The organism is Variovorax sp. 10N412 (assembly GCF_056394985.1).
The window spans coordinates 56284-113954 of sequence record NZ_JBFTIO010000018.1; the positions used below are offsets into that span (position 1 = coordinate 56284).

The window sequence follows — 57671 nt, forward strand, 5'->3', positions numbered from 1 at the left end:
CCGTCTTCGTCGGGCTTGCCCAGCTCGGGCAGGTGCGCTTCACGGAAGTGCTCGAACAGCAGCGCCAGCACCTCGTGCTTGGCCGCGGCCACGGCCGGCAGGTCGACCAGCGGCTCGGCCCGCAAGGCCGCGAGCCGGGCCTGGAAGGCGGCGGAGCGCACCAGATGGCGCGCCGGCTCGCACTCCGCAAAGCCGTCGACCGCCTCCACGTCGATGTAGAGCACGTTCAACTGCTGGCGCGACGACGGGCTGTACGGGCTCGCATGCGCCGGGTTGGCCGCGAACAGCGCATGCAGCGGGTTGAGGCCGACGATGTCGGCGCCCAGCGCCGCCATGCGCGTGACAAGTTCGTCGAGGTCGCCGAAATCGCCGATGCCCCAGTTGCGCGGCGAGCGCAGGCTGTACAGCTGCACCGCCGGGCCCCACACGCGACCGCCGTCGCGCACCGCCGGCGGGCGGTAGCAGTGGCCCGGCGTGGCCAGCACCAGGGTTTCGCCGGGCAGGCCGTCGATGTGAAGGCGGTGATAGCCGGCCTCGAGCGCCAGCGTCATGGGCAGCACGCGTTCGCACAGCCACTCGCCGTCGCGCTCGGCACGCGCGGTTTCGTGCAGCGACGCGGCATCGGCCTCGCCTTGCTGCGTGCGGCCGGCTTCGTCGGTCAGTTGCCAGCGCAGCGTGCGCATGGCGTGCGGCACGCGCAGCGGCACCTGCCAGCCGGTGCTGCCCGCGGCCACCGCCGCCACCGGCGGCAATGCCTGCGCCCAGTGCGCGCGGTGCACGGTGTCGAGCGCGTGGTGCGCGTCGGCCGCGTTCTCGATGCGCACGCCAAACTCCGCCAGCAGCGCGAGCAGGCTCTGCGCCGTGGCCTCGCGACGGGTACCGAACGCATCGTTGTACGCGGTGGCAATGCCGAAATGCGCGCACAGCGACGCAAGCACGCCCGCCGCGTCGCGGCGGAAAGCCTCGTTCATGTCATTCACCGTGCGCGTCCTCCAGCGTGACAAGCACCGCGCCGTGGGCCAGCCGCAACGCGCCGCCCTCTTCCTGCACGCCGTGGCTGTAGACCACCGCGCCGGGTGAACCGGCAACCGCCGCCGCCGGCTGCGCGCCGAAATGCGCCAGCATGTGCAGCCGGCCCGAGCCCAGGTCCCAGTGCACGCGCAGGGTGTCGTTCTCGCAGAAGAACACGCCCGCGCCGGTCGAGCCGGCCAGGCGCGGCACGATCAGCCGGTGGCGCAGGGCCAGCAGCTGCTGCACTTCGTTGAACTGCTCGAAATGCATGCGCGCGCCCCGCTCGCGCCAGTTGAGCTTGGACGCGAGAAAGGTGGCCTCGGCGTTAGGGTCGGGAATGCGCGCACGCGCCGCCTCGTCCTTGAACGCGGCGAAGCCGCCGAACTCCGAGCGCCGCCCGTTGGACACCGCCTCGGCCAGCTCGGGCCCGAAGTCGCAGAAATACAGGAACGGCGTGGAAGCGGCGAACTCGTCGCCCATGAACAGCATCGGCACATGCGGCGACAGAAGCAGGCAGGCCATGGCCGCACGCACGCGCACCGGGTCGCCCAGCGCGTGGATGCGCTCGCCGAAGGCGCGGTTGCCGACCTGGTCGTGCGTCTGCAGGAACGACACGAAGGCCTGCGACGGCAGCCGCGTGCTGGGCTCGCCGCGCCGCTCGCCGTTGCGAAACGCCGAGGGCTGGCCCTGGTAGATGAAGCCTTCGGCCAGCGACAGCGCCAGCCGGCACACCGGGTCGTCGGCATAGTCGGCGTAGTAGCCGTCGCGCTCGCCGGTGGCCAGCACGTGCACCGCGTGGTGCAGGTCGTCGTTCCATTGCGCCGTGCCGGCCACGGGCAGGCCGTGGCCGTCGCGCGCGAGCATCGAGGCCTGGTTGGTGTCGTTCTCCAGCACCAGGTGCACGTGGCGCTCGCGGCCCGGGCCGGCCAGCACCGCCTCGCGGATCTCCTGCACGATGTGCGGATGCGAGCCGTCGCGGATGGCGTGAATCGCGTCCATGCGCAGCCCGTCGAAGCGGTATTCCTCGATCCAGTAGAGCGCGTTGTGCACGAAGAAGTCGCGCACCGTGCGCGCGCTCGGCCCGTCGAAGTTGATGGCCGCGCCCCAGGGCGTGCGGTGTTCGGGGTTGAAGAACTCGGGGCAGTAGCCGTGCAGGTAGTTGCCTTCGGGGCCGAAGTGGTTGTAGACCACGTCCACGAGCACCATCAGGCCCAGCCCGTGCGCCGCGTCGACCAACGCCTTGAGCTCGTCGGGCGTGCCGTAAGAGGCGTCGGGCGCGAACTGCAGCACGCCGTCGTAGCCCCAGTTGCGCTTGCCCGGAAAGTCCGCCAGCGGCATCAGCTCGACGGCGGTCACGCCCAGCTCGGCCAGTTCGCCGAGCCGCTCGCGCGCGGCGTTGAAGGTGCCTTCCGCGGTGAACGCGCCGATGTGCAGTTCGTACACCACCGCCTCTTCCCATGGACGTCCGCGCCAGGCGGTGTCGCGCCAGGTGTAGCGGCACGGGTCGATCACCACGCTCGGGCCGTGCACGTCCTCGGGGTTGAAGCGCGAGGCCGGGTCGGGCACGGCCGAGCCGTCGGGCATTTCGAAGCGGTAGCTGTCGCCATGCACCGCGCCGGGCAGGTCCAGCCGGTGCCAGCCGTCGGCGTCGCGCGCCATGGCATGCGCGGCGAAGTCGCCCTGGCCCACGGGCCGGTGCGACAGCCGCACGGCGTCCTGCGAAGGCGCCCACAGGGCGAAGGCCACGCCGCCGTCGTGCGCGGTGGCGCCGAAAGGCATGGCATGGGTGTGAAGGTGGTTGGAGGGGGTCGACATGGTCATGGCCGTACGTCCGGCCGACTCAGCACGACGAGCGAGCGGCATTGCAGGGGATAGGAAGCCTCGGCCCACGCAGGGGCGAGCGAGGCGGCGTCTTGGGTGGTGGGCGGCGGCGTGGTGCTGGCGGTGTCGACCAGCAGCCGCCACGCGCCGTGGGGCATCGGGGGCAGCGTGAAGGCGATCTCGTCGTGGTGCGCGTTCAGCAGCAGCAGGAAGTCGTCGTCATGCTGCGTCTCGCCGCGCGGCCCGCGGTCGGCAATGCCGCCGCCGGGGATGTACATGGCGATGCAGCGGGCGTTGGTGTCGCTCCAGTCTTCGGTGCGCATCTCTTCGCCGTCGGGCTTGAGCCAGTGCACGTCGGTCACGGTCTCTCCGGCGGCCGGCTTGCCCGCGAAGAAGGTGCGCCGCCGGAACGACGGGTGCGCGCGGCGCAGCGCCACCATGCGTTCGACGAAGGTGGTCAGCGCCAGCCGCTCGGGCGTGGCCGACCAGTCGAGCCAGCCGAGCTCGTTGTCCTGGCAGTAGACGTTGTTGTTGCCCTGCTGCGTGTGGCCGCGCTCGTCGCCCGCCAGCAGCATGGGCACGCCTTGGGACAGCAGCAGCGTGGCCAGCAGGTTGCGCTTCTGCCGCTCGCGCAGGGTCACCACCTCGGGGTCGTCGGTGGGGCCTTCGACGCCGCAGTTCCACGACACGTTGTGGCTGTTGCCGTCGCGGTTGTCCTCGCCGTTGGCCTCGTTGTGCTTGTCGTTGTAGGACACCAGGTCGTGCAAGGTGAAGCCGTCGTGCGCGGTGACGAAGTTGATGCTCGCGCTGGGCTGCTTGCCCGACCAGCCGTACAGGTCTTGCGAGCCGGTGACGCGCTTGGCCATTTCGCCGATGAGCCCGCCGTCGCCCTTCCAGAAGCCGCGCATGCCGTCGCGGTACTGGTCGTTCCACTCGGCCCAGCCCAGCGGAAAGTTGCCCACCTGGTAGCCGCCGTGCCCCAGGTCCCAGGGCTCGGCGATGAGCTTCACGCGGTTGAGCGTCGGGTCTTGCCGGATGGCGTCGAAGAAGCCGCCGAGGTTTTCCACCTTGCCGGCCTCGCGCGCCAGGGCCGAGGCCAGGTCGAAGCGAAAGCCGTCGACGTGCATTTCCTCGGCCCAGTAGCGCAGCGAGTCCATCACCAGCTGCAGCGCATGCGGGTGCTCCAGGTTCACGGTGTTGCCGCAGCCGGTGAAGTCGTCGTAGTAGCGGCGGTTCTCTGCGTTGGCGATGTAGTAGGAGGCGTTGTCCACCCCGCGCATCGACAGCGTGGGCCCGAGCTGGTTGCCCTCGCAGGTGTGGTTGTAGACCACGTCGAGAATGACCTCGATGCCCGCGGAGTGCAGCGTCTTCACCATGGTCTTGAACTCCTTCACCTTGCCGGAGGCGCTGTAGCGCATCTCGGGGGCGAAGTAGCCGAAGGTGTTGTAGCCCCAGTAGTTCTGCAGGCCCTTCTCGGCCAGGTGCCGGTCGTTCAGGAAGCTGTGCACCGGCAGCAGCTCCACGGTGGTCACGCCCAGGCGCTTGAGGTAGTCGACCACCGGCGCGCAGCCCAGGGCGGCGTAGGTGCCGCGCAGCTCGGGCGGCACGTCGGGGTGGTTCATGGTGAAGCCGCGCACATGCATCTCGTAGATGACCATGTCCTGCCGCGGCACCGAGGGGCGGCGGTCGTCGCCCCAGGTGAAGGCGGTTTCGAGCACGCGGCCCTTGGGCATCAGCGGGGCGCTGTCGCGCCGGTCGAAAGACAGGTCTTCGCGCTTGCTGCCCACGGTGTAGCCGTACAGCGCGTCGCCCCATCGCAACTGGCCCACCAGGTCTTTCGCGTACGGATCGAGCAGCAGCTTGTGCGCGTTGAAACGGTGGCCCTCCTCGGGGCGGTAGGGCCCGTGCACGCGGTAGCCGTAGGCCTGGCCGGGCCGTGCTTCGGGCAGGTAGCAGTGCCACACGCCGTCGGTGCGCTCGCGCAGCTCGATGCGCTGCAGCTCATGGCGCCCGCGCTCGTCGAACAGGCACAGCTCGACCTTCTGCGCATGCTGGGAAAAGAGCGCGAAGTTGACACCCTCCCCGTCCCAGGTGGCGCCGCGCGGATAAGGCTTGCCGGGCCAGATGGCCGTGATCGTCGGATTGGTTTTTCGTGTCATTCAGGGGCCGGGGGCAATCGAAGGCGGGGCAGGCATCAGGTCAATCAATCAATCAATCAGCGCGGCGGGCGGTCGTCGAAACGGGGCGGCGGGTTGGTAGTTCCCACCGGGCCTACCGGGCCTACGGGCGTCACCGGGGGCGTGCCTTTCAGCGTCTTGCCGTCCCTGATGACCTCGCGCGGCCACCAACGCTCAATCTGCGCCTTCGCCCAGTCCTTGCCGGCCAGGCCGAAGGCCAGAGCCAACGCAAAAACCACGCCCGCCAGGATCACCAGGAAGCTTTCGCGCACGATGTCGCCGCCCACCTTGATCTGGTCGAGCGCAATCAGGATCACGAAAGCCATCACCGCGTACTGCGCCATCTTGGCGAACAGCATCGCGTCCTGCATCTTCACGCCGCGGAAGTAGCTGCCCACCGCGTCGCCCACGAACTTGGCGAAATACGAGCCGAAGGCCAGCACCAGCAAGGCCACGGCCACGTTCGGCACGAACCACAAGATGCGCCCCAGCAGGTCGGCGATGTAGCTCAGTCCCATGCCGTTGAAGGCGATCAGCAGCGACGCCAGAATGACCAGCCAGTACGCCAGCACCCCGAACACGCTGCTGGTGTCGCCCCGCCAGCCCCCCTGGCGCAGGAAGTTGTCCAGCCCCGCGCGCTCGGTGAGCACGTTGAAGTTGATGGCGCGCAGCGCCTTGGTCACCGCGAACCGCACCGCCTTGGCGATGACCCAGCCCACGAACACCACCACCAGCGCGACCAGCAGGCGCGGGATGAATGCCCCCACCTGGTAGAGGATGGCGCGCAGCGGCTCCAGGTGAATGCCGAAGTTTTCCATGATGAGTCTTTCCCGAATTTGATGGGGGGTGGTGTCAGGTGCGCGACGGGCGAATGAGAGAAAGCACGCCGTGCAGCGGCACCTGCACCCAGTCGGTGCGGTTGTTCAGCTCGTAGCGCAATTCGTAGAGGGCCTTCTCAAGCTCGAACAGGGAGAGCAGCTCGGCGTCGAGCGGCGCACCGTCGGGCGCGGCCATGGCCTCGGCATAGCCCTTCAGGAAGGCTTCGCGCGTGGCCTGCTCCCAGGCGATGGCGGGCGCGGCGAGCTTCTCGGCCTCTTCGGGGCTTTGCGCCACGCGCCGCAGGGCGGACCAGCGCGCGTAGTTGAACGAGCGCAGCATGCCCGCCACGTCGCGCAACGGCGAGCCCTTGGCGCGCCGCTCCTCGAAGCTGCGCGCGGGCTCGCCCTCGAAGTCGATGATGACGAAGTCGTTGTCCTTCACCAGCACCTGGCCCAGGTGATAGTCGCCGTGGTAGCGGCTCTTCAGTGCGGCACCGCCACCCCCTTCGCCGACGAAGCGGCGCTCGGCGATGTTGGCCTGCAGCGCATCGGCCGCCGCCAGCAAGGCGTTGGCGTCGGCCTGCGTGCCGGCTGGCAACCCGCCGATGCGCTCGCGCAGCAACGCAATCGTGGCGGTGGCGTCGGTGCCCGCATGCGTGCGGTAGCCCGCCACGTCCGTGGCCGCCAGCGGCTCGGGGTCGAAGGCAGGCGCGCCGGTGCGGGTGGCCAGCGCGCGGTGCAGCTCGCCGGTACGCCGGCCCAGGGTGGCCATCAGCGCCAGGAAGCCGCCGTGCACCGCCCCCACGTCGGACCCGTCGGGCGCGGCGCCGTCGGTGGTTGCCACGTCGCGCAGAAAGCGCTCCAGGTAGCCCAGCGTGTAGTCCCAGCCGTCGCCCTGGTTGGCCACGTAGCTCTGCACCATGGCCAGCGTCATGGTGCGCCCGTCCGTGGTGATGTATTCGAGCGCGCCCAGCACCGGCACGCAGTTGGGGTACGCCACCTCGGTCAGGAAGCGGCCCATCTCCAGCTCGGGGTTGATGCCCAGGCGCACGTGGCGGTAGCCCTTGAGGAACAGCGTTTCGTTCAGCGTCACGGCGGTGTTGCTGCTCACGCCGCTGGGCCGGCCGACAGCCAGCGCGTCGATGTCGATGTTCAGCTCGCCGAACGCGGCGGTGGGCTTGAACACGAACCTGCCGTTGCCCGTGGCCAGTTCGGCGCCCTGGCCGATGGCGCGCACCAGCTCGCGGCAGAAGGCCTCGTCGTAGAAGGCGTCGCCCATCAGCCCGACCTGCGCCTGTTGGCGCACCTTGGCGAGCGCGGCCTGCGCCACGCCGGCCATGCGCTCCTCGTCACGCTCTTCCCAAGCGAGCGCCAGCGGCATGAAGTAGGTCGCGCCGCCGGGCGGACCGTCGAGTGCCAGCAGCGGCAGCATCCAGCTCTGGCCGTTGGCCTCCCACACCGCATGGTCGGTCATGCGCGCGCGCTGGATGGGCACGCCCTTGGAGGCGTACCAGCGCTGGATCTCGATGTGGCGCGGCAGCGTGTCCAGCTCGAACTGGTTGCGCATGCGCTCGGCCATGCCGATGCGCCACGGCATCACGCGGTCGCGGAAGAAGCTGGTCCAGCCGTCGAACAGCACCAGCGTGGGCCAGTCCTGCAAGGCCACGCCCTGCTCGTGCCAGCTGGGCGCATCGGCCTCGGCCGTGAGCTTGAACCAGTAGAAGCCGTACGACGACAGCGTGAGCAGGTAAGGCAGCTCGCCGATGGGCGGAAACGCCGAGCGGCCCAGCATCTCGATGGGCACGTGCCCCTTGAATTCCGACAGGTCGAGTTCCACCGGCTGCGCCGCGCGCGACAGGTTGAACACAGCCAGGATCACGTCGCCGTCGTACTCGCTCAGGTACGCCAGGATCTTGCGGTTGCCCGGTTTCAGAAAGCGCCGCTTGCCGCGCCCGAAGGCGTGGCTGGTCTTGCGCACGGCCAGCATGCGCTTGGTCCAGTTCAGCAGCGAGCTGGCGTCGCGCGCCTGCGTTTCCACATTGAGCGCCTCGTAGCCGTACATCGGGTCCATGATGGGCTGCAGGTACAGGCGCTGCGGGTCGGCGCGCGAGAAGCCGGCGTTGCGGTCGGGGCTCCACTGCATGGGCGTGCGCACGCCGTTGCGGTCGCCCACGAACACGTTGTCGCCCATGCCGATCTCGTCGCCGTAATAGATGATGGGCGAGCCCGGCATCGACAGCAGCATGCCGTTCATGAGCTTCACCCGGTCGAGGTCGTTCTCCATCAGCGGCGCCAGGCGCCTGCGGATGCCCAGGTTGATGCGCGCGCGCGTGTCGGCCGCGTACATGGTGTACATGTAGTCGCGCTCCTTGCTGGTCACCATCTCGAGCGTGAGCTCGTCGTGGTTGCGCAGGAAAATCGCCCACTGGCAGCCCTCGGGAATGTCGGGCGTCTGCGCCATGATTTCCACGATAGGGTGGCGGTCTTCCTGCGCGATGGCCATGTACATGCGCGGCATCAGCGGAAAGTGATACGCCATGTGGCATTCGTCGCCGTCGCCGAAGTACTCGCGCACGTCCTCGGGCCACATGTTGGCCTCGGCCAGCAGGAAGCGGTTCTTGTACTCGGCGTCGATGGTCGCGCGCAGCTGCTTGATCACCGCGTGCGTCTCGGGCAGGTTCTCGTTGCTCGTGCCGTCGCGCTCCACCAGGTAGGGAATGGCGTCGAGCCGGAAGCCGTCCACGCCCATGTCGAGCCAGAAGCGCATCGTCTTCAGGATGGCTTCCATCACCGCCGGGTTGTCGAAGTTCAGGTCGGGCTGGTGGCTGAAGAAGCGGTGCCAGTAGTACTGCTTGGCCACCGGGTCCCAGGTCCAGTTCGAGGTCTCGGTGTCGGTGAAGATGATCCGCGTGCCCTGGTAGATCTGGTCGGTGTCGCTCCACACGTAGAAGTTGCGCTCGGGCGAGCCGGGCGGCGCCAGGCGCGCGGCCTTGAACCACGGGTGGTCGCTCGAGGTGTGGTTGATGACCAGCTCGGTAATGACGCGCAGGCCGCGCTTGTGCGCCTCGGCCATCATTTCGCGGAAGTCGGCCAGCGAGCCGTACTGCGGATGCACGTCTTCGTACTCGGCAATGTCGTAGCCGTCGTCGCGCAGCGGCGACGGATAGAACGGCATGAGCCAGATGGTGTTGACGCCCAGGTCCTTCACGTAGTCGAGCTTGGCGGTGACCCCCTGGAAGTCGCCCATGCCGTCGTTGTTGGAGTCGAAGAAGGCCTTGACGTTGAGCTGGTAGATCACCGCGTCGCGGTACCACAGCGGATCGTCGCTGGTGTCGATCTCCACGGTTTCAAGTGCGATGTGCGAGACAGGTGCATTCATGGGCAGTCGACCTCAAAGAAAGTAATCGAAGTCGCGCTCGTCGCCATGGCGACGACGGACCACGAAGATGTGCGCGGGTGCGCTGTGCGGATCGAGCCGCACGTAGTGCCAGTCGCCCTGCCAGATGAAGCGCTGCCCGCTGAGCAGGTCGTGCATCTGGAAGCCGCGCGACGGCGGGGTCACGCCCACGCTGCCGGGCTCCAGCCCCACCCAGCCCGACTGCGGCGTGTGCGGGTCGAGGTTGACCACGGTCACCACCACGTTGCTGCCGTCGGCCGAGGTCTTGGCGTAGGCCAGCAGCTGCGGGTTGTCCACATGCAGGAAGCGCAGCGTGCGGTCCCATTGCAGGGCGGGGTTCTCGCGGCGGATGCGGTTCACCCGCGCGATGAACGGCGCCAGGCTTTCGGGGTCGTCGTGGTTCCAGTGGCGCAGCTGGTACTTCTCGGAGTCGAGGTATTCCTCGCCGCCGTGGTCGCGCGGCAGGTGCTCGCGCAGCTCGTAGGCCGGCCCGTAGATGCCGTAGCTGGCCGACAGCGTGGCGGCCAGCACCAGCCGCGACATGTAGACCGAAGCCTCGCCGCCCTGCAGCTGCTCGTGCAGGATGTCGGGCGTGTTGGGCCACACGTTGGGGCGGAAGTAGTCGATGCCCGGCGCGGTCGACAGCTCGGTGAAGTACTCGACCAGCTCTTCCTTGGTGTTGCGCCAGGTGAAGTAGGTGTAGCTCTGCGAGAAGCCGCCCTTGGCCAGGCGGTGCATCACCTTCGGGCGCGTGAAGGCCTCGGCCAGAAAGATCACGTCGGGGTGCGTTAGCTTGATCTCGGCAATCACCCATTCCCAGAACGGAAAGGCCTTGGTGTGCGGGTTGTCCACGCGGAAGATGCGCACGCCCTCGCCCACCCAGTGCTCGAACACGCTCTTCAGCTCGGTCCACAGGCCGCGCCAATCCTCGCACTCGAAGTTGAAGGGATAGATGTCCTGGTACTTCTTGGGCGGGTTCTCCGCGTACTGCACGGTGCCGTCGGGGCGCCATCGGAACCAGTCGGGGTGTTCCTTCACGTACGGGTGGTCGGGGGCGCACTGGAAGGCGATGTCCAGCGCGATCTCCAGCCCGTGGTCGGCCGCGCGCGCGAGCAACTGGCGAAAGTCCTGCGGGGTGCCCAGCGCGGGCAGGATGTCCTTGTGCCCGCCTTCGGCCGCGCCGATGGCCCAGGGGCTGCCCACGTCCTGCGGCCCGCTCACCAGCTTGTTGTTGGGGCCCTTGCGCTGCACGCGGCCCACGGGGTGGATCGGCGGGAAATACAGCACGTCGAAACCCATTGCGGCGATGGCCGGCAGGCGCGCCTCCACGTCCTTGAAGGTGCCGTGCACGCCGGGCTCGGTACCGGCCGAACGCGGGAACAGTTCGTACCAGGTGCTGAAGCGCGCGCGCTCGCGGTCGGCCACCAGCGGCAGCTCGACGGGGTAACGCGCCTCGTGGCGACGGTCGGGATGGCGGCGCGCGGTGTCTGCCAGTTCGTCGTCGAGCGCCAGCGCCTTCAGAGACACGGCGTCGGCACCGGGCGTGGCGGCCACGGCGTCGAGTTCGGTGGCCCAGCGCTGCAGCGCCGTCTTGTCGGCACCATCGGCTCGCCCGGCGGCCGCTGCGATCTCGAGCGCGCCCACCTGCGAGGCGATGCGCACGTCGTCGGGGTCGACGCGGCGCGCCATTTCGCTGCGCCACGACTCGAACGGGTCGACCCAGGCGACGGCGGTGTACACGTAGCGGCCGAGCGCGGGCGGCGAGAAGGCGGCCTCCCACACGTCGTTGCCCAGCGGCTTCATGGGCACTTCGCGGAACGCGGCCTGGTCGACCGCGCGCCAGCACAGCTGCACGCGCAGCACGTCGTGCCCGTCGGTGAAGCAGTGCGCGCGCACGCGCACGCGCTCGCCGGCCACGCATTTCACGGGGAAGCGGCCGTTGTCCACGGCGGGCAGCACGGCGTCGATCACCGCGCGCACGTTGCCGTGCGCGTCCGCGATGTCGCTCGCCACGGGGGTCTGGCGGGTGGCAAAGATGTTCTTCATGGTGTGGTGCGTTGCTCCAGGATCAGCGTCGAAAGGGGCGGCAGGGTCAGGCTCACCGACTGCATGCGGCCATGCGAGCGCACAGGGGCGGCTTCCACGCCGCCGAGGTTTCCCCAGCCCGTGCCGCCGAACTCGGCCGCGTCGGTGTTGACGACTTCGCGCCAGAAACTGCCGCCCAGAACGCCGTCGATGCCGCCCGGCACGCCCAGCACGTAGTTGGTTCGCGGTACCGGCGTCATGTTGCAGACCACCAGCAGCGGCGGGCTGCCGTCGGCGGACTTGCGCAAGAAGGCAAACACGCTCTTCTCTTCATCGTCCGCGGTGATCCACTCGAAGCCGGCCGCGGAAAAGTCAAGCTGGTGCAGCGCGGGCGCCTCGCGGTACACGCGGTTGAGCTGCGCCACCAACCGTTGCAGGCCGCCGTGGCCGGACTGCTCGGTCACCCACCATTCGAGCTCGCCGTCGTGCGTCCATTCGCGGCGCTGGCCGAACTCGCCGCCCATGAACAGCAGCTTCTTGCCCGGGTGCGCCCACATGAAGCCGAACAGCGCGCGCAGATTGGCGAACTGCTGCCAGTTGTCGCCCGGCATCTTGTTGATGAGCGAACCCTTGCCGTGCACCACCTCGTCGTGCGAGAGCGGCAGCACGAAGTTCTCGTTGAAGGCATATACCAGCGAGAAGGTCAGCTTGTGGTGGTGGTACTTGCGATTGACCGGGTCTTCCTTCATGTAGTCGAGCGTGTCGTGCATCCACCCCATGTTCCATTTCTCGCCGAAGCCCAGGCCGTCCATGTCGGTGGGACGGGACACGCGCGGCCAGGCGGTCGACTCCTCGGCCACGGTGAGCGTGTCGGGGAACTCGCGGTACACGGCGCGGTTGAGCGTGCGCAGGAAGTCGATGGCTTCCAGGTTCTCGCGCCCGCCGTGGCGGTTGGGAATCCACTCGCCGTGCTTGCGCGCGTAGTCGAGGTAGAGCATCGAGGCCACCGCATCCACGCGCAGTCCGTCGAGGTGGTACAGGTCGAGCCAGAACGAGCCGGAAGACACCAGGAAGCTGCGCACCTCGGGACGGCCGTAGTTGAAGATGCTGGAGCTCCACTCCGGATGGAAGCCCTGGCGCGGGTCCGCATGCTCGTAGAGGTGCGTGCCGTCGAAGTAGCCCAGGCCGTGCTCGTCCGTCGGAAAGTGCGAGGGCACCCAGTCCAGCAGCACCCCGATGCCCTGCTGGTGCAGGTGATCGACCATGTACATGAAGTCCTGTGGCGAGCCGTAGCGCGCGGTGGGCGCGAAGTAGCCGGTAGTCTGGTAGCCCCACGAACCGTAGAACGGGTGCTCGGTCACGGGCATGAGTTCCACATGGGTGAAGCCCATCTTCTTCACGTAGGCGCCCAGTTCGTGCGCCAGCTCGCGGTAGCCGAGGAACTGCCCGTCATGCCGGCGCCACGAGCCCAGGTGCACCTCGTAGACCGACTGTGGCGCGTCCAGCGCGTTCTTCGCGCCGCGCGTGGCCATCCATTCGTCGTCGTTCCATTCGTACGAGAGTTCGCAGATGCGCGAGCCGGTGGCCGGCGGCAATTCGGCGCTGAAGGCCACGGGGTCGGCCTTGTCGACGGTGTAGCCAGCAAAGCGCGAACGAATGCGGTACTTGTAGGTCTGCCCGAGCGCGGCCTGGGGCACATGCCCCTGCCAGATGCCGGTGTTGTCGGGGCTGGGTGAGAGAGGGTCGGCTTCGCCGGACCAGTAGTTCCAGTCGCCGACCACCGACACCGATTCGGCGTTCGGCGCCCACACCGCGAAATTCACGCCGCCACCGGGCTGCGGGTGGGAACCCAGCAGGTCGTACAGGCGGGCGTGGGTTCCTTCGTGGAAAAGATAGGCGTCTCGCTCGCCCAGGAGTGAATGGTTCAGAGGCACCGGCGTTCCTTGATTGAGGGCCAGCGACACGCCTGTTCGAGGAACATTTGCGTTTTTCGTCTGGCGGAACCTCAATTTGCGGCGGTGCCGCATGGCGTGGCTACGGTCTGAACCTACTCGCCTTGTCGGAGAGTTGCCCGTATGCCGGCGTCTCGCCCGGCGCCCGCTCAGGCGTGCAGTGCGAAGTCGTCGAGGGTCAACGTGATGGGGCTGCGCGGCGCGGCCCGGTAGCGTGCAACGGCCGCGGGCTCGATCACCTGGAAGTGCTTGCGGCACACCTCCAGCAGCCGGTCGCCGACCTCGCGCGTTCCGAACCCGTCGTGCAGGGTGTGCTCCGAAATCTGCACGATGACGCGCGGGCCGCCCGGGCCTTCGGGGTACACGGCGAAGCGCACGCTCGCCGTGTCGAAGCAGTAGATGCCTTCGAAATTCATCTGTCTTGTCTCCTGTAATTCGGGGCAGATTGAGCGCGCTCCCACGGCCCTTGGAGAGTGGACATAGGCCCGTGCGCGTGCAGGAAGATTCCTACGCACCGCAAGGCGCGCGCTTGCACGCACAAGGCGTGTTGGCTTTGGTGGCGCGGCGCCAATGCGACGAAGATCGGGCCTCCAGATTTCCGGAGACCCTGTCTCGATGACCGAACTGAAAACGCGGCACGCGCTGCTCTCCCGCGGCGCCACGGCGTGCGGCCTTGCGGCGCTGCTTTTGCTCGGCGCCTGCACCTCCGCCACCACCGAAGCGCAGCGGCAAGCCAGCGCCAGCAAGCCCCCGCCCACCGACTGCACCGCATGGGTCGGCACCGACCGCAACGCCATGATGGGCGGCTACCTGCTGCCGCAAGGCACGGGCTCCGGCGGCAGCGGCATTGGCCCCAAGGTGTGCGTGCCCGTGCTCATGACGGCCAACCCCACGCCGGCCGACTACGCGGGCGGCGACTACCACGTCAGCGAGTTCACCGACGAAAAGCTCAAGGCCCGCTGGCGTGCCTGCAAGGAAGACGCGGCCTGCTTCAAGCGCATCGACGCGCAGATGCAGCGCTGGCTGCCGCCCAACAAGGAGCGCGCCACGCGCTCGACCGGCGTGGTCGACCCTTCGGGCAGGATCGACCCCGAAGGCCAGGTCGACCTGAAGGCCATCCGCCGCCCTGCCTTCTTCGCCAAGGCGCCCTACCGCGAAGGCATTGCCGAGGCCGATGCGCGAACCAGCATCGTCGAGTTCACGGTGCCGCGCGACGCCTTCGAGCGCATCGACCTGAAGATGACCGGCGACATCAAGCTGCGCGGCTGGTACATCGAAGGCGCGGGCGTGGACGCCGGCAAGGGCAAGAAGACGCGCGCACTGGTCATCATGGCGCCGGGCGGCGGCGGCCAGCTTACGGCCATCCAGCATCCGGACGAGGTGGCCTACCGCACCGACGAGAAGACAGGCAAGACCACGCCCGTGAGCTTTCCCAACGCGACCACCGAGACCATGGGCCAGCGCTGGTGGCGCGAGAACCTGTACGCGCTGAACCAGGCGGGCTACGACGTGCTGGCCTACGACCGGCGCGGCGAAGGGCTGTCGGGCGGCTTCAGCGACACCAACACGCTGGAGCAAGGCGAGGACGTGTTCCGCGCGCTCACCGCGCTGGACACCGGGCGCGGGCTGCGCATCCTCACGCCCCAGGGCCAGCTGCTCGAAGGCGACGCCACGCGCGGGCGGCTGCTCGCGGGCATGCCGGCCAGCGAGATCCCGCTGGTGCTGGGCGGCTACTCGCGCGGCTCCATGTCCACCGCGTGGGCCATGACGCGCAACTACGTGGCCCAGTGCAGCTTCGACCTGCCCGAGCCCAACTGCACGCCGCCCAAGGGCATGCGCAACATCCGCGGTGCCATCCTGCTGTCGTCGTTCGCCAGCGGCGCGGGCTACGTGGGCGACTCGCCCGACCTGGCCGACCGCAACCTGTTCCTGGGCGGCATGGCGGCCGACCACCACATCGTGTTCTATCCGAACTCGTCCACGCTGGCGGGCATGGACCGCTGGCCCGCCGCCTTCTTCGGCAAGGGCCTGTGGGACCGCGCCGAGACGCTGGAGGGCACCATGGCCGCCTACAACCGCATCCGCGGGCTGAAGGAGATCGTGGTGGCGCGCGGCCCGCATTCGATAGAGACCTGGCCCGAGTCAGACCGGGCCTACCTGCGCGAGCGCATGGTGGCGTATGCCAAGGCGGTGATCGTGGGCGGTCGAACCATTCCGGGCGCCAGGAAATGGAAGGACTTCAAGTCGCTGGTGGCGACCACACCCGATTCGTGGGAGCCCTCGTCGCGGCCCAGGCCCGAGGGGAACACCGGCAAGTCGCCATGAACGAACGATGAGCCTGCGCAGCCGCCCGTCGGTGGCTGCCTACACCACGACAGCGTGAATGCGCTGTCGCGGGACTTTCGGGGCTCCCTAGGATTTTCTTCAAGCGCAGCGCTTGTGCAGGCCGTTCTCCGGGCCGCGAGCCGCGCGCTCTCCCGGAGATCCCCCGATGAAGTTCGAAAACCATTCCCAAGGCGCGGACGACGCCCGCGCACGCGTCACGCGGCGCGCCGTGTTCCAGTCGGGCGCCGCGCTCGTCGGCGCCAACGCCACGATGCTCGCCGCCGCACAGGCCGCGCCTGTGGCCGCCCAGGCGGCCAACGCCGCGAGCCCCCAGGAACCCGCGCCGCAGCGCATGCAGGTGCAGTTGCAGATCAACGGCCAGCCGCATCGCCTGGAGGTCGACACCCGCACCACCCTGCTCGACGCGCTGCGCGAGAACCTGCGCATGACCGGCACCAAGAAGGGCTGCGACCACGGCCAGTGCGGCGCGTGCACGGTGCTGGTGGAAGGCCGGCGCACCAATTCGTGCCTGACGCTGGCGGTGATGCACGACGGCCAGTCGGTCACCACCATCGAAGGCATGGCGCAAGGCGATGCGCTGCACCCGCTGCAGCAGGCCTTTCTGGACCACGACGGCTTCCAGTGCGGCTACTGCACGCCGGGGCAGATCTGCTCGGCCGCGGGCATGCTGGCCGAGGCCCGTGCCGGCATGCCGAGCCATGTGACGCGCGAGCTCACCGGCCCTGCCGGCGAGCCGGCCAACGTGTCGCTCAGCGACGCCGAAATTCGCGAGCGCATGAGCGGCAATCTCTGTCGATGCAGCGCGTACCCCAACATCGTCGCGGCCATCCAGGTCGTGGCCAGGAACGCATCGGGAGCGCGCTCATGAAAGCCTTCAGCTACGAACGCGCCGCCACGCCCGAAGCGGCGGCCATCGCGGCCGCGCGCCCCGGCGCGCGGATGATCGCGGGCGGCACCAACCTGCTCGACCTGATGAAGCTGCAGGTCGAGACACCCGCGCACCTGGTGGACATCAACCGCCTGGGGCTGGACACCGTGGAGCCCACCGCAGAGGGCGGCCTGCGCATCGGCGCCATGGTTCGCAATGCCGAACTGGCGGCCGACGCGCGTGTGCGAAAGGACTACGCGGTGTTGAGCCGCGCGCTGCTGGCCGGCGCCTCGGGCCAGTTGCGCAACAAGGCCACCACCGGCGGCAACCTGCTGCAGCGCACGCGCTGCTACTACTTCTACGACACCGCACGCGCCTGCAACAAGCGCGAGCCGGGCACGGGCTGCTCCGCGCTGCAGGGCTACAACCGCATGCACGCCGTGGTCGGCGCCAGCGAGCAGTGCATTGCCACGCACCCGTCGGACATGGCCGTGGCCATGCGCGTGCTCGACGCCAAGGTGGAAACCGTGTTGCCCGGCGGCATGCGCCGGGTGATACCCATTGCCGACTTCCACCGCTTGCCGGGCGACACCCCGCAGATCGAGACCGACCTGCAGCCGGGCGAACTGATCACCGCCGTCACCCTGCCGCCGCCGGTGCCCGGCCACCACGTGTACCGCAAGGTGCGCGACCGGGCTTCCTATGCGTTCGCGCTGATCTCGGTGGCGGTGATCGTGGACGCCAGCGGCGGGCGCATCCGCTCCGCACGCATGGCCTTCGGCGGGCTGGCGCACAAGCCGTGGCGCGTGGAGGCGGCCGAGGCGCGGCTGGCCGACACCGTGCTGGACGACGCGGCGATCGATGCCGCCGCCGACACCGTGCTGGCCGGCGCCCGCGGGCGCGGGCACAACGACTTCAAGCTCCCGCTGGTGCGACGCACCCTGCAGGCCACCATCACCGAAGCCGCGCGTGCAGTGCGTGCCGCCTGAGGAACCCTCCCATGGAAATGAACGCACCCTCCGCCCGCAACCCGATCGACGAGAACCGCGGCGGGCTCATCGGCAAGCCCATCGCCCGCGTGGACGGCCGACTCAAGGTGACCGGCAAGGCGCCCTATGCCTACGAAGTGCAGGAGGCGCCGGGCGCACCCGCCTACGGCTTCATCGTGGAGGCCACCATCGCCAAGGGCCGCATCGCCGACATCGACGCCTCGGCCGCCGAAGCGGCGCCCGGGGTGCTGATGGTCATGACCCACCGCAACGCCCCGAAGCAAGGCGCCTGGGGCCCCGTGGACGCCAAGGACCGCTTCGCGCGCTCGTCGCCGCAGCTGGCGAGCGACCGCGTGCGCTACTACGGCGAGGCCGTGGCCTTCGTGGTGGCCGAGAGCTTCGAGGTGGCGCGCGCCGCCGCGAAGCTGGTGCGCGTTCGCTACGCCGTGGAGCCCGGCGAGTTCGACATGGCGGCCGCGCAGGGCAAGGCCGAGACACCGAAGGACGACGAGCAGCAAAAGGCCGACAGCCGCATCGGCGACTTCGAGCCGGCCTTTGCCGGCGCGCCGGTGCAGGTCGACGCGACCTACACCACGCCCACGCACATCCACGCGCAGATGGAGCCGCACGCCACCGTCGCCTGGTGGACCGGCGACAAGCTGACGGTGCACTGCGCGGCGCAGTTGCTGGAGAGCGCGCAGAACGCGGTGGCCAACACGCTGCAGATACCGCCATCGAAGGTGCGCATCGTGAGCCGATACATCGGCGGCGGCTTCGGCGGCAAGCTGCCGATCTACGGCGACGTGATGCTCTCGGCCATGGCCGCGCGGCAGCTCAAGCGCCCGGTGAAGACCGCACTCACACGCCAGCAGATGTTTCACTTCACCACGCACCGCAGCCAGACCGTGCAGCGCGTGCGCCTGGGTGCCACGCCGGACGGCAAGCTCACCGCCATCGGGCACGACTCGCTGTCGCACAGCGCGCGGTTCGACAACTTCTATGAAACGGCCAGCACGCAGACGCGCACGCTCTACGCCGCGCCGAACCGGCTCACCACGCACCGCGTGGTGAAGCTCGACCTGCCGATTTCAGACTCCACCCGCGCACCGGGCGAGGCGGTCGGCATGCTGGCGCTGGAGCAGGCCATGGACGAGCTGGCCGAAAAGCTCAGGCTCGACCCCATCGAGCTGCGCCGGCGCAACGAGCCCGCCATGGACCCGGAGAAGAACATTCCCTTTTCGACCCGCCAGCTGCTGCGCTGCATGGACGAGGGCGCCGAGCGCTTCGGCTGGAACCGGCGCAATGCGGCGCCGGGCGCGGTGCGAGACGGCCGATGGCAGATCGGCCTGGGCTTTGCGGCGGCCATTCGCAGCAACCTGCTGATGGACGCCAGGTGCGCGGTGTCGCTCGACCGCCAGGGCGTGCTCACGGCGCGCATGTCCATGACCGACATCGGCACCGGCAGCTACACCGTGTTCACGCAGATCGCAGCGGAAATGCTGGGGTTGCCGGTGGACAAGGTGCGCATCGAACTGGGCGACAGCGACTTCCCCGAAACGCCCGGCTCGGGCGGATCGTGGGGCGCGGCCAGCGCGGGCTCCGCCTTGTTCGACGCCTGCACCCAGCTGCGGGAGCAGATTGCGCGGCGCATGAACGCCAAGGCGGCCGACGTGGTGTTTGCCGACGGCCACGCCACGGCCGCAGGCCGCAGCGAAACGCTGGGCGCGCTGGCGGGCACCCTCGGCCTGCGCGCCGAGGGCCAGATCAAGAAGGGCGACATGGCAAGCAAGTTCTCCCAGCAGGCCTATGGCGCGCACTTTGCCGAAGTGGCGGTCGACATGGACACCGGCGAGATTCGCCTGCGCCGCATGCTGGGTGTCTTCGCGGCGGGCCGCATCCTGAACATGAAGACCGCGACCAGCCAGGCGACGGGCGCCATGATCTGGGGCGTGGGCTCCGCGCTGTTCGAGGACGCCGTGGTCGACACACGCTCCGGCAGTTTCGTGAACCACGACCTGGCCGAATACCACCTGCCCTCGCATGCGGACATTCCCGCCGTGGAGGCGGTGTTCCTCGACGAGGTGGACGACAAGACCAACCCGCTGAAGATCAAGGGCGTGGGCGAACTGGGCATCTGCGGCGCGGGCGCGGCGGTGGCGAATGCGGTCTACAACGCGACCGGCGTGCGCATTCGCGACTACCCGCTGACGCTGGACAAGGTGCTGGGGCTGCAGGCGCCGCAGGGCTGAAGCCGTGAGGCCCCGAGGCCTCTTTCGACAAGGCAAAAAAGAACCCAGCGCCAAGCTGGGTTCAAGCCTCTTCGCTGCCAAGCGTCGAGGCCCTCGCAAAAGGAAGAAAGAAGCAGCTGCGAGCAACGGATGTCCGTCGCTTCCCAACGTAGCGAGCGCACCACGCCACGCTTCGAAGGGAATGCCGCCTGTGGCGGACGGACAAGACCTACGGCGCCGCTGGTGCGCCACATGTCGGCGCCGGACGACACGCCTGTGGGCTGTGTGTCCTCAAGCCCGTCGCAACGACGGCCTTACGGTGAAGCCTTCAGTTCGAAACCTCAACACTCTGGAGCACCCGACATGACGACCACCACCAACGACCAAAGCAAGCTCTGGGACCTGATCAAGGACACCCGCTTCGGCATGCTGACCCACCGCCACGACGACGGCCAGCTTCACAGCCACCCGCTGACCACGCAGAACAAGAACGGCGACGAGGCTGGCACGCTCTACTTCTTCGTGCCGAAGGACGGCGACATTGCGCGCCATGTGGCCACCGATCCGGTCGTGAACATCGCCTATGCCAACACCGACGACGACAGCTACGTGTCGGTGTCGGGCCATGCCGCGCTGCTCGAAGACCAGGCCAAGAAGGAAGCGCTCTTCACCAAGATGGCGCAGGCCTGGTTCCCCAACGGCCCGACCGACCCCAACCTGGGCCTGCTGGCCGTGACCGTGCGCGGCGCTGAATACTGGGACGTGGACGACAGCAAGATGGTGCAGCTCTACAAGATGGCCAAGGCAGCCATCACCGGCGAGCCCCCCAAGAACCTCGGCGAGCACAAGAAGGTCGTGGTCTGACATAAGGGCCACGGACGATGACGCAAGCGACGACCCTGCAGAACCACAAGGCCGCCGACACCCGAACCCTCGCCCCCATTCCGGCAACCCCCCACCGGTGGCAGTTCATCCGCGCAGGCGGCACCGACCAGGTGGTGTTCCGCACGGGCGAGGACATTGCGCGCGTCGGCGAGCTCGACCAGAAACTGTGGGTCGCGCTGGCCTGCCCCACGCGGGGCATCGACTTCGACGCGCGCACGCTCGACCTGATCGACACCGACAAGGATGGGCGCGTGCGCCCGCCCGAAGTCGTTGCCGCCTGCCAGTGGGTGTGTGCCCGGTTGCGCGATCCCGACGTGCTGCTGCAAGGCAGCGACGTGCTCACGCTGGACGCACTCGACGACAGCAACCCCGACGGCGCGCGCCTGCGGGACGAGGCCCGCCGCCTGCTGGAGATCCAGGGCAAGCCCGACGCGGCCACGCTTACGCTGGCCGATATTTCAGACCGCGGCGAGCTGCTGGGGGCCATGCGCTTCAACGGCGACGGCATCGTCACGCCCGACACGGCCCATGACGACGCGGTGCGCGCATCGGTCGAAGAGATCATGCGCACCCACGGCAGCGTGCCCGACCGCCACAAGGCGACGCCGGGCATCGACCGTGCGCGGGCGGAAAACTTCTTTGCCGAAGTGCAGGTGGCGCGCGACTGGCATGCGCAGGCCGACGCCGGCAACGCCACGCTGATGCCGCTGGGCGACCCCACCCTGGCCGCAGCCGACGCGGCCAACAAGCTGCAGGCCAAGCTCGACGACTTCTTTGCGCGCTGCCGCGTCGCGGCCTTCGACGTGCAGGCCGTGACCGCCCTCAACCCCTCCCCCAAGGCTTACGACGAACTGGGCGCGCACGCGCTCGACCTGCAGGCCGAGCCCATCGCCGAGCTGCCGCTGGCGCCCGTCACGCCGCGCTGTGTGCTGACGCTGCATGGCACCAGCCTGAACCCCGCCTGGGCCGAGGCCGTCGCCACCTTCGCCGAGCGCGCCGTCGCGCCGCTGCTGGGTGCGCGCGACGAACTGGCCGAGGCCGACTGGCTGGCCATCAAGCACAAGCTCGCACCGCTGCAGGCGTTGATGGCCAAGCGCCCCGACAACTGGGCTGCCTCGCTGCCGCTGGACAAGCTGGAGGCGCTGCTGCAAACCCGCGAGCCCTTGCTCGCGCTCATCAAGGAAGACGAAGGGGCCGAAGCGCACAACGCGCTGCTGGTCGACCTGGAAAAGCTCATTCGCCTGCAGCGCGACCTGGTGGTGCTGCTGAACAACTTCGTGTCGTTCAAGGCTTTCTACAGCCGCGAAGGCGCGATCTTCCAGGCCGGCACGCTGTACCTCGACGGGCGCAGCTGCGAGCTGACCGTGCAGGTGGAAAACACCGCCAAGCATGCGGTGCTGGCAGGCCTGGCCAAGACCTGCCTGGCCTACTGCGACTGCACGCGCCAGGGCGCGAAGATGAGCATCGTCGCGGCGTTCACGGCGGGCGACATCGACTTTCTGTTCGTCGGGCGCAACGGCGTGTTCTACGACCGCCAGGGGCGCGACTGGGACGCCACCATCACCAAGCTGATCGAGAACCCGACCAGCGTGGCGCAGGCCTTCTTCGCGCCGTACAAGAAGTTCGTGCGGGTGATCGAAGAGCAGGTGGCCAAGCGCGCCGCCGCGCAGGAAGCCGTGGGCCAGGGGAGCCTGACCAGCCTGGCGACCCGGCTCACGACCGCCGACCAGACCGCCGCGGCCGACGCCGCCAAAGCGCAGTCCGCCGGGGCGCGCGCCGCCGCCCGGGTGGACGTGGGCACGGTGGCCGCCATCGGCGTGGCGCTGGGCAGCATCAGCGCGGTGCTGGTGGCCATCTTCGGCAAGTTCGTCGACCTGGGGCAATGGATACCGGTGGCATTGCTGGGCATCGTGCTGGCCATCTCGGGCCCGAGCATGCTCATTGCCTGGCTCAAGCTGCGCCAGCGCAGCCTGGGGCCGATCCTGGACGCGAGCGGCTGGGCCATCAACGGGCGCATGAAGGTCAATGTGCGGCTGGGCGGCATGCTCTCGCAAACCGCGCACGTGCCGCCGGGCGCAAGGCGCATTGCACGCGACCCGTACCGCGACCGCCACGCGGCCACCGGGTTCGCAGCGGCGGCGGTGCTGGTGCTCGCGGTGGTCGTGCTGGCCTGGCGCATGGACTGGCTCGACGACCGGCTGCCTGCGGCCTTGCAGCACGGCACGTCGGCCGCGGCCACGGGGCTGGCTGGCGCGCGCGTCGGCTGACGGGTCGGGACGTCAGGGCTTCGCGGCTTCAGCGCGTCAGGGCTGCGGGCCGTGCAGCCCGCGCCGCCGCAGGAGTTCGGCCCGTCCGAGCGGGGTGATCTTTTTCACGACGGCCGGCAACTGCACGCCGCCGGGTTCGCCCCCCGCGGAAGGCGGCGGCACCGCGGCGTCCACCAGCCCTGCAGCGAGCAGCACCGCCACGCAGCGGATGTCGCTCTCGTCGTCGACGATCAGCGGCAGGCCCAGTTGTTCAATCTTGTGAAGGTAATCGAGCGGCATACGACCCTTGTTTGGTGCTCCAACAGTTTCCCGTGCACACGTTACGCCCTTGCATCGGCCTGACACGTGCGTTGCCGCACAGACCGCGCCGCTCAGGAACATTAGATTCAGCTGAGCGAGTCGGCATCTCTTCCGACAGCGCCCGCGCCGGAAGGGCACTACATTTTTTCGGCGCTCCCCGGCGCCGGGCCTGTCGAAGGCCTGGGCGCAGGAAAGCGCGCCACTCCTTCATCACGCACACCTTGCACATTCCGCGCATGAACACCTTCCGCTCGGCTTCGCTCCTGAGGCCTTCCGCTCCCCGCTCGCGCCGCGCGCGCGCCGAGCCAAAGACAAAGACCACGGCCTCGCTCGATGCCGTCGCGCACTCGGAGCAGCACCACGGCCGGTGGGAAATTCACTACCGGCTGGAGCCGGCCCGCGAGAAGTTCGCCGGCACCGCGCAGATCCACTGCGACGGCCTGCCGCATTGCGAACTGTCGATCTTCGAGCCGCAGTCGAACGCGCTGGCCTCCATCGACCTGCTGCGCGAACAGTGCCTGGCATGGATCGCACACCGCGGCGACGCGGCTGCTGCACGGACGCTTCCGGCCAACTGAACGCTGCGCGCGCGCCCTGCGGGCCTCGGGCGGCGTTGCGGGCGCACTTCTGAACGCACCGATTTCGCGTTGTGGCGCGATCCGTGGAGAATGCGCGATGACTCTCCCATCCCCCGCTTCCCTTACCCCGGACCATCTTGCCGTGCTGCGCGCGGTGGCCCGCATGGACCTGTCGCTCGGCATCGCCATCGGCCAGAGCCTGGGCAGACCGGTTTCCGACGACCTGGCGGCACTGCGCGCACAGGGCTACGTCCGGGAAGTTTCCAGCCCCCGGCACGACGGAACGCCGAGCCACCTGCACACGATCACCCCCCAGGGGCGCGAGGCGCTGCAGGCGCACGGCGAGCAAGGCGTGACGACCCCGCAGCCCACCGTGGGCCCCCGGCCTCCGCTGCGCCGCGAAACGTACACGGGCAGCGAAATGCTGCCTTTCACCGGGCGCGCGGGGTCGATGGACGCACTGAAGTACCCGAGCCGGGTAGGCAACCAGCTGCGTTACCGGGACGACGGGGCCGAGCCAGTGGTCAAGGACGCCACGCCGCCGCCGCGCAAGAAGTAGCCCGGGGCGCCCGCGTCGGGCTGTCGAAGCGGACGGACAATAGAGGCAAACAGCCTGGAGAAAACCTTGTCTACCGTCACCATCAGCCCCCAAGTCACCGTCAGCAACAGCGCCCCGTTCGTTCTCTTCGGCGGCGTCAACGTGCTGGAGTCCCGCGACCTGGCCCTGCGCAGCGCCGAAGAATACGTGCGCGTCACGCGCAAGCTGGGCATTCCCTACGTGTTCAAGGGCAGCTTCGACAAGGCCAACCGCTCGTCGATCCACTCGTACCGCGGCCCCGGGCTGGACGAGGGCCTGAAGATCCTCCAGGCCGTGAAGGACACCTTCGGCGTGCCGGTGCTCACCGACGTGCACGAAATCGCGCAGGCGGCGCCGGTGGCCGAGGTGGTCGACGTGCTGCAGCTGCCCGCCTTCCTGGCGCGGCAAACCGACCTGGTGGTGGCGCTGGCCGGGACGGGCCGGGCCATCAACATCAAGAAGCCCCAGTTCCTGAGCCCCTCGCAGATGCTCAACATCGTGGAGAAGTTCAAGGAAGCGGGCAACGACAAGCTCATTCTTTGCGACCGCGGCACCTGCTTCGGCTACGACAACCTGGTGGTGGACATGCTGGGCTTCGGCGTGATGAAGAAGATCACGCAGGACCTGCCGGTGATCTTCGACGTGACCCATGCGCTGCAGCAGCGCGAAGCCGGCGCTGCGGCGTCGGGCGGGCGCCGCGAGCAGGTGGCCGACCTGGCGCGCGCCGGCATGGCGGTGGGCCTGGCCGGCCTGTTCCTGGAGGCACACCCCGACCCCGCGCAAGCCAAGTGCGACGGCCCGAGCGCCCTGCCGCTGGACAAGCTGGAGCCCTTTCTCACGCAGCTGAAGGCGCTGGACGACCTGGTCAAGTCGTTCCCGGCCCTGAAGATCTAGCACGGCGATTCAAAAAAGAATGGCTTCGTACTAAAGATATCGCTGGACTTTCCGATAGATCATTCAGGCGCCTGAACCCGGCACGAGAGGGTCAACGCCGAGGCCCGCCCTCCCGGCGCGAATGATCAAAAAGGAAAGGTTCAGGATGAACCGCGAAGCTGCAACGTCAGGACATGACTTCTCGAGGTGGGCGCGCCTGACCGAGAGCTATGCCGAAGAAGTGGAGGCCCTGCGCCGCCACGAACCCGGGGCGTCCATGCGGCTCATGCGGATCGCCCACGCCATGAAGCAAGACCCGTTCGGCCCGAACTCGCCGGACTCGGAGCACATGCCGCTTCCGCTGCGGCTGGCTCCCCCGCGGCCCCGCAGCCCGACCTGGCAGACGCAGGCGCGCAGGACGCTGCTCAGGCTGCGATTGCTTCTTCGAGCGCTGGCGGCCCGCCGCGCACAAGGCGACGCCACGACCCCGCTGGCTTGAAACCGGCCTCACCGTGAAGCCCGCGGGCTGGAGCCTCGGCGAACGCGTTAAGACGGCACGGTCATGAAGACCGTGCATACTCGCGCGCCCCCGAAATTTCCAGATACATCAAAGGACCTCATGTCAGGACACGGTTTTCACGTGCACGGCCCGCACGATCACGAACTCGAACACGCAGCCTCCGGAGGGCACGGCGACGGCCATGGCGGCGGCGCTGCGCATGGCACCGACGGCAAGGATGGCGGCATGAGCATGACCAGCAAGATCGCGGTGTGCACCGCCGTGATCGCCACCGTGGGCGCCATCTTTTCCTACATGGGCGGGGCCACCCAGGCCAACGCCGGCCTCTACAAGAACAACGCCGCCATCAAGAAGACCGAGGCGTCGAACCAGTGGAACTACTTCCAGTCGAAGAGTACCAAGCAGGCGCTGGCCGAGTTCGCGCGCGACACCGCCACCGACGACGGCCGCCGCCAGGGCTGGCAGGTGAAGGTGGCGCGCTACGAGCAGGAAAAGACCGACATTCAGACCGCCGCCCGCAAGCTCGAAGACGAGGCCAACAAATGGGACGCGCACTCCGAAGAACAAATGCACCAGCACCACCGCTGGGCGCAGGCCACCACCGTGCTGCAGGTGTCGATTGCGCTGGCGGCCATTGCGCTGCTCACCAAGAAGAAATGGCTGGAGCGCGGCATGTTCGGCGTGGCCGTGGCCGGGCTGGCCATCGGCGTGCTGGCGGCGCTGCACATCTAGCGCCGGGGCGAGCCGGCGCGGCCGCGGCTACTTCTTCGGCACCGCGTCGGCGTCTTCCGGCCACTGCTGGGGCACGCGGCGCAGGTTGTCGACCGAGTACCCCAGCGTTTTCAGCTGCGTGACGGCGGCCTGGTAGAGCGGCTCGGGGATGGTCGGCGTGCGCGCCATGATCCATGCGTAGTCGCGGTCGCTGCGGCCGATGATCGTGAGCTGGTAGTCGCGGTCGATGTCCACGATCACGTACTCCGCCTTGATGGGCCAGATGAACTGCATGCCCCACACCGCGTTGCTGGTGCCCGGCACCACGGTGCCGGTGGGGTTCATGGTTTTCAGCGGGCCGTCGAAGCCGCCTTCGCGGTAGCGAAAGCGCGTGTCGATGCTGCCGTCGGGCTTCAGGCTGTACGACTCCACGGCGTTGAACGCGTTGCGCTCCGGCCGCGTGGGGATGTTGCCGATGACATACCAGTCGCCCATGAAGCGCTGCAGGTCGACCTGCTTCACCGGCGCGATGGTGGGCGGCGACACCGCGCAGCCAGTCATCATGAACGCGGCCAACACGCCCAGGGCCATGTGCAGCGGCGGGCGGGCAAGGAGGTTTTGGAGGGTTCTTGGCATGTTCAGGCTCCGGTGTGGAATGCCGAACACTATCGCGCGCCCCCGCAGCGCCACGTCGGACGGCACGCCTTCACCGCATCGCCGAGCGCTGCCGGCGTCTCGCAGGCGCCGGGCTACGCGCGCAGCGCGCCGGGCATCAGCGGCATGGCCGGCAGCTCCGCCGACACGACATAGCTGCCGCGTCCGTTCTGCTTGGCCTGGTACATGGCCTTGTCCGCTGCGGCGAGCAGGTCTTGCGGTGTTTCGTCGCCGCCGCCGAGCGCGATGCCGATCGACACACCGATGGCGGTGCCCGAGTGACGCAGTGGCAACGGCCGCACGATCGCGTCGATGCACCTTTGCGCCAGCGCCAGGGCGGCACTTTCCGCCGGCTCTTCGAAGTCGGCGGCCAGCAGCACGAATTCGTCCCCGCCCATGCGCGCCACCGTGTCGGTCTCGCGCACCAGTCCGAGCAGCCGGCGCGCAATTTCGCGCAGGGCCTCGTCGCCCGCCTCATGGCCCAGGGTGTCGTTGAGGTTCTTGAAGCCGTCCAGGTCGAGGTACAGCACGGCCACCTGGCTGGCGTTGCGCTTGGCACGCACCAGCGTCTGCTGCAGCCGGTCGTCCAGCAGCTTGCGGTTGGGCAGGCCCGTGAGGCTGTCGTGGTGCGCCAGGCGCGCCAGCGCCGCCTGGTTGTCGACCAGCTTTGCGAGCAGGCGGTTGAAGGCCTGCGTGAGATGCCCTATTTCGTCGTTGCGCACCACCCGCAGCGGCGTCAACGGGAGTTCGCCGCGGGTCATGCGGTCGGCCTGGTCGGCGGCGCGCAGCAACGGCCGCAGCAGCCAGGCCAGGACAAACCCGATCACGATGAGCACGCCCAGCACGGCCGGCGCGCGCTGCTGCAGGATGAAGCGCTGCATGCGCCCCACGGGGGCCAGCGCTTGTTCCACGGGCAGCCGTGCCACCACGAACCAGCCGCTGGTCGGCACCGAGGCGATGGCCGAGATTTCGTCGATGCCCTTGGCATTGCGCGTCGTGCCGCTGCCGCGATAGCCCTCCATGGCGCGGTCGTGCAGCAGGTTCACGCCGACCGGCGGGGTAGGCGTGAGCGACATCGAGACGTCCGTCGAGGCGACGAAAAGCCGGTCGCGCGGCGACACCACCAGGATGCCGCCCGCCTGCCCCACGCGCCCGCGCTGCAGATGCTCGAGCAGGCCGTCGGCCGACAGGTCGGCGGTGGCCGCCAGCACCGCGACGACCTGCCCGGCCCCGTTGCGCACCGGCGCGGCCATGGGGAGCACCGAATGACCCGAAACGGGAACGGCCTGCGCGCGGCCCAGGCTGGCCCGCCCCGCCAGGGCGCCGGTGAATTCCGCGCCGCCGACCGGAAGCTGTCCGACGCCGTCCAGCCGCTGGCCGGAGGCGTCCGCCACCATCAGGCCGAGCGGGAACACGGGGCTCAGCGTGCTGCGTTCTTCCAGCCATGCACGCAGCTGCCCGGGTTGCGAAAGAAGCTCGGGCGGCAGGGTGGCCGCCAGGCGCTCGAGGAACAGCAGCCGCTCGCTGAGGTAGTTGTCGACGTCGCGTGCGACGTAGCCTGCCAGCGCCGCCTGCTGGGTCGCCACCGATTCCGTCAGGTCCTGGCGCAGGAAGCGGCTGAGCTGGAAATAGCTGGCGGCCGTTCCCACGAGCGCCATCACCAAGCCCATCACAATCAGCCGAAAAACCAGGCTATTGACAGATTTTCTAGGTTTCACTCGGGTGGCAGGTGATGGGCGGAAGGTTCGCGACTGTAGCGCAAGCGCCCGAGGGCTCCCCGAGCAGGAACCAAGCCAGCCGGCGGCTGGACACCGAAAGGCACGGAGGATGCAAACGCATACGGAAGTTCTAGCACGAATTCGGCGACTGCCACTGCATCGCCGATTCGCGGCGCAGGCCATTGCCGTGACGCGCGTGGCCGCGGCCTGCTCGTCGAGCGCAAGGTCGTCTGCTCGGAGCGGCATTCGCGCACCAACGGAGACTTTCTCGGATGCGTGCCGCTCCTCCATCCCATCAAGCGCTCAGCGGCAAGGTGTGCGGTGGAGCCTGCGCCTGGCGTGACGGCTGATGGGGAGCGATGGATGCAAAGGCCGGCTACCTGGACAAGACCAGGAACTGGGGTTGGATGCCGCCGGTTGCCACGGTCGGCACGGCCATCGGGCTCAAGGCGCCGGTGCTGGCATCGATGGTGAAGGTCGATATGTCCTTGGAAACGGAATTCGTCACGTAGGCGAATCGCCCGGTGGGGTCCACGGCGATGGAAGAGGGAGAACTCCTGACCGCCACTGGCGGCACGGCCATGGGACTCAGCGCGCCGGTGCCGGCATCGACGGTGTAGGCCGACACACTGCTCGAGCCGCGGTTCACCACATAGGCAAACCGGCCCGAGGGGTCCACGGCGATTGACAAGGGAACGTTCAGCGTGGCCGAGCTTGGCATGGCCATCGGCGTCAATGCGCCGGTGCCGGGATCGATGGCGAAGGCGGACAGGTCGCTGGAGAACGCATTGGCTACGTAGGCGAACCGGCCCTTGGGGTCGAACGCGACGGCGCTGGGCCCCGATCCTGTAGGCACCGCCGGCACGGCCAGCGCGGTGAGCGCGCCGGTGCCGGCATCGATGGCGTAGGCCGACAAGGTGCCGCCCGTCCGGTTTGCCACGTAGGCAAACCGGCCCAGAGGATCGACGGCGAGGAACACGGGGTAGCGGCCCGTGGCCACCGCCGGCGCTGCCAGCAGTGAGAGCGCGCCGGTGCCTGCGTCGACCGCGTAGGCAGACACGGTGTAGCCGTAGCTGTTGGTGACGTAGGCAAAGCGACCTGTGGGCTCCACGACCACGGAGATGGGGCCGCCTCCTGTCGCCACCGGCGGCCCTGCCAGCGCAGTGAGCACGCCGGTGCCCGCATCGATGGTGTGGGCCGACACGGTGTTGTCGGCCGTGTTGGGCACATACGCAAATCGGCCCGTGGGGTGCACCGTCATGGCGCCGGGATCGGCCCCGGTCACGGGCATCGGCCCGGGCACGTTTCCCAGGGCGCCGGTGCTGGCGTCGACCGTGTAGGCAAAGAGGTTGTTGGAGCCCGAGTTCGTCACATAGGCAAAGCGCGCCGCAGGTGCGGCGCAGTTCACCGCCACGTCGGCGACAGCGGCATTGCCCACGGTGCCCGTGCCGTTGCTGACGGTACAGACCCGGGTCAGGATTTTCGGTTGGCTCTTGACCGTGACCGCATAGCCCGCGCCGCCGAGCACCGCGGTGGCGAAGCTGAAACTGCCATCGGCCGCAATGGCCAGGTCGTCACCGGCGTTGTTCTGCAACACCAGGCCGGGGCCCAGGAGGCCGCTGACCTTGCCGCTCACGGTGTACGTCGCGCCGGATGCTGCCGGCGGTGCGGGTTCGGCAGGAGCCTGGGCGGCCGGCGGCGTCGATGCCGAGGGAATCGGAAACGCGAGACCACCACTCCCCCCGCCACCGCCGCCGCAGGAGGCCAGGCCGACGACCATGGCGCCCAGCACGGGCCTGACCAGTCGATCGGACAACGAACGCCCGGTGGCATGCGCGCGCGAAGTTGCAGAACAGATGCCACCGGTTGGAGCGAGCGCCGACATGAGAGAGCCTTCAGATCAGGTGAATTTCAAAACGTGTCGGAGTGTGTGTTTATTGGGTGCGGCAAGCCATCCCCGAGAACTGGTAGACGAGCTCAGCACCCTGAAGACACGGGGCCACTTCGCGAAGCCACGACGCGCTGGGTTTCGTTGCGCGAAACGTAGTGTTTTCCTTGCGTCCTGCAGATACACAGGCATATGCAGTTGGCGCCGCAAGGTGGTCGCACGCCGAAGAATCGGCCACGTTCACACATCGATGAACGCCGCCACTCATCTTCCGAAGGAACACCCATGCGCTTTCGCTCCCCTGCCCTTTTCTTCGCCGTGGCGCTCAGCGCTTGCGCGTCGGCCCTGACGCTGTCGTTCGCCGCCTCGCGGTGGGGAGGCGACATCGCCGCGGCCGATGCGCAGCCCGCGCCCGAATTCCAGAACATCGACACCTGGCTCAACTCGCCGCCGCTGAAGCTGCAGGACTTGCGCGGCAAGGTGGTGCTGGTCGACTTCTGGACCTACACCTGCATCAACTGCCTGAACCACCTTCCCTACGTGAAAGACTGGAACGAGAAGTACAAGGACCAGGGCCTGGTCGTGGTGGGCGTGCACACGCCGGAGTTCGCGTACGAGAAGTCGACGAAGAACGTGAAGGACGCCATCGAGCGTTTGCAGATCAGGCACGCGGTGGCGCAGGACAACGGCTACGGCACCTGGAAGGCCTTCGACAACCAGTACTGGCCGGCCGTGTACCTGATCGACAAGCAGGGAAAGATCGTCTACTCGCACTTCGGCGAGGGCAGCTATGGCACTACCGAGAAGAAGATCCAGGCGCTGCTGGCGGAGCAACCCAAGTGAAGAAGCTCTGGCTGGCCTTGCTGTTCCTCACGGGCGGCATCGCGCATGAAGTGCGCAACCCGGTCAGCTGCCAATGCATCGCCACGCGCGCCGATGCACGCGCGCGCCGGCGTCAGTCCAGCGCCTCGACCGACGACGCGAACACGTAGCCCTCGCTGCGCACCGTCTTGATGTAGCGCGGCTCGCGCGCCCCGTCGCGCAGACGTTGGCGCAGCCGGCTCACGAGCAGGTCGATCGAACGCTCGAACAGCTCGGCCTCCCGGCCCTGCGTGAGGCTCAGCAACTGGTCGCGGCTCAGCACCTTCTGCGGGTGGTCGAGAAACACGCGCAGCAACCGGTACTCCGCGCCGCTGAGCGCCACCATCACCCCGCTGTCGTCGATCAGGTGACGCGCCGTGGTGTCGACCTGCCATTCGCCGAAAGCCAGCATCGAGGCCGACTCCGTCGAGCGCATGTTCGGCGGCAGCATGCGCGTGCGGCGCAGCACCGCGCGCATGCGCGCGAGCAGTTCGCGCGCTGCGAAGGGCTTGGCCAGGTAGTCGTCAGCGCCCATCTCCAGGCCGAGGATGCGGTCGGCCTCCTCGCTGCGCGCCGTGAGCATCAGGATGGGCGTGGCCTTGTACTTGCCGGTGCGCAGGTCGCGGCACAGCGTGAGTCCGTCTTCGCCCGGCAGCATCAGGTCGAGGACGATGAGGTCGAACGGGCCCGACTCTTCCAGTGCGGCACGCATGTGCCTCCCCGTGGGCACCGCCACCACGCGCAGGCCGTTCTTGACCAGGTAGGCGGTGAGCAACTCGCGGATCTCCCGGTCGTCGTCGACGATGAGGATGTGGTCGGAGGTCTTGGGGGTCATGGCGGTGCGGCGGGGCTTGCAGGTGGGCGGAAACCGCAATGTAGCCCGGCCGGGGCGCGGCGCAAGGCGGCTTGTATGCCTGTGTATCCGGCGGGACGCGGCGCCACACTACGTTGCGCGGCGACGCAGGGCACCGCCAGCGCCGGGTAATGTTCCATGTCGAACGCCACGGTGCACACACTGCAATACAAACAAGCGGCCGAAGGGCCGGGCCGGGGTCTATAAACCCGTCCATGCCTACCTCCGCAAGTCTCCCCGCTGCCCTCGGCCTGCGCCGATGGCTTCCGCGCTCGCTGTTCTCGCGCGTGACGTTGATCATCGTCGTCGGCCTGGCGATTGCGCAGCTGCTGACCTTCGCCTCCATTCGCTACGAACGCGGCATTGCGATGCGCGAATTGATGATGACGGGCATCGAGCGCGACATTGCCAGCTCGGTGGCCATCCTCGACCGGCTGCCCGCCGCCGAGCGCGAAGGCTGGCTGGCGCGGCTGGAGCGGCGCAACTACCGCTTCGTGCTGGGCGGCACGGCGCAGGGCACGCCGCCCGACACGCCGATGTCGCAGCAGTTCGCCACGGCCATCGCCGATGCGATGCGGCCGTTTCGCATCGTCAAGGTCGCGCAGGTGGACAACCCGCCGCAGGGCCTGCAGATCCAGGTGCGGCTGTCGGACGGCTCGGACGTGGTCGTGCATGCGCGCCGCGTCGACATGCCGGTGTCGAGCTGGGTGATGTGGCTGCTGTGGCTGCAGCTGCTGGTGCTGGCCGTGTGCGCCTGGTATGCGGTGCGGCTGGTCACCAGGCCGCTGGCGCAGCTGGCCGACGCGGCCGACGAACTGGGGCCCGACCTGAGGGGCAAGCCGCTGGCGGAAGAAGGCCCCACCGAAGTGAAGCATGCGGCGCGTGCCTTCAACGCGATGCAAAAGCGCATTGCGGGCTACATGGCCGAGCGCGTGGAAATCCTGGCGTCCATCTCGCACGACCTACAGACGCCCATCACGCGCATGCGGCTGCGCACCGACCTGATGGACAGCGAGCCGGACCGCCACAAGTTCCGCCAGGACCTGGACGCGATGCATGCCCTGGTGCGCGAAGGCGTGACCTACGCGCGCACGCTGCACGGCGCCACCGAGCCGCCCTTGCGCATCGACGCCGACGCGCTGTTCGAAAGCATGCTGGCCGACTACGAGGACGCGGGCCAACAGGTGCGGCTGGAAGGCCGCGTGGGCGAACCCATCGTGACGCGGCCGAACGCGCTGCGCCGCATCCTGATGAACCTGATCGACAACGCCTTGAAGTTCGGCGACGACGTGCGCCTGCAGGTGCATGCCGGCGCGGACAGGCTGGTGCTGGCCGTGGTCGACAACGGCCCGGGCATTCCGCCCGGCGAGCTGGAGCAGGTGCTCAAGCCTTTCTACCGTGTCGAGGGCTCGCGCAACCGCAGCACCGGCGGCACGGGCCTGGGCCTGGCCATTGCGCACCAGCTCGCGGTGGCAATGGGCGCGGAGCTGGCGCTGCGCAACCGCGGCGAAGGCGGGCTGGAAGCCCGGCTCAGCTTGAACATCCGCGCCGCGCAGCAAAGCTGAACTTCTCCCGCTATCGACCCCTGCCGAGACCTGCACCATGCTGCTCCTCATCGTTGCCTACCTGGGTGGTGTGCTCACCATCCTGAGCCCGTGCATCTTGCCGGTGCTCCCTTTCGTGTTCGCACGGGCCGACCGTCCGTTCCGCTCGCATGGGCTGCCCATGCTGGCGGGCATGGCGCTGGCTTTCGCCGCCATCGCCACGCTGGCGGCCGTGGGCGGCGGCTGGGTGGTGACGCTGAACGAGTACGGGCGCCAGGCGGCCATCGCGCTGCTGGCGGCGTTCGGCGTGACGCTGCTGTTTCCATCGCTGGCCGAACGGCTGAGCCGGCCGCTGGTGGCGCTCGGCATCCGGTTGTCCGACACGGAGCGCGCACGGGCATCGGTGGTGTCGCCGCTGCTGCTGGGCGTGGGCACGGGGCTGCTGTGGGCGCCCTGCGCGGGGCCGATCCTCGGATTGATCCTGACGGGTGCGGCGCTGAATGGCGCGAGCATCGGCACCTCGCTGTTGCTGCTGGCCTATGCGGCGGGTGCGTGCACGTCTCTCGCGGCGGCGCTGCTGTTCGGCGGGCGGCTGTTCGCAGCCATGAAGGGGTCGCTGCGCACGGGCGAATGGGTGCGCCGCGTGGCGGGCGTGGCCGTGCTGGCGGGTGTGGGCGCGATTGCGCTGGGGCTGGACACCGGCCTGCTCAGCCAGATCTCCTTCGGTACCACCTCTGCGCTGGAGAAGGCGCTCGTGGACAAGGTCGACACGAAGAGGCAGCAACCGCAGGCCGGCATCGACCGTTCCGGCCTGATGCCGACTTCAGCGCAGCCCGGGCCGAAGAAGCCCGCGCTGTCCCTGCCCGACGAGGGCGGCTTCGCGCCGCTCACCGGCGCCACCGAATGGATCAACTCCGCCCCGCTCACGCCCGAAGGCCTGCGCGGCAAGGTGGTGCTGGTCGACTTCTGGACCTACTCGTGCATCAACTGCCTGCGCGCCCTGCCCTACGTTCGCGCGTGGGCCGGGAAGTACAAGGACGCGGGCCTGGTGGTGGTCGGCGTGCACACGCCGGAGTTCGCCTTCGAGAAGCAGCCGGCCAACGTGCGCCGCGCGACGCAGGAACTGGGCGTGGGCTTTCCGGTGGCGGTGGACAGCGACTACGCGATCTGGCGCGCCTTCGGCAACCAGTACTGGCCGGCGCTGTACTTCATCGACGCGCAGGGGCGCATTCGCCATCACCAGTTCGGCGAAGGCAAGTACGAGCAGTCGGAGCAGGTTATTCAACAGCTGCTGGCGGAGGCCGGTCGGCCGGCCGCGTCCAGCGCATTCGTTTCGCCGCAGGGCCAGGGCACGCAGGCCGCAGCGGGCGCGTCACCGGCCCTCTCGGGCGAGACCTACCTGGGCCATGAGCGCGCGCGCGGCTTCGCGTCGCCGGGCGGCATCGCGAACGACCGGCCGCGCGCGTACCTGGCGCCCGCGTCGCTGCGCACCAACCAGTGGGCGCTGAGAGGCGAGTGGACGGTCGACAGCGAGCGCGCCGTGCTGGGCCATGCCAACGGCCGCATCGTCTATCGCTTCCACGCGCGCGACCTGCACCTGGTGCTGGGCCCGTCGGCCGACGGCAAGCCGGTGCGCTTTCGCGTGCAGGTCGACGGCAAGCCGCCGCTGGCGGACCACGGCGCGGACATCGATGCACAGGGCAACGGCACGGTCGACGCACAGCGGCTGTACCAGCTGGTGCGGCAGGCGTCGAATGCACAAGACCGGCTGTTCGAGATCGAGTTTCTCGATGCCGGTGCGCAGGCCTACGTGTTCACCTTCGGCTGAGCGAGGCGCGCGCCACGCGGCCTGCCTCAGAGCAGGCCGAGCGTCAGCGCCTTCAGCGTGGCCGCGGCGCGCGTGGTGCAGCCCAGCTTGCGAAAGATGTTCTCAAGGTGCGCGCGCACGGTGCTCGGGCTGATGCCCAGCGAGCGTGCCGCCTCCTTGTTGCTTTCGCCGAGGCTGATGCGGCCGAGCACTTCGACCTCGCGGCCGGAGAGCAGCGCGGACGCATCGCCCGCCGGCAACGGCACCGCTGCATCGACATGCGGGTACCCGGTGAGCGCGGCGACCGCATGCGCATCGAGCCGCCCTGCATCGGCCTCGGCGCGCAAGGCGCCGAACGCGTCGGCCTCGCTCAGCGCGGCCTGGCCGGGGCGGCCGGTGCGCAAGGCCACCCAGTGCGCGGCCACGGCAAGCACGCGCGCCTCGGTGTCGATGGCCGCGCCCTTCACGCCGCGAAAGAACCCGGAGCCGTCGAGGCGCTCGTCCACGAAGGAGGCGATCTCGGCCTCGGGGCGCAGCGTGTCGATGCGGCGCGCCGCGCGCTCCGTCCAGTACGGCACGAGGCGCAGCCGCTCGGTGTCGGCCTCGCTGCGCACGCCGGGCACGTCCCACACGCCGTTGGGCACCGACGCGCGGCCGATGCCATGGATGAGCCCCGCGCGGTAGATGCGCTGCTGCCGCGCGGCGTCGAGCCCCATGTCCGCCGCGCAGCGCAAGGCCGCTTCGGCCACCCGGCGCGAGAAGCCGGTCATCCACGGCAGCTTGAGGTCGATCACGTCGGCGATGAGTTCGAGCGGTGCGGTGGTGCCCTGCAACGCACCGGCCAGGGGCAAGGGCTCGGCGGCGGCGCCCTGCTCCAGCACGTGGAGCCAGTCGAGCGCATGCCGCTGCACCGCATCGACCAAGAAGGCCGGGTAGCGCGCATCGGCACGGTCGGCGATGTAGCGCAGCGCGTTGTTCAGGCCGTGCACGCGGGAAAAAATCTCGAGGTCGCCCGCAATGGACACCAGGAACACTTCTTCGGGAATGCGCGAGGCGTCGAGCCCGTTCGGCTTGCCGTGACCGTCGAAGGTTTCGAAGATGTGGCGCAGCGGCAGCTCCACCGCCGCCGGCATGCCCAGCGTGCGGGCGATGTCGCCGGACACCTCGCAATGGATCTCGGCGAGCGGGCCGACGGTGCCTGCAAAGTCGGATGCCGCGCGCGCCGAGGGGGTCGAGAGCATGGTGCGCCGCCCGCCGATGTCGTCGCCCAGCAGGTCGGAGAACTCGGGCGCATTGGCCGTGCACCCCGACCAGCGCAGCAGCGACACGCAGGCCGCATGGCCCTGCGTTTCCTGGCTGCGCCCGGTGGCGGCCGCGAGCTGCGAAGCCAGCCACGCGGTGCGCGCCGAATGGTCGATGGGCTGGCCCATGCTGAGATCGCCGACGAATGCGAGGGCGCGAATGGCGTCGAAGACCTGGACGGAGGAGGAAGGCGGCACGGGAGGCGGAAGAAGCGGAGGGAGGCGTGCCGACGCAAAGGACTGCCTTGCGCCGGCACGCGGCACCTTACTTGGATTGGCGCACAGCGTCCAGGATCACCTCGGCCACCTTGGCGGGCTGCGACTGCTGAGGCACGTGGCTGCTGTTCACGCGCGTGAGGTGCGCGCCGATCTTCTTCGCCATGTCGAGCTGCAGCGCGGGCTGGATCATGTGGTCGGCGCTGGTGGCCAGGTACCACGAAGGCTTGGTCTTCCAGGCGGCCACCGAGAGCTTCTGCTCGAACGACTTGCCCAGGATGGGGCCTTGCGTCGCGGTCATGACGGCGGTGGCCGAGGCCGGCAGGTCTTGCGCGAAGTGCTTACTCATGCCCTCCCTGGTGAGCGACAGGAAGCCGCTCTTGTCGGCCACGATGTGGGCGAAGCCGGGCGCCGGCGGGTAGTCCTTGCCGAGCTCGGCGCTGTTCTGGCCGGCGTCGGGCGCGAAGGCGGCCACGTAGACGAGCGAACTCACCTTGTCGTTGGCGCCGGCCTCGGTGATGACCGAGCCGCCCCACGAATGGCCCACCAGCACCACCTTGCCGGGTTGCGCGTCGATGGCGCGTCTGGCGGCGGCCACGTCGTCTTCGAGCGAGGTCAGCGGGTTCTGCACGGCCACCACGTGCAGGCCCTTGGCCTGCAGCAGCGGAATGACCTTGGCCCAGTCGGAGCCGTCGGCGAAGGCGCCGTGGACGATCACCACGCTGGGCTTGGCGGTGTCCGATGCGGCCGGCGTGGCAGCCGTGGCGGAAAACGAGAGGCCGATGGCGGCGGCAGCGGCGGCGAGCTTGAAGCGTTGGAGGGTGGTCATGAGGATCTCGGTAGGGAGTGATGGAGAACCCGTACTGTCCGCCTCAGGGGGCGTGGCCGCCACTGGACGAATGTCCGATCGGCGGCCCTGCTATACTCGCGGCTTCGCTCAAAGATCCTGAGCGTTGCCTGTCCAGGCAAGCCGAATCTCATACCGGCGCGTCGAAGTCACTACGACGAGAAAAACAAAATTGACTTCATGCAAAAGAATTTGCCGTAGCGTGGACCGCGTAAGAGTTCACGACCACATTCCAAAGCCCGCCTCGCGCGGGCTTTTTCATGGGCGGCAGGCCCTGGGCTCCAGCAAGGCGCGAGGAGCACAAGCACCCGGCCGGACATGACGGGCGCTGAGCATGCACAAGAAGGTGACAGCAGGCGCGGCATCGAGGCATTCCCTGAGCAGTTTTTTTATCCCTCCCTGGCCTCTACCAGCGCCGGCCTGCTGTCGAAAGCCAGTGTGGTCCAGCGAAGTGAAGTCAGGGTGAAGTCCGCGCGCAGGTTCTGTGAAACAGGGCTCGAAGCGCTCAGAAATTGGCCCATTCTTCCGACGCGTGTCTTGCCGACTGCTTCGGCGCCGCTACTGCGCGCAAGATGCGCGGCGGCGAACTGCCCGCCATGGAGTGCGCCGGTGGGCGCGACGCCAGCGGCGTTGCGGGCGTCTTGCGGGGCAATGCGGAAGTCTCAGGATGTTGGCCTGAAACGCGATGCCGTCGATCACGCCAATGATGGCCACGATCTTCTTCGACGAGCTGTCGATCGATGCCATGGTGCCGACCACCTGCAAGACCACCGTGCCGCCCTTGTTGGCCACCTCGGAGGCCGACAAGGCCAGCTGGTTGGTCCGGCGTGCGTTCTCCGCGTTCTGCCTGAGCGTGGACAACAGAGAACCGGCTGCGTCGCTGGTCCTCTTTGTCTATCGTCACCCAGGCCTGCTGCTTGAAGATTCGGCTGTGCAAGAGCGGATCGCGAGCGTGCAGGGAATCGGTCTTGCCCGATTTTTTTGCGGTTTGCGTGGAGTGGCATGCGGAGGTGAAACTGCTTGCATGGCACTCAGGAAAAAAAACGGGTCAGAGCTTGTGGCTCTGACCCGTTGATCTATCTACTGATTTTGGTCGGTGTGAAAGGATTCGAACCTTCGACCCCTTGCACCCCATGCAAGTGCGCTACCAGGCTGCGCCACACACCGAAGCTCTCAATTATAGCTGTGTAATTTCAGCGTCCGATGGTCAACAGCTCACGAATTTCAAAGAGTTCGCGACGCAGGTGCAACAACTGCGACAGATCGGCCGGCTTCGCCGTTGCTGACGCCGACACGGGCGCCTCCTGCACGACGGCGGCGTCGAATTCTTCCTGGTCGATCTCGATCGCTTCCATGCCTTCGAGCGGAACCTCGCCGGCCTTGCGGCGCTCGCGCTCGCCCTGCACGAGTTCCTGCAGCTTGTTGCGCGCACCGCTGATGGTGAAGCCCTGGTCATAGAGCAGGTCGCGAATGCGGCGAATCATGAGCACCTCGTGGTGCTGGTAGTAGCGGCGGTTGCCACGACGCTTCATGGGGCGCAGTTGCGTGAACTCCTGCTCCCAGTAGCGCAGCACGTGCGGCTTGACGCCACAAAGTTCGCCCACCTCACCGATGGTGAAGTAGCGTTTGACAGGAATCGGCGGGAGCGTTTTCTCCATTGAAATCAAGACTGTGCGCGGGAAACCTTAGAGATTACTCCACGCAGGCGCACAGCACCAAGCACTATTCCGCGCCCAGGCTCCACTCGACCTCGGACGCGTTGCCCTGATCGATGCTCCCGTGGATCTGTTCCTTCAGTTTCGCGCTCGCGTGGAAGGTGGCCACGCGGCGCTCACCGATGGGAATGGCTTCGCCGGTGCGCGGATTGCGGCCCGGCCGTGGCGCCTTCACACGAATCTGGAAATTGCCGAAGCCCGAGATCTTCACGTCCGTGCCTTCAATGAGGCTGCCGGCCACGAGTTCGAAGAAGGCTTCGACCATGTCCTTGGACTCACGCTTGTTCAAGCCAATCTGCTCGAACAGCAGGTCGGCCAGGTGCGCCTTGGTGAGCGCGGGTGTTTCGAGGGCCTCGAGCGTGAATTCGGCAGCGTTCATTCTCATCAACCCCTCAAGCGGCCGCCGAGCGTGGCGCCCAATTGTTCGACGATGGCACGCACGGCAGGTTCGACCTGCTCGTCCGTCAGGGTGGCGCTGTCGCTCTGGAAACTCAGGCGCACCGCCATGCTTTTCTCGCCTTGCGCCAGCGCACCAGGCGCGGCCGCGGCGCCATCGCGCAACGGCTGCGGACGGTAGATGTCGAACAGCGCCGCATCGCGCAGCAGCCCCTGCGCAGCGGTTGCCGCGCGAATGGTCTGCATGAGCGCGTCGTGCGTGACCGACTCCGCGACGACGACCGCGATGTCGCGTTCGACGGCTTGGTGCTTGGGCACGGCCTGCGCCACCGGCACGGGCCGCGCGGTCACGGCGTCGAGGTCGAGTTCGAACAGCACCGGCGCCTGCGAGAAGTCCCACTTCTGGCGCCAGCGCGGATGCAGTTCGCCGACGAAGCCGACAGCCTTGCCGTCGACCAGCACGCGCGCCGAACGGCCAGGGTGCAAAGCGGGATGCTCGGCCACCTCGAAGGTCGGGACCACGGGCGCAAGCAGCGCTTCGACGTCGCCCTTCACGTCATAGAAATCGACGCGCTGCGACTTGCCGTCCCAGCGCGACTCATCGGCGTCGCCCCAGGCCAGGCCAGCCACGCGCATCGGCTGGTTCACACCGCGCACCGTGCTGTCGGTGGTGGTGACGCTGTCGTCGCGCAGGAACACACGGCCCGCCTCGAACACGCGCACACGTGGCGCCTTGCGATCGAGGTTGAACTTGAGCACCTGCATCAGCGAACCGAGCAGCGAGGAGCGCATCACGCTCATCTGGCTGGCGATGGGATTCAGCAGCTTGATCGGGTTGGCGTTGCCGGCCAGGTCTTGCTCCCAGTGCGCTTCGACAAAGCTGAAGTTGATCGTTTCCTGGTAACCCAGCGCGGCCAGACTGTGGCGCACCGCGAACCGGCTGCGCTGCGCCTCAGGGCGCACGCGCGCGGTGATGGGCGCCAGCGGCGCAGTGGTCGGCAGGTTGTTGAAGCCGATCAGGCGAGCGACTTCTTCGATCAGGTCTTCTTCGATCAGCAGGTCGAAGCGATGCGGCGGCGGCGTCACGGTCAACGTGCCCTCGCCTTCCTTGATCGCAAAGCCGAGGCGGTTCAACGCATCGGCGCACTGCGCCTGGGTCAGCGGCATGCCGATGACGCGCGCTGCACGCGCCACGCGCAGCGTGACGGGCACGGCCGCGGGCACGTGCAGCGTCTGGTCGTCGATGGCGCCGACCTGGCCGCCGCAGATCTCGACGATCAGTTGCGTGATGCGCTCGATGATCTGCACCGTGCGGCTCGGATCGACGCCGCGCTCGTAGCGGTGGCCTGCATCGGTCGAGAAGTTGAAGCGGCGCGAACGGCCCTGCACGGCTTCGGGCCACCAGAACGCGGCTTCGACGTAGATGTTGCGCGTGTCGTCGGACACCGAAGTGGCGTCGCCGCCCATGATGCCGGCGAGCGACTCGACCTCGCGGTCGTCGGCAATCACGCCGACCTTGTCGTCGACCGAGATGGTCGTGCCGTTCAGCAGCTTGAGCTGTTCGCCCGCCTTGCCCCAGCGCACCGTGAGCCCGCCGTGGATCTTGTCGAGGTCGAAGATGTGGGTCGGCTGGCCGTACTCGAACATCACGTAGTTCGAGATGTCGACCAGCGGGGTCACGCTGCGTTGTCCGCAGCGCGCGAGGCGCTCGACCATCCAGCCGGGCGTGCTCACCTGGGTGTTCACGCCGCGCATGATGCGGCCCGAGAAACGGCCGCAGAGTTCGGGTGCTTCGACCTTGACGGGCAACACGTCGGTGAACGCGGCCGCGACCGCGGCGATGGCCGGGGTCTTGAGCGGCGCACCGGTGAGCGCGGCGAGTTCACGCGCCACGCCATAGACGCTCAGGCCGTGCGCCAGGTTGGGCGTGAGCTTGAGCGTGAGCAACGCGTCGTCGAGCTTGAGCACATCGCGCACGTCAACGCCGATGGGTGCGTCGGCATCGAGCTCCAGCAGGCCGCCATGGTCTTCGCTGAGTTTCAGCTCGCGCGCCGAGCACAGCATGCCCTGGCTTTCGACGCCGCGCAGCTGACCGAGCTTGATGAGGAAAGGCTTGCCGTCTTCGCCCGGTGGCAACTCGGCACCGACAAGCGCACAGGGCACCTTGATGCCGACGCGCGCGTTGGGCGCGCCGCACACGATGTTGAGCAAGGCGCCCTGCCCCGCATCGACCTGGCACACGCGCAGGCGATCGGCGTTGGGGTGCTGCACCGCTTCCTTGATTTCACCGACCACGATGCGCGTGAAAGGCGGCGCCACCGGTCGGCGCTCCTCGACCTCGAAGCCGCCCATGGTGAGCGTTTCGGCCAGTGCTGCGCTGTCGAGGGGCGGGTTGCAGAACTCGCGCAGCCAGGATTCCGGGAATTGCATCTCTTCGATCTCGATCTGGTTTTTTTATGGGTGGGTGCTTACTGGAACTGCGAGAGGAAACGCAGGTCGCCGTCGAAGAAGAGGCGCAGGTCGTTCACGCCATAACGCAGCATCGTGAGCCGATCGGGGCCCATGCCGAAGGCGAAGCCGATGTAGCGCTCGGGGTCGAGGCCCATGTTGCGCACCACGTTCGGGTGCACCTGGCCGGCGCCCGACACCTCGAGCCAGCGGCCGGCCAGCGGGCCGCTCGCGAACTGGATGTCGATCTCGGCGCTGGGCTCGGTGAACGGAAAGAAGCTCGGGCGGAAGCGCAGCACGAGGTCGTCGCGCTCGAAAAAGGTGCGGCAGAAGTCGGTGAAGACGACCTTCAGGTCCTTGAAACTCACGTTCTCGCCGAGCCACAGGCCTTCGCACTGGTGGAACATGGGCGAATGCGTGGCGTCGCTGTCGACACGGTAGGTGCGGCCCGGCGCGATCACGCGGATCTCGGGCGCCTTGACGGTGCCGGTCTCATCGGCGGCGGCGGCGGCGAACTCGGCCGCATATTTCTTGATGTGCTGATGCGCATAGCGCACCTGCATCGGGCTGGTGTGCGGACGCAGGTTGTAGGGAACACCGTCGTCGCCATTGATGTCGACATAGAAGGTGTCCTGCATCGAACGCGCCGGATGGTTCGGCGGGTTGTTGAGCGAGGTGAAGCTGTGCCAGTCGCTCTCGATCTCGGGGCCGTCGGCCACGTCGAAGCCCATGCTCGAGAAGATCTCCTCGATGCGCTCCAGCGTGCGGCTCACGGGGTGCAGGCCTCCCGGAATGCGGCGGCGGCCGGGCAGGCTCACGTCGAGCGCCTCGGCGCGCAGTTGCAGCGAGAGTTCTTCGTCTGCCAGTTGCTGCCGGCGCTCGGTCAAGGCGGCCTCGATGGCCTGCTTGCCCACGTTGATCGCGGCGCCGCGGGACTTCTTCTCCTCGACACTCAGTGCGGCCATGCCCTTCATCAGCTCGGTGATGCGACCCGACTTGCCGAGGAACTGCGCCTTGGCGTTTTCGAGTTCAGCGGGCGTTTTCGCTTGGGCGAAAGCGGCGCCTGCGGTGGCTACCAGGGAGTCCAGCTCGTTCATAGCAACAAAAATCTTCGAGGGGAAATAAAAAAGAGCTGGAGCCTTTTCAAGCGCCAGCCCTTGAGCCGTGGGCGCAGGAAGCCGCCCGAAGGCGGCACTCCTGCTGTGCAGAATCAAGCAGCCAGCTTGGCCTTGACCTGCTCCACGATGCCGGCAAAAGCGGCCTTGTCGTGCACGGCGATGTCCGCAAGCATCTTGCGGTCGATCTCGATACCGGCCTTGCGGATGCCGTTGGCGAACTGGCTGTAGGTCAGGCCCAGTTCACGCGAGGCGGCGTTGATACGCGCAATCCACAACTGACGGAACACGCGCTTCTTGGTACGGCGGTCACGGTAGGCGTATTGGCCTGCCTTCATCACCGCCTGTTTGGCGACGCGGAAGACATTGCCGCGGCGACCGCGGAAACCCTTGGCGAGTGCGAGAACTTTCTTGTGGCGGGCGCGAGCCGTTACACCACGTTTGACGCGAGGCATGTGTGTACTCCTTGTTCGTCTGAGTTAAATGCCACGGCCGGGCAGCATGGCGGCGACAGAAACCATGTTGGTCTCATGCACTGCGACTGCACCACGGAGGTGACGCTTGTTCTTGGTGGTCTTCTTCGTCAAGATGTGACGCTTGAAGGCTTGACCGCGCTTGACGGTGCCACCGGGACGAACGCGGAAACGTTTTTTCGCGCTGCTCTTGGTCTTCATTTTGGGCATGTAAATGCTCCTTTAGTTTGTGCTCGTGAGGCGCCGTGGAAACTCCACGAACTTGTTGGCCCCGAGACACTTCTTTATCTCGCCCCTGCCCGCGCTTCTTTCGAAGTGCCGGCAACGGCGAAATCCCTTCAAAACCTCGCTGCTGCGACCCCGCCCGCTCAGGCCGTTGCGGGGGACGCCGCTGCCGGCGCAGCATCTGCTGCCGGCTTCGGTGCGGCGCCACCGGCCTTCTTGCGGCCCGGCGCGATCATCATGATCATCTGGCGGCCTTCGAGCTTCGGGAACTGCTCGACCATGATCAGGTCGCCCAGTTCGTCGCGAATGCGCTGCAGCAGTGCCAAACCGAGCTCCTGGTGCGTGATCTCGCGGCCCCGGAAGCGCAGCGTGATCTTGCATTTGTCGCCCTCATCGAGAAAGCGCTTGATGTTGCGCATCTTGATGTTGTAGTCGCCGTCGTCGGTACCGGGGCGGAACTTAATTTCCTTGACCTCGATGACCTTTTGCTTCGACTTCGCCTCGGCTGCCTTCTTCTGCTCGTGGTACTTGAACTTTCCGTACTCGATCAGGCGGCAAACCGGCGGGTTGGCCGCCGCAACGACCTCCACCAGATCCACGTCAGCCTCGCCAGCAAGGCGCAAGGCCTCCGAGAGACTCATGACACCCATGGGCTCGTTTTCCGGGCCGACTAGGCGGACTTCCGGGGCCATGATTTCCCGGTTAAGGCGGTGTTGGCGTTCCTCGCGGTGGCGGCGGTCGCGAAATGCAGTAGCGATGGTCAGAATCCTTCAAAATTTGCTACAAAATCTGTAGCGAACGCCGATCAGTCCTCGCGGACAAGCGATACGACCTGCAGGGGAAACATATGAGGTGTTTCCCGGACAAATCAACGCTTGTCAGCAACATCCTGGACGAGCCGTTGCACGAACGATTCGAGGGACATTGCACCGAGGTCTTGATTGCCCCGGGCGCGCACTGCGACGGCACCTGCTTCCTTTTCCTTGTCGCCTACGACGAGGATGTAAGGGAGCTTTTGCAACGAATGCTTCCGTATTTTATACGTAATCTTTTCGTTGTGCAGGTCAAGCTGAACCCTAAGCCCTTGATTTTGCAGCGCTTTCGCCACGTCCCGGGCGTAATCGGCCTGTCCTTCGCTGATATTAAGCACCGCCACCTGCACCGGAGCGAGCCATGCGGGCATTGCGCCGGAGTGGTGTTCGATCAGCATGCCGATGAACCGCTCCAGGCTGCCGACGATCGCGCGGTGCAGCATCACGGGGTGCGCTCGGCCGCTCGACTCCGTCACGTACTCGCCGCCCAGGCGCTCCGCCGTGTTGAAGTCGACCTGCATCGTGCCGCACTGCCACTGGCGACCGATGGCGTCACGCAGCGTGTATTCGATCTTCGGGCCGTAGAAGGCGCCATCCCCCGGCGAGATGACGAAGTCGACGCCCGAACGGCGCAGCGACTCCATCACCGCATGCTCGGCCTTGTCCCACAGCTCGTCGGAGCCCACGCGGTTCTCGGGACGCGTCGCGACCTTATAGAGGATGTCCGTGAAGCCGAAGTCGGCGTAAACCTTCTGCAACTGCTCCGTGTAGGCGATGCACTCGTCCAGGATCTGGTCTTCCGTGCAGAAGATGTGCCCGTCGTCCTGCGTGAAGCCGCGCACGCGCATGATGCCGTGCAGCGCGCCGCTGGGCTCGTTGCGGTGGCACTGGCCGAACTCGCCGTAGCGCAGGGGCAGGTCGCGGTAGCTGCGCAGGTCGCTCTTGAAGATCAGCACGTGGCCCGGGCAGTTCATCGGCTTGAGCGCGTACTCGCGCTTTTCCGACTCCGTCGTGAACATGTTGTCGCGGTAGTTCTGCCAGTGGCCCGTTTTCTCCCACAGGCTCTTGTCGAGAATCTGCGGGCCCTTCACTTCCCAATAGCCCGTGTCGCGGTAGATGCCGCGCATGTACTGCTCGACCTGCTGCCACACCGCCCACCCCTTCGGGTGCCAGAACACCACGCCCGGCGCCACTTCGTCGATGTGGAACAGGTCGAGCTCCTTGCCGAGCTTGCGGTGATCGCGCTTCTCGGCCTCCTCGATGCGCTGGATGTACTGGTCGAGCTGCTTCTTGTCGGCCCAGGCCGTGCCGTAGATGCGCTGCAGTTGCTCGTTCTTGGCGTCGCCGCGCCAGTAGGCACCGGCCAGCTTCGTGAGCTTGAAGACCTTCAGGAAGCGCGTGTTCGGCACGTGCGGCCCGCGGCACATGTCGACGTATTCCTGGTGGTAGTACAGGCCCATGGCCTGCTCGTCGGGCATGTCCTCGACCAGGCGCAGCTTGTAGTCCTCGCCGCGCGACTTGAAGACCTCGATCACCTCGGCGCGCGGCGTCATCTTCTTGACGACGTCATAGTCCTGCGCAATCAGCTCCCGCATGCGCGCTTCGATGGCTTCCATGTCCTCAGGCGTGAAGGGGCGCTCGTACGAAATGTCGTAGTAGAAGCCTTCGTCGATCACCGGGCCGATCACCATCTTCGCCGTCGGGTAGAGCTGCTTCACCGCGTGGCCAACCAGGTGGGCCGTCGAGTGGCGGATGATCTCCAGGCCCTCGTCGTCCTTGGGCGTGATGATCTGGAGCCTGGCGTCGTGGTCGATGACGTCGCTGGCATCGACGAGCCTGCCGTCGACCTTGCCGGCCACCGTCATCTTGGCGAGGCCGGGGCCGATGGACTGGGCCACTTCGGCCACCGAAACAGGGCCTGGGAACTCGCGGCGCGAGTTGTCGGGGAGCGTGATCTGAATCATGTGAAAACCTCGGGGAGAAAAACAAAAAAGCGCGGTGGAAGACCGCGCTTTGCTTGGCTGTAGAGCTGGCAGAAGCCAGCACGCGCGGGGCTACCGGCCTTTTCCTTCGGTGAAGAAAAAGCCGCTGATTTCTTGCGGGGTAGTTCGCGGTGTCATAACCAAGGTGCCTTTCTCGCTCTTGTTGAGTGCAGAGTTGGAGATTCTAGCCGCTGCCCGCCCGGGCCGTGGGTACGGCATTCCTCGAGCCACGCGCCCCGGCGAGGAAAGGGGCCAAAGCAAAAGCCCGGCGATGAGCCGGGCTTGAAAGCGACGGCAAGCCGCCGCGCGTGAACCGATCCGCGAGGATCAGTGGAACTGCTCTTCTTCGGTCGAACCCGTCAGCGCCTTCACGCTGGACGAACCGCCCTGGATCACGGTGGTCACGTCGTCGAAGTAGCCCGCGCCCACTTCCTGCTGGTGCGACACGAAGGTGTAGCCCTTTTCCCGTGCGGCGAACTCGGGCTCCTGCACCATGTTCACGTAGTGCTTCATGCCTTCGCCGTTGGCGTATGCATGGGCGAACTGGAAGGTGTTGAACCAGTTGATGTGGATACCGGCCAGCGTGATGAACTGGTACTTGTAGCCGAGCGCCGACAGGTCTTCCTGGAACGAGGCGATCTGCTTGTCGTCGAGGTTCTTCTTCCAGTTGAAGGAAGGCGAGCAGTTGTACGACAGCAGCTTGCCGGGGCATGCGGCGTGCACGGCCTGGGCGAATTCGCGGGCGAAGCCGATGTCCGGCACGCCGGTTTCGCACCACACCAGGTCTGCGTACGGTGCGTAGGCCACGCCGCGGCTGATGGCTTGTTCCAGGCCGTTCTTGACGCGGTAGAAGCCTTCCTGCGTGCGCTCACCGGTCAGGAACGGCTTGTCGTTGGCATCGTGGTCGGAAGTGATCAGGTTGGCGGCTTCGGCGTCGGTGCGGGCCAGCACGATGGTCGGCACGCCCATCACGTCGGCGGCGAAGCGCGCGGAGATCAGCTTCTCGCAGGCTTCCTGCGTGGGAACCAGCACCTTGCCACCCATGTGGCCGCACTTCTTGACGGCAGCCAACTGGTCTTCGAAGTGCACGCCGGCAGCGCCCGACGCGATCATGTTCTTCATCAGTTCGAAGGCGTTCAGCACGCCGCCGAAGCCGGCTTCCGCGTCGGCCACGACCGGCAGGAAGTAGTCGATGAACTCCTTGTCGCCCGGGTTGATGCCACGGCCCCACTGGATTTCATCGGCACGGCGGAAGGTGTTGTTGATGCGACGGACCATCGTCGGCACCGAGTCGTAGGCGTACAGCGACTGGTCGGGGTACATCGTCTCGGAGGTGTTGCCGTCGGCGGCGACCTGCCAGCCCGACAGATACACCGCTTCCAGGCCGGCCTTGGCCTGCTGCATGGCCTGGCCGGCGGAGATCGCGCCGAACGCGTTCACGTAGCCCTTCTTGGCACCGCCGTTGATCTTGTCCCAGAGCTTTTCAGCGCCGCGCTTGGCGAGCGTGTGCTCGATGGGAAACGAGCCGCGCAGACGCACCACGTCGGCCGCGCTGTAGCCGCGCTTGACGCCCTTCCAACGCGGATCGGTGGCCCATTCTTTTTCGAGGGCGGCGATTTGTTGTTCGCGGCTGAGTTGTTCTGTGAGGGTCTGGGGCATGGTCACTCCGTGAGGTTGGTTGAAGGTCTGGCGCTGCGGCCGTGGGGTTACTTTAATCCGCCCGCGGACTCTTATGTCTTATAGAAGACATATTTTTCAACCAATGAAATCAACAACTTACAATAGTATTTCTCAATGCAAAATTATTTTTCTCATATTGAGAAAAAATATTGCGGCGCAGCACTCTCGCATTTCGCAATGCGCAATCAACCTTTCGTGGGTGAAAACGAGTCAACGCTCAGCGCGGCATGCGCGATCCAGTCCCCGCTCTGGATCACATGGCGGCCTGCAGTGCGCGACGGGTGAATCTCGTACACCAGGCAATCGATCCACTGCCCCCGCAGATCCACGCCCACGCGCCGCTTGATGTACTCGCCCGAATCGTCATCGGCCACTTCCTCGAGCACATCGAGCGCAGCCTCGACCGCCGGGTCGACTGCATAGACCTCGCCCACGACCCGCCCCACGCCACCGAGCACGATGCCCGGATAGGCGCCCAGGTCGTACAGCGTGCCGTCGATGCAGGCCTCGCCCACTCGCACAGGCAATGGCCGGTAGCGCGCAATATCGTTGCGCCCGCCGCTGCGCAGCGTGCCGTAGACAAAAACGTGGGGCATCATCGAAACCGCTTTCCGCAACAACAAGATCCCAGTCTATTGAACTCCACCGCCCCCGCATCAGGCCGCCTCGTGGCCTACGGCTGTCTGGCCTTGAGCATGTCGCTCGTGGGCGGCTACGTCGCCCTCTCCAAACCCCTGGTCGCCGCCTTCCCCGTGCTGCTGCTCGCGTGGCTGCGCTTCGGCATTGCGGCACTCGCCATGCCCCATTGGCTCAAGCGCGCGCCCGACGAGCCGCCGATGACGTCGCGCACGCGCTGGCTGGTGTTCCTCGAATCGTTCCTCGGCAACTTCCTGTTCTCGATCTGCATGCTGTTCGGTGTGAGCCTGACGAGCGCAGTGTCGGCCGGCGTGATCATGGCGTCGATCCCCGCCTGCGTGGCCGTTGCGAGCTGGCTGTTCCTGCGCGAGCGCATCACCATGCGCATCGGCGGGGCCATCGCTTGCGCGGCGCTGGGCATCGGCCTGCTCGCGCTCTCCACGGCATCTGCCGCGCACGCACCGGCCTCGACCGCCGCCATGCATTCGTCGATGCCGTGGCTCGGCAACCTGCTGGTGTTCTGCGCGGTGCTCTGCGAGACGGCCTACGCGGTGATCGGCAAGTCGCTCACGGGACGCCTCGGCCCCAAGCGCATCGCCTCGCTCATCAACCTGTGGGGCTTCATGCTCTCGATGCCCTTCGGCATCTGGTTCGCGCTGCAGTTCGACTTCACCGCCGTGCGCTTCGGCACCTGGGCCCTGCTCGTGGCCTATGCGCTGGCCGCCAGCATCTGGACGGTGTGGCTCTGGATGACCGGACTTCGCAACGTACCAGCCGCACAAGCGGGTGTCTTCGCCGTGCTGCTGCCGGTGAGCGCAGCCCTCGTGGGCGTGCTCGTGCTGGGCGAAAACCTGTCTTCGCCACAGCTGATTGCGTTCGTGATCGCCATCGTGGGCGTGGTGCTCGCAACATGGCCGGCCCGGCGAACGTGAAAAAGGACGCTTCGCCCCTCTGAAAAAACAACAGCCCCCAATGAAAAAAGCGCTTTTCCCCTTGGAAACGCGTTTTTTCTCCTTTAGCATCCGCAATGCCACTGGAGACGCAAGTTTTTCATTGGTGAACGTTCAACCAAAAAAGGAAATCAACCATGGCAACTGCAAAGAAAGCTCCGGCAAAGAAAGCTGCGGCTCCCGCGAAGAAGGCTGCTGCTCCGGCAAAGAAGGCCGCGGCTCCGGCGAAGAAGGCTGCTGCTCCGGCAAAGAAGGCTGCTGCTCCTGCAAAGAAGGCCGCCGCTCCCGCGAAGAAGGCTGCTGCTCCTGCAAAGAAGGCCGCACCCGCAAAGAAGGCTGCTCCCGCCAAGAAGCGCACGCCCAACGCCGCGTTCATGAAGGCCCTGACCCCCAGCCCGGCACTCGCCGCCGTGGTCGGCTCGACGCCGCTGCCGCGTACCGCTGTCGTGAGCAAGCTGTGGGACTACATCAAGAAGAACAACCTTCAAGACAAGGCCAACAAGCGCAACATCAACGCCGACGCCAAGCTGAAGGAAATCTTCGGCAAGGCCCAAGTGTCGATGTTCGAACTGGCCGCGCTGATCGGCAAGCACGTCAAGTAAGCACCCGGGGGCCTCGCGCTCCCGAATCAGGAAGCCGGCTTCATGCCGGCTTTTTTTTCGCCTGCGGCAAGGCCATCCCCTTCTCGAAGAAGCGCGCCGGCGTGCAGCCGAAGTGCTTCCGGAAAGCCTCGATGAAGGCGCTCACCGAGCTGTAGCCCACCGTCAATGCCACCGTCGTCACAGGCTCCTTCACGCTCAGCAGTTCCGCCGCCTTCAGCAAACGCGCCTGCTGGCGCCATTGCGCGAAGCTCAGTCCCGTCTCTGCCGCGAAGCGGCGCGTGAGCGTTCGGCGCGCCATGCCGATGCGATCGGCCCATTCGTCGATGCCATCCGCCAGCGCCGGATCGGCGGCCAGCGCGGCGGCCATCGCGACCAGGCGCCTGTCCTGCGGCATCGGCAGGTGCAGCGACGGCCTCACGCCCGCCACAAGCTCGTCGATCAGCACACCCACCAATCGCGCACGGCGTGGCTCCTGGAGGGGGTCGGATGCATCCAGCGATGTCAGCCGGTCCACCACCCCCTGCGCCAGCGGCGTGACCGCGAACACATGCGGCCCGTCCGGCAACACGGCCGCCATCGACGCGTCGATGTGCAGGCTCCAGCCCGCCGTCGCGCCGAAGCTGCGCGCCGCATGGGCGCAGCGCGGCGCAATCCAGCCGATCCACCCCGGCGGCTGCACCCATCGCCCCGACGGTGTCTCGATGACCTGCAGGCCCTCGCGCAGCGCGAACAGCTGACCGGTCTCATGGGCGTGATACCCGGTGACGCGCGGTGCCTCGTACGCGTCGAGCCAGAGCTTCGCCGAGGCCTCAGCAGCCATGGCTGGCCCGCCGGCGGTATCGATTGGCCCCGCGCCGCAAGCCTGAATGCGCCGTGCTGCCTAGCATCGTGTTCATCTTCACCACCCCTTCAAAGGAACACACATGCAAGCCCAGGATGTACTGCCCGACGGCCAGGACTTCACCGTCATCAACGGCCGCACATTGCGCAAGGGATCGGTCGGCGCCTTCCTCGCGAACGTGCGCGTGCTCGAAGACGCGCATGCGTCTGCCGAACAGAAACACACCGCGCGGCGCGACCTGCTGTCGCTGGTTCCCACCCTCGACGCCCTGGGCCTGTTCGACGTGTTCGAACTGCGCTCGGGCGCCCTGCGCGCCGAAGTGGCCCGGCATCGTGCCGAACTCAGCGCGAGGCCTGCTGCTTCGCCGAGCGCGTGATCGACGCCAGCGTGCCGCGCGTGGTGATCACCTCGGGGTCGAGCGGAATCTCGATCAGCGTGCCCGTGTCCGCCGCCAGTGCGCGCAACAGCGCGGCTTCGAACTGCCCGGTGGCCGTCACCCGCTCGGCTGCATAGCCATAGGCGCGTGCAAGTCCGCAGAAATCGGGGTTGCGCAGCGCCGTGCCGCTCGTGCGTTCGGGGTACTCGCGCTCCTGGTGCATGCGGATGGTGCCGAACATGCCGTTGTTCAGCAGCACGATGATGCTCTTGCCGCCGTGCTGCGACGCCGTGGCCAGCTCCTGCCCCGTCATCAGGAAATCGCCGTCGCCCGCGATCGTGAAGGCCACGCGCCCCGTCGCCAGGTTGGCCGCGATGCCGGCCGGCACGCCGTAGCCCATGGCACCGCTGGTCGGCGCCAGCTGCGTCTTGGCGCCCTTGGCGAGCCCGTGGTAGCGGAAGTAGCGGTGCACCCAGCTCGCGAAGTTGCCCGCGCCGTTGGTGATGGCCGCATCCGCCGGCAGGTGCTTCTGCAGCAGCGCAACGACCTGCGCCATGTCGACCGGCCCGCGCGGCGTCTCGGCAGGCATGCCGGCGAGCGCCTGCGGCACCAGGTTGGCCTCGTAGTCGGCATGCGCCTGCAGCGTCCATTCTTCCCACGGCAGCGTCGGCGGCGCGCTCAGCACCTCCAGGCTGCGCGCGGCCGCGCTCATGCCGGCGTTGATCGCCAGGTCGGCCTGGTACACACGGTTGAGTTCTTCCGCGCTCGCGTGGATGTGCACCAGCGTCTGCTTCGCCTTGGGCGCCTCGAGCAGCGTGTAGCCGCCGGTCGTCATCTCGCCCAGGCGCGGGCCGATCGCCAGGATCAGGTCGGCGTCCTTCACGCGCTGCGCGAGCTTGGGGTTGATGGCGATGCCGACATCGCCCGCATACAGCGGATGGTGGTTGTCGAACGTGTCCTGAAAGCGGAAGGCGTTGGTCACCGGCAGGCGCCAGTTCTCGGCAAAGCGCTGCAGCGCCTGCGCGGCCTGCGCGGTCCAGCCGCCGCCGCCGGCAATCAACAGCGGGCGCTGCGACTTCAGCAGCAGCTCGCGCAGCGTGCGCAGCGCACCGGGGTCGCTCCAGGGTTCGACGGCGTCCACGCGCTTCAACGGCCGCGCCGCGGTCTCGCTGCGCAGCATGTCTTCCGGCAGCACCACCACCACCGGTCCGGGCCGTCCGTTCATCGCCGTGGCGAAGGCGCGTGCGATGTATTCGGGAATGCGGTTGGCGTCGTCGATGCGCTCCACCCGCTTGGCGAAGCCCTTGGTGCTCGGCCCGAAGAAGCTGCCGTAGTCGACCTCCTGGAAGGCTTCGCGGTCGCGGAAGTCGCTGCCGACATCGCCGACGAACAGCACCATCGGCGTCGAGTCCTGGAAGGCGTTGTGCACGCCGATCGACGCATTGGTCGCACCCGGACCGCGGGTCACGAAGCACACGCCCGGCCGCCCGGTGAGCTTGCCGTGCGCCTCGGCCATGAAGGCCGCACCGCCCTCCTGCCGGTTGACGATGAAGCGCGCACGGTCGCGGTACGCATGAAAGCCGTCGAGCACCGCCAGGAAGCTTTCGCCGGGCACGCCGAACGCGATCTCCATGCCCTGCTCGACCAGGCACTCCACGATCAGGTGGCCTGCGGGTTGTGATGTACTCATGAGAAGTGGAACCTCAGCTGCAAATGTCTTCGGCAATTATGTGCGCCCCCTCCAGACGCCTTGCGTTAATTCACCAATTGGTTAAATTCGCGCCATGAAGGCCCCCAAGGACTCCGCGTCCGACGCTCCCGAACTTCTCGAACCCCGTTCGCGCGATGCCGACCGTTCGCAGCTCGCCATCCTCGCGTCGGCGCGCGACGAGTTCTCCGCGCGCGGCCTCGCAGGCGCGCGCATGGACAGCATCGCCGAGCGCGCGGGCCTCAACAAGCGGCTCATCTACTACTACTTCGGCAGCAAGGACGACCTGTTCCTGGCGGTGCTGGAGCGCACCTACGCCGACATCCGCGAGGCCGAGCAGCGCCTGCACCTCGACGAGATCGAACCGGTCGAGGCGATCCGCCAGCTGGTGTCCTTCACCTGGCACTACTACCTGGAGCACCCCGAGTTCATCACGCTGCTCAACAGCGAGAACCTGCACTGCGCGGCGCACCTGAAGCGCTCCGAGCGCATCCAGGAAATGAACTCGCCGCTGGTGCAGCTGCTCGACACCGTGCTGGAGCGCGGCAAGAAGGACCACCTGTTCCGCGCGGGCGTCGACCCGGTGCAGCTGTACATCTCGATCGCGTCGCTGTGCTACTTCTACCTGTCGAACAACCACACGCTGTCGGCCATCTTCGGGCGCGACCTGCGCGCGCCCAAGGCGATGGCGCAGCGCCTCTCGCACATGACCGACCTCGTGCTGGGCTACGTCCTGCGCTGACCTCGCACTGAACGCGCGCCCTCGCGGCGCCTTCGCACTCTCCGGGTATTCACTAGGCAGCGGCCGTTGACGCTGCGGCGCAGCCGTTCCTAAAATCGTTAATTCACTCATTGGTGAATTGAACGATCAAAGAATGCGGACCCACCGCGCGGAGACAACCTTGAAGCCTCTTCTTGCAAGCACTGCACGCACCGCCGTCATTGCCTCCCTGACCTGCATCGCGGCCTTGCTGCCGGGCCTGGCCGCCGCGCAGAACGGTTACCCCACCAAGCCGATCCGCGTGATCGTTCCCTTCGCGGCCGGCAGCACCACCGACATCATTGCCCGCGCCATCACCGACAAGATGAGCCTCAGCATGGGCCAGACGCTGGTCATCGACAACCGCGGCGGCGCCAGCGGCACCATCGGGCAGCAGGCAGTGGCCACGGCCGCTGCGGACGGCTACACGGTCATGATCCATTCGTCCTCGCACACGGTGAGCCCGTCGACCTTCGCCAAGCTGCCCTTCGACACGGTGCACGACTTCGCCGGCGTCACGCCCATCTCGTCGCTGCCCAACGCGCTGGTCATCTCGCCCTCGAAGAACATCAAGACGCTGCCGCAGTTGCTGGCCGCCGCACGCGCCAAGCCCGGCAGCATGAACTTCGCCTCCGCCGGCCAGGGCAGCGCCACGCACCTGAACGCCGAGAAGTTCAAGATGGCCGCGAAGATCGACGCGACCAACATCCCCTTCAAGGGGTCGGGCGAGGCCGTGACCGAAGTGCTCTCGGGCCGGGTCGACTACTACTTCTCCCCCATCGCGCCGGTCATCGGCCAGATCAAGGAAGGCCAGCTGCTGGCGCTGGCCGTCGGCTCGCCCAAGCGCGCGGCCGCCCTGCCCGACGTGCCCACCACCACCGAGGCCGGCGTGCCCGGCTCGGAGTTCAACTTCTGGATCGGCATGATGGCGCCGGCCAAGACGCCACGCGACATCGTCGAACGACTGAACGCAGAGGTAGCCAAGGCGCTGGCCACGCCCGAGGTGAAGGAACGCTTCCTGAAGCTCGGCGCCGACGCCTGGACGCTCAAGCCCGCGCAGTTCGACGCCTACATCAAGGAAGAGATCGCCAGCAACGCCGAACTCGTGAAGGCCGCCGGCCTGGCCGTGCAGCAGTAAGCGCAAGAAAGCGCCGCTCCGCCATGCTCCGCAAGCTCCTGCTCTCCCCGGCCCTGCGCCCGTTCATCCTCATCTTGCTGCTGCTGGTGCTGTGGGACCTGGCGATCCGTCTCTTCAAGATTCCGGCCTACCTGGTTCCCCCGCCGTGGGAGGTGGTGAAGCAACTCGTGGCCGAATGGCCGCGCCTGCTGTCCGAAAGCTGGAAGACCACGCTGGCCACGCTGGGCGGCTTCGGCCTGACCATCCTGATCGGCATTCCGATGGCGATGGTCATCGCCTACTCGCGCGTGGTCGAGTCGTATGTGTACCCGCTGCTGGTGTTCTCGCAGAGCATCCCGAAGGTGGCGATCGCGCCGCTGTTCGTGGTGTGGTTCGGCTTCGGCATCTTTCCGAAAGTGATCAGCGCCTTCCTGCTGGGCTTCTTCCCGGTGGTGGTGTCCACGGTGATGGGCTTCAAGTCGGTCGAGCCCGACATGATCGACCTGTCGCGCTCCATGGGCGCGAGCCGGCTTCAGACCTTCTTCAAGATCAGCCTGCCGCAGGCCCTGCCCCAGATCTTCAGCGGCCTGAAGGTGTCGGTCACGCTGGCCGTGGTGGGTGCGGTGGTGGGCGAATTCGTCGGCTCGAACTCGGGCATCGGCTATGTGCTGCAGGTGGCCAATGGCAATTTCGACCTGCCCCTGATGTTCGCCGCGCTGGTGGTGCTGTCGAGCATTGGCGTCATTCTTTTCGTCGCGGTCGACCTGGTCGAGCGCGTGATGATTCCGTGGCACGCCTCGCAGCGCCACGCGCACTGAGTTCCTGGTTCCTTCTGCATACCAACAACCTCCCGGAGACAAGACCATGAAGAAACTTCTTCCCTCGCTGCTCGGCGCCGCCGCCTTCGCCACCTTCGCCGTCCTTTCCATCGCACCGGCCCACGCCCAGGCCGACAAGCCCAAGGACAAGGTCACGCTGATGCTCAACTGGTACCTGTACAGCGAGCACGCGCCCTTCTTCCTGGGCAAGGAAAAGGGCTTCTACGCCGAGGAAGGCATCGACCTCGACATCCAGGAGGGCCGCGGTTCCGCCGTTACCGCGCAGGCGGTGGCCGCCAAGTCGGCCACCTTCGGCTACATCGACGTCACGACCATGATCAAGGCCGCCGCCAAGGGTGCGCCGCTGAAGTCGACCGGCGTGCTGTTCCAGGTGAGCCCGATGTCGGTCATGGGCTTCACCGAGAAGAACATCAAGACACCCAAGGACATCATCGGCAAGACCGTGGCCGTGACGCCGGGCGACTCGATGTCGCAGATGTGGCCGCTCTTCCTCAAGGTCAACAACATCACGGCCGACCAGGTGAAGATCGTCTCGGGCGACGGCCAGACCAAGCTCAATGCCGTCACCAACGGCCAGGCCGACCTGCTGCTGGGCTATGTGATGGACCAGGCCATCAAGCTGCAGGACGCCACCGGCAAGCCCGTGACGCCGATCCGCTTCGCCGACTCTGGCGTGAACCAGATCAGCTCCGGGATCATCACCAACAAGAACCTGCTGACCGAGAACCCCGACCTGGTGAAGCGCTTCATGCGCGCCTCCACCAAGGCCGCCGAAGCCGCCGAGAAGAGCCCCGAGGCAGCGGTCGACGCGATGCTGAAGGCCAACCCGAAGGCCGGCGTGCGCGACACGCTGATCGTGGGCATGAAGCAGAGCGTGGCGCTGTACCACACCAAGGAAACGGGCAACCAGCGCCCGTTTCGCGTGGCCATGAAGAACGTGAGCGACTCGCTCGACCTGCTGGTG

Annotated in this window: 49 protein-coding genes, 1 tRNA gene and 1 pseudogene (2 of these 51 only partly in view); 22 read left to right on the plus strand and 29 right to left on the minus strand. The window is 67.3% G+C overall.

The window, feature by feature from the left end:
- The 8 genes from AC1DJH_RS28190 to AC1DJH_RS28225 all read right to left on the minus strand — a co-directional run.
- A protein-coding gene (locus AC1DJH_RS28190) for a malto-oligosyltrehalose synthase (protein ID WP_478187939.1) crosses the window boundary here: on the minus strand, positions 1-971 show its beginning. The gene continues 4204 nt to the left of window position 1, outside the view; the window shows 971 of its 5175 coding nt (coding positions 1-971); its start codon is at positions 969-971; its stop codon lies off the left edge, out of view.
- A gap of 1 nt (position 972) precedes the next feature.
- Positions 973-2826: a malto-oligosyltrehalose trehalohydrolase gene (treZ, locus tag AC1DJH_RS28195; protein WP_478187983.1), complete on the minus strand. Its 1854-nt coding sequence runs from the start codon at positions 2824-2826 to the stop codon at positions 973-975.
- 2 nt (positions 2827-2828) lie between these two features.
- Positions 2829-4991, minus strand: a complete 2163-nt coding sequence (gene glgX / locus AC1DJH_RS28200; RefSeq protein WP_478187940.1) for a glycogen debranching protein GlgX — start codon at positions 4989-4991, stop codon at positions 2829-2831.
- Positions 4992-5047: 56 nt separating this feature from the next.
- Positions 5048-5827 (minus strand): mechanosensitive ion channel family protein, encoded by a 780-nt coding sequence (locus AC1DJH_RS28205; RefSeq protein WP_478187941.1) that lies wholly within the window; start codon positions 5825-5827, stop codon positions 5048-5050.
- Between the two features lie 34 nt (positions 5828-5861).
- The gene (gene treS / locus AC1DJH_RS28210) at positions 5862-9206 is read right to left on the minus strand and encodes a maltose alpha-D-glucosyltransferase (RefSeq protein ID WP_478187942.1); all 3345 of its coding nucleotides are present in this window, start codon (positions 9204-9206) and stop codon (positions 5862-5864) included.
- A 12-nt stretch (positions 9207-9218) separates the two neighbouring features.
- A complete protein-coding gene (locus AC1DJH_RS28215) occupies positions 9219-11270 on the minus strand; it encodes an alpha-1,4-glucan--maltose-1-phosphate maltosyltransferase (RefSeq protein WP_478187943.1) in 2052 nt (683 codons plus the stop codon).
- A complete protein-coding gene (gene glgB / locus AC1DJH_RS28220) occupies positions 11267-13183 on the minus strand; it encodes a 1,4-alpha-glucan branching protein GlgB (RefSeq protein ID WP_478187944.1) in 1917 nt (638 codons plus the stop codon). The genes AC1DJH_RS28215 and glgB overlap by 4 nt, the downstream gene beginning before the upstream one ends.
- A 167-nt stretch (positions 13184-13350) precedes the next feature.
- Entirely contained in the window at positions 13351-13617 is a 267-nt protein-coding gene (locus tag AC1DJH_RS28225) for a hypothetical protein (protein WP_472124794.1), read from the minus strand.
- A 199-nt stretch (positions 13618-13816) separates the two neighbouring features.
- On the opposite strand from AC1DJH_RS28225, the gene AC1DJH_RS28230 reads away from it, so the two are divergent.
- From AC1DJH_RS28230 to AC1DJH_RS28255, 6 genes are all read left to right on the plus strand, one after another.
- Positions 13817-15526 (plus strand): alpha/beta hydrolase family protein, encoded by a 1710-nt coding sequence (locus tag AC1DJH_RS28230; protein WP_478187945.1) that lies wholly within the window; start codon positions 13817-13819, stop codon positions 15524-15526.
- A gap of 166 nt (positions 15527-15692) precedes the next feature.
- Positions 15693-16415: a 2Fe-2S iron-sulfur cluster-binding protein gene (locus AC1DJH_RS28235; protein WP_478187946.1), complete on the plus strand. Its 723-nt coding sequence runs from the start codon at positions 15693-15695 to the stop codon at positions 16413-16415.
- Positions 16412-17404: an FAD binding domain-containing protein gene (locus AC1DJH_RS28240; protein ID WP_478187947.1), complete on the plus strand. Its 993-nt coding sequence runs from the start codon at positions 16412-16414 to the stop codon at positions 17402-17404. The genes AC1DJH_RS28235 and AC1DJH_RS28240 overlap by 4 nt, the downstream gene beginning before the upstream one ends.
- An 11-nt stretch (positions 17405-17415) precedes the next feature.
- The gene (locus AC1DJH_RS28245; RefSeq protein WP_478187948.1) at positions 17416-19653 is read left to right on the plus strand and encodes a molybdopterin cofactor-binding domain-containing protein; all 2238 of its coding nucleotides are present in this window, start codon (positions 17416-17418) and stop codon (positions 19651-19653) included.
- Between the two features lie 342 nt (positions 19654-19995).
- Positions 19996-20496, plus strand: a complete 501-nt coding sequence (locus AC1DJH_RS28250; protein ID WP_472124808.1) for a pyridoxamine 5'-phosphate oxidase family protein — start codon at positions 19996-19998, stop codon at positions 20494-20496.
- A 17-nt stretch (positions 20497-20513) separates the two neighbouring features.
- A complete protein-coding gene (locus AC1DJH_RS28255) occupies positions 20514-22784 on the plus strand; it encodes a hypothetical protein (protein ID WP_478187949.1) in 2271 nt (756 codons plus the stop codon).
- A gap of 36 nt (positions 22785-22820) precedes the next feature.
- Here AC1DJH_RS28255 and AC1DJH_RS28260 read toward each other — a convergent pair whose 3' ends face one another.
- Positions 22821-23063, minus strand: coding sequence for a hypothetical protein (locus AC1DJH_RS28260; RefSeq protein ID WP_478187950.1), 243 nt, complete (start codon positions 23061-23063; stop codon positions 22821-22823).
- A gap of 257 nt (positions 23064-23320) precedes the next feature.
- Here AC1DJH_RS28260 and AC1DJH_RS28265 point away from each other — a divergent pair, with 257 nt between their 5' ends.
- From AC1DJH_RS28265 to AC1DJH_RS28285, 5 genes are all read left to right on the plus strand, one after another.
- A complete protein-coding gene (locus tag AC1DJH_RS28265) occupies positions 23321-23662 on the plus strand; it encodes a hypothetical protein (protein WP_478187951.1) in 342 nt (113 codons plus the stop codon).
- Between the two features lie 97 nt (positions 23663-23759).
- Positions 23760-24221, plus strand: a complete 462-nt coding sequence (locus AC1DJH_RS28270) for a hypothetical protein (RefSeq protein ID WP_435484198.1) — start codon at positions 23760-23762, stop codon at positions 24219-24221.
- A 66-nt stretch (positions 24222-24287) separates the two neighbouring features.
- Positions 24288-25133: a 3-deoxy-8-phosphooctulonate synthase gene (kdsA, locus tag AC1DJH_RS28275; RefSeq protein WP_478187952.1), complete on the plus strand. Its 846-nt coding sequence runs from the start codon at positions 24288-24290 to the stop codon at positions 25131-25133.
- A 145-nt stretch (positions 25134-25278) separates the two neighbouring features.
- Positions 25279-25611, plus strand: a complete 333-nt coding sequence (locus AC1DJH_RS28280; protein ID WP_472124814.1) for a hypothetical protein — start codon at positions 25279-25281, stop codon at positions 25609-25611.
- A gap of 246 nt (positions 25612-25857) precedes the next feature.
- Positions 25858-26364 (plus strand): DUF4337 domain-containing protein, encoded by a 507-nt coding sequence (locus AC1DJH_RS28285; protein ID WP_478187953.1) that lies wholly within the window; start codon positions 25858-25860, stop codon positions 26362-26364.
- Positions 26365-26391: 27 nt separating this feature from the next.
- On the opposite strand, the gene AC1DJH_RS28290 is transcribed toward AC1DJH_RS28285, so the two are convergent.
- The 3 genes from AC1DJH_RS28290 to AC1DJH_RS28300 form a co-directional block, all read right to left on the minus strand.
- Positions 26392-26979: a lipocalin family protein gene (locus AC1DJH_RS28290; protein WP_472124819.1), complete on the minus strand. Its 588-nt coding sequence runs from the start codon at positions 26977-26979 to the stop codon at positions 26392-26394.
- 113 nt (positions 26980-27092) lie between these two features.
- Positions 27093-28667 carry a diguanylate cyclase domain-containing protein gene (locus tag AC1DJH_RS28295; RefSeq protein ID WP_478187954.1) on the minus strand — a complete coding sequence of 525 codons (1575 nt, stop codon included), beginning with the start codon at positions 28665-28667 and terminating at the stop codon, positions 27093-27095.
- Between the two features lie 424 nt (positions 28668-29091).
- The gene (locus tag AC1DJH_RS28300) at positions 29092-30531 is read right to left on the minus strand and encodes a lactonase family protein (protein ID WP_478187955.1); all 1440 of its coding nucleotides are present in this window, start codon (positions 30529-30531) and stop codon (positions 29092-29094) included.
- A gap of 357 nt (positions 30532-30888) precedes the next feature.
- On the opposite strand from AC1DJH_RS28300, the gene AC1DJH_RS28305 reads away from it, so the two are divergent.
- Both AC1DJH_RS28305 and AC1DJH_RS28310 read left to right on the plus strand, forming a co-directional pair.
- Positions 30889-31446 (plus strand): thioredoxin family protein, encoded by a 558-nt coding sequence (locus tag AC1DJH_RS28305; protein ID WP_478187956.1) that lies wholly within the window; start codon positions 30889-30891, stop codon positions 31444-31446.
- Complete coding sequence (locus AC1DJH_RS28310) at positions 31443-31595, plus strand: hypothetical protein (RefSeq protein ID WP_472124830.1); 153 nt, start codon at positions 31443-31445, stop codon at positions 31593-31595. The genes AC1DJH_RS28305 and AC1DJH_RS28310 overlap by 4 nt, the downstream gene beginning before the upstream one ends.
- Here the strand turns inward: AC1DJH_RS28310 and AC1DJH_RS28315 are convergent.
- Positions 31559-32299: a response regulator gene (locus tag AC1DJH_RS28315; RefSeq protein WP_472124833.1), complete on the minus strand. Its 741-nt coding sequence runs from the start codon at positions 32297-32299 to the stop codon at positions 31559-31561. The two genes, AC1DJH_RS28310 and AC1DJH_RS28315, sit on opposite strands and share 37 nt — an antisense overlap.
- Positions 32300-32532: 233 nt before the next feature.
- Between AC1DJH_RS28315 and AC1DJH_RS28320 the strand changes: the two genes are divergently transcribed.
- Together AC1DJH_RS28320 and AC1DJH_RS28325 are read left to right on the plus strand one after the other, a co-directional pair.
- Positions 32533-33882, plus strand: coding sequence for an ATP-binding protein (locus AC1DJH_RS28320; protein WP_478187957.1), 1350 nt, complete (start codon positions 32533-32535; stop codon positions 33880-33882).
- Between the two features lie 37 nt (positions 33883-33919).
- Positions 33920-35689 carry a cytochrome c biogenesis protein DipZ gene (locus tag AC1DJH_RS28325; protein ID WP_478187958.1) on the plus strand — a complete coding sequence of 590 codons (1770 nt, stop codon included), beginning with the start codon at positions 33920-33922 and terminating at the stop codon, positions 35687-35689.
- A 26-nt stretch (positions 35690-35715) separates the two neighbouring features.
- Here AC1DJH_RS28325 and AC1DJH_RS28330 read toward each other — a convergent pair whose 3' ends face one another.
- The 14 genes and pseudogenes from AC1DJH_RS28330 to AC1DJH_RS28395 form a co-directional block, all read right to left on the minus strand.
- Positions 35716-37167, minus strand: a complete 1452-nt coding sequence (locus tag AC1DJH_RS28330; RefSeq protein ID WP_478187959.1) for an HD domain-containing phosphohydrolase — start codon at positions 37165-37167, stop codon at positions 35716-35718.
- 67 nt (positions 37168-37234) lie between these two features.
- Entirely contained in the window at positions 37235-38014 is a 780-nt protein-coding gene (locus tag AC1DJH_RS28335) for an alpha/beta fold hydrolase (RefSeq protein ID WP_472124845.1), read from the minus strand.
- 675 nt (positions 38015-38689) lie between these two features.
- A pseudogene (locus AC1DJH_RS28340) lies at positions 38690-38896 on the minus strand (methyl-accepting chemotaxis protein); the annotation flags it as partial.
- A gap of 226 nt (positions 38897-39122) precedes the next feature.
- A tRNA-Pro gene (locus AC1DJH_RS28345) sits at positions 39123-39199 on the minus strand.
- Between the two features lie 26 nt (positions 39200-39225).
- Positions 39226-39690, minus strand: a complete 465-nt coding sequence (locus tag AC1DJH_RS28350) for a MerR family transcriptional regulator (RefSeq protein WP_472124847.1) — start codon at positions 39688-39690, stop codon at positions 39226-39228.
- 64 nt (positions 39691-39754) lie between these two features.
- Entirely contained in the window at positions 39755-40126 is a 372-nt protein-coding gene (locus AC1DJH_RS28355; protein ID WP_435436677.1) for an integration host factor subunit alpha, read from the minus strand.
- Positions 40127-40131: 5 nt separating this feature from the next.
- On the minus strand, positions 40132-42573 hold the full coding sequence (gene pheT / locus AC1DJH_RS28360) for a phenylalanine--tRNA ligase subunit beta (RefSeq protein ID WP_478187960.1): 2442 nt from the start codon (positions 42571-42573) through the stop codon (positions 40132-40134).
- Between the two features lie 38 nt (positions 42574-42611).
- Positions 42612-43688, minus strand: coding sequence for a phenylalanine--tRNA ligase subunit alpha (gene pheS, locus AC1DJH_RS28365; protein ID WP_478187961.1), 1077 nt, complete (start codon positions 43686-43688; stop codon positions 42612-42614).
- Positions 43689-43801: 113 nt separating this feature from the next.
- Positions 43802-44161 carry a 50S ribosomal protein L20 gene (rplT, locus tag AC1DJH_RS28370; RefSeq protein ID WP_007832499.1) on the minus strand — a complete coding sequence of 120 codons (360 nt, stop codon included), beginning with the start codon at positions 44159-44161 and terminating at the stop codon, positions 43802-43804.
- Between the two features lie 24 nt (positions 44162-44185).
- Positions 44186-44389 carry a 50S ribosomal protein L35 gene (rpmI, locus tag AC1DJH_RS28375; RefSeq protein WP_007832497.1) on the minus strand — a complete coding sequence of 68 codons (204 nt, stop codon included), beginning with the start codon at positions 44387-44389 and terminating at the stop codon, positions 44186-44188.
- A gap of 158 nt (positions 44390-44547) precedes the next feature.
- Positions 44548-45171 carry a translation initiation factor IF-3 gene (gene infC, locus AC1DJH_RS28380; RefSeq protein WP_435436705.1) on the minus strand — a complete coding sequence of 208 codons (624 nt, stop codon included), beginning with the start codon at positions 45169-45171 and terminating at the stop codon, positions 44548-44550.
- A gap of 101 nt (positions 45172-45272) precedes the next feature.
- Positions 45273-47180: a threonine--tRNA ligase gene (gene thrS, locus AC1DJH_RS28385; protein ID WP_478187962.1), complete on the minus strand. Its 1908-nt coding sequence runs from the start codon at positions 47178-47180 to the stop codon at positions 45273-45275.
- A gap of 345 nt (positions 47181-47525) precedes the next feature.
- Entirely contained in the window at positions 47526-48857 is a 1332-nt protein-coding gene (gene aceA / locus AC1DJH_RS28390; RefSeq protein WP_478187963.1) for an isocitrate lyase, read from the minus strand.
- 206 nt (positions 48858-49063) lie between these two features.
- Positions 49064-49477 carry a gamma-glutamylcyclotransferase family protein gene (locus AC1DJH_RS28395; protein ID WP_478187964.1) on the minus strand — a complete coding sequence of 138 codons (414 nt, stop codon included), beginning with the start codon at positions 49475-49477 and terminating at the stop codon, positions 49064-49066.
- Between the two features lie 36 nt (positions 49478-49513).
- On the opposite strand from AC1DJH_RS28395, the gene AC1DJH_RS28400 reads away from it, so the two are divergent.
- Together AC1DJH_RS28400 and AC1DJH_RS28405 are read left to right on the plus strand one after the other, a co-directional pair.
- Entirely contained in the window at positions 49514-50446 is a 933-nt protein-coding gene (locus tag AC1DJH_RS28400) for a DMT family transporter (RefSeq protein ID WP_478187965.1), read from the plus strand.
- A 155-nt stretch (positions 50447-50601) separates the two neighbouring features.
- Positions 50602-51066, plus strand: coding sequence for an SWIB/MDM2 domain-containing protein (locus tag AC1DJH_RS28405; protein ID WP_093128656.1), 465 nt, complete (start codon positions 50602-50604; stop codon positions 51064-51066).
- 40 nt (positions 51067-51106) lie between these two features.
- On the opposite strand, the gene AC1DJH_RS28410 is transcribed toward AC1DJH_RS28405, so the two are convergent.
- Positions 51107-51886 carry a helix-turn-helix domain-containing protein gene (locus AC1DJH_RS28410; protein WP_478187966.1) on the minus strand — a complete coding sequence of 260 codons (780 nt, stop codon included), beginning with the start codon at positions 51884-51886 and terminating at the stop codon, positions 51107-51109.
- A 103-nt stretch (positions 51887-51989) separates the two neighbouring features.
- On the opposite strand from AC1DJH_RS28410, the gene AC1DJH_RS28415 reads away from it, so the two are divergent.
- Entirely contained in the window at positions 51990-52283 is a 294-nt protein-coding gene (locus AC1DJH_RS28415) for a hypothetical protein (protein WP_478187967.1), read from the plus strand.
- On the opposite strand, the gene AC1DJH_RS28420 is transcribed toward AC1DJH_RS28415, so the two are convergent.
- Positions 52249-53973, minus strand: coding sequence for a thiamine pyrophosphate-binding protein (locus tag AC1DJH_RS28420; protein ID WP_478187968.1), 1725 nt, complete (start codon positions 53971-53973; stop codon positions 52249-52251). The genes AC1DJH_RS28415 and AC1DJH_RS28420 overlap by 35 nt on opposite strands.
- Positions 53974-54067: 94 nt before the next feature.
- Here AC1DJH_RS28420 and AC1DJH_RS28425 point away from each other — a divergent pair, with 94 nt between their 5' ends.
- The 4 genes from AC1DJH_RS28425 to AC1DJH_RS28440 form a co-directional block, all read left to right on the plus strand.
- Positions 54068-54733: a TetR/AcrR family transcriptional regulator gene (locus AC1DJH_RS28425; protein WP_478187969.1), complete on the plus strand. Its 666-nt coding sequence runs from the start codon at positions 54068-54070 to the stop codon at positions 54731-54733.
- A 160-nt stretch (positions 54734-54893) separates the two neighbouring features.
- Positions 54894-55889: a tripartite tricarboxylate transporter substrate binding protein gene (locus tag AC1DJH_RS28430; protein ID WP_478187970.1), complete on the plus strand. Its 996-nt coding sequence runs from the start codon at positions 54894-54896 to the stop codon at positions 55887-55889.
- 23 nt (positions 55890-55912) lie between these two features.
- Positions 55913-56686 carry an ABC transporter permease gene (locus AC1DJH_RS28435; RefSeq protein ID WP_435436664.1) on the plus strand — a complete coding sequence of 258 codons (774 nt, stop codon included), beginning with the start codon at positions 55913-55915 and terminating at the stop codon, positions 56684-56686.
- A 46-nt stretch (positions 56687-56732) separates the two neighbouring features.
- Positions 56733-57671, plus strand: the 5' portion of a protein-coding gene (locus AC1DJH_RS28440; RefSeq protein ID WP_478187971.1) for an ABC transporter substrate-binding protein. It continues 75 nt past the right edge of the window; only the first 939 of its 1014 coding nucleotides appear in the window; it begins with the start codon at positions 56733-56735; the stop codon falls past the right edge of the window.

Coding starts and splice junctions, on each gene's coding strand:
- AC1DJH_RS28290 (WP_472124819.1), bottom strand. CDS start 26,979: ATGCCAAGAACCCTCCAAAACCTCCTTGCCCGCCCGCCGCTGCACATG.
- rplT (WP_007832499.1), bottom strand. CDS start 44,161: ATGCCTCGCGTCAAACGTGGTGTAACGGCTCGCGCCCGCCACAAGAAA.
- pheS (WP_478187961.1), bottom strand. CDS start 43,688: ATGAACGAGCTGGACTCCCTGGTAGCCACCGCAGGCGCCGCTTTCGCC.
- aceA (WP_478187963.1), bottom strand. CDS start 48,857: ATGCCCCAGACCCTCACAGAACAACTCAGCCGCGAACAACAAATCGCC.
- AC1DJH_RS28315 (WP_472124833.1), bottom strand. CDS start 32,299: ATGACCCCCAAGACCTCCGACCACATCCTCATCGTCGACGACGACCGG.
- AC1DJH_RS28355 (WP_435436677.1), bottom strand. CDS start 40,126: ATGAACGCTGCCGAATTCACGCTCGAGGCCCTCGAAACACCCGCGCTC.
- AC1DJH_RS28415 (WP_478187967.1), top strand. CDS start 51,990: ATGCAAGCCCAGGATGTACTGCCCGACGGCCAGGACTTCACCGTCATC.
- AC1DJH_RS28405 (WP_093128656.1), top strand. CDS start 50,602: ATGGCAACTGCAAAGAAAGCTCCGGCAAAGAAAGCTGCGGCTCCCGCG.
- AC1DJH_RS28425 (WP_478187969.1), top strand. CDS start 54,068: ATGAAGGCCCCCAAGGACTCCGCGTCCGACGCTCCCGAACTTCTCGAA.
- AC1DJH_RS28435 (WP_435436664.1), top strand. CDS start 55,913: ATGCTCCGCAAGCTCCTGCTCTCCCCGGCCCTGCGCCCGTTCATCCTC.
- AC1DJH_RS28265 (WP_478187951.1), top strand. CDS start 23,321: ATGAACACCTTCCGCTCGGCTTCGCTCCTGAGGCCTTCCGCTCCCCGC.
- AC1DJH_RS28225 (WP_472124794.1), bottom strand. CDS start 13,617: ATGAATTTCGAAGGCATCTACTGCTTCGACACGGCGAGCGTGCGCTTC.
- AC1DJH_RS28205 (WP_478187941.1), bottom strand. CDS start 5,827: ATGGAAAACTTCGGCATTCACCTGGAGCCGCTGCGCGCCATCCTCTAC.
- AC1DJH_RS28255 (WP_478187949.1), top strand. CDS start 20,514: ATGACGCAAGCGACGACCCTGCAGAACCACAAGGCCGCCGACACCCGA.
- AC1DJH_RS28305 (WP_478187956.1), top strand. CDS start 30,889: ATGCGCTTTCGCTCCCCTGCCCTTTTCTTCGCCGTGGCGCTCAGCGCT.
- AC1DJH_RS28395 (WP_478187964.1), bottom strand. CDS start 49,477: ATGATGCCCCACGTTTTTGTCTACGGCACGCTGCGCAGCGGCGGGCGC.
- AC1DJH_RS28240 (WP_478187947.1), top strand. CDS start 16,412: ATGAAAGCCTTCAGCTACGAACGCGCCGCCACGCCCGAAGCGGCGGCC.
- AC1DJH_RS28235 (WP_478187946.1), top strand. CDS start 15,693: ATGAAGTTCGAAAACCATTCCCAAGGCGCGGACGACGCCCGCGCACGC.
- treZ (WP_478187983.1), bottom strand. CDS start 2,826: ATGTCGACCCCCTCCAACCACCTTCACACCCATGCCATGCCTTTCGGC.
- AC1DJH_RS28270 (WP_435484198.1), top strand. CDS start 23,760: ATGACTCTCCCATCCCCCGCTTCCCTTACCCCGGACCATCTTGCCGTG.
- treS (WP_478187942.1), bottom strand. CDS start 9,206: ATGAATGCACCTGTCTCGCACATCGCACTTGAAACCGTGGAGATCGAC.
- AC1DJH_RS28250 (WP_472124808.1), top strand. CDS start 19,996: ATGACGACCACCACCAACGACCAAAGCAAGCTCTGGGACCTGATCAAG.
- AC1DJH_RS28245 (WP_478187948.1), top strand. CDS start 17,416: ATGGAAATGAACGCACCCTCCGCCCGCAACCCGATCGACGAGAACCGC.
- AC1DJH_RS28230 (WP_478187945.1), top strand. CDS start 13,817: ATGACCGAACTGAAAACGCGGCACGCGCTGCTCTCCCGCGGCGCCACG.
- pheT (WP_478187960.1), bottom strand. CDS start 42,573: ATGCAATTCCCGGAATCCTGGCTGCGCGAGTTCTGCAACCCGCCCCTC.
- AC1DJH_RS28285 (WP_478187953.1), top strand. CDS start 25,858: ATGAGCATGACCAGCAAGATCGCGGTGTGCACCGCCGTGATCGCCACC.
- glgX (WP_478187940.1), bottom strand. CDS start 4,991: ATGACACGAAAAACCAATCCGACGATCACGGCCATCTGGCCCGGCAAG.
- AC1DJH_RS28420 (WP_478187968.1), bottom strand. CDS start 53,973: ATGAGTACATCACAACCCGCAGGCCACCTGATCGTGGAGTGCCTGGTC.
- AC1DJH_RS28410 (WP_478187966.1), bottom strand. CDS start 51,886: ATGGCTGCTGAGGCCTCGGCGAAGCTCTGGCTCGACGCGTACGAGGCA.
- AC1DJH_RS28335 (WP_472124845.1), bottom strand. CDS start 38,014: ATGACCACCCTCCAACGCTTCAAGCTCGCCGCCGCTGCCGCCGCCATC.
- rpmI (WP_007832497.1), bottom strand. CDS start 44,389: ATGCCCAAAATGAAGACCAAGAGCAGCGCGAAAAAACGTTTCCGCGTT.
- AC1DJH_RS28215 (WP_478187943.1), bottom strand. CDS start 11,270: ATGAAGAACATCTTTGCCACCCGCCAGACCCCCGTGGCGAGCGACATC.
- AC1DJH_RS28260 (WP_478187950.1), bottom strand. CDS start 23,063: ATGCCGCTCGATTACCTTCACAAGATTGAACAACTGGGCCTGCCGCTG.
- AC1DJH_RS28295 (WP_478187954.1), bottom strand. CDS start 28,667: ATGGGCTTGGTGATGGCGCTCGTGGGAACGGCCGCCAGCTATTTCCAG.
- AC1DJH_RS28325 (WP_478187958.1), top strand. CDS start 33,920: ATGCTGCTCCTCATCGTTGCCTACCTGGGTGGTGTGCTCACCATCCTG.
- AC1DJH_RS28320 (WP_478187957.1), top strand. CDS start 32,533: ATGCCTACCTCCGCAAGTCTCCCCGCTGCCCTCGGCCTGCGCCGATGG.
- AC1DJH_RS28280 (WP_472124814.1), top strand. CDS start 25,279: ATGAACCGCGAAGCTGCAACGTCAGGACATGACTTCTCGAGGTGGGCG.
- AC1DJH_RS28350 (WP_472124847.1), bottom strand. CDS start 39,690: ATGGAGAAAACGCTCCCGCCGATTCCTGTCAAACGCTACTTCACCATC.
- thrS (WP_478187962.1), bottom strand. CDS start 47,180: ATGATTCAGATCACGCTCCCCGACAACTCGCGCCGCGAGTTCCCAGGC.